This window comes from Micrococcus sp. Mcc89, assembly GCF_024519795.1.
Taxonomy (GTDB): Bacteria; Actinomycetota; Actinomycetes; order Actinomycetales; family Micrococcaceae; genus Micrococcus; species Micrococcus luteus.
On the sequence record NZ_JALJRI010000007.1, the window covers coordinates 1 to 56,484 of the forward strand.

At 74.0% G+C, this 56,484-nt stretch carries 52 protein-coding genes and 1 pseudogene (1 of these 53 only partly in view); 25 read left to right on the forward strand and 28 right to left on the reverse strand.

What is annotated here, in order from left to right:
* Positions 1-69: 69 nt before the first annotated feature.
* A pseudogene (locus NR072_RS00280) lies at positions 70-968 on the reverse strand (IS5 family transposase).
* 222 nt (positions 969-1,190) lie between these two features.
* Here NR072_RS00280 and NR072_RS00285 point away from each other — a divergent pair.
* From NR072_RS00285 to NR072_RS00300, 4 genes are all read left to right on the forward strand, one after another.
* Entirely contained in the window at positions 1,191-1,619 is a 429-nt protein-coding gene (locus NR072_RS00285) for an organic hydroperoxide resistance protein (RefSeq protein WP_044659746.1), read from the forward strand.
* Positions 1,620-1,677: 58 nt separating this feature from the next.
* On the forward strand, positions 1,678-3,069 hold the full coding sequence (locus tag NR072_RS00290; RefSeq protein ID WP_256835748.1) for an NAD-dependent succinate-semialdehyde dehydrogenase: 1,392 nt from the start codon (positions 1,678-1,680) through the stop codon (positions 3,067-3,069).
* A gap of 92 nt (positions 3,070-3,161) precedes the next feature.
* Positions 3,162-4,253 carry an NYN domain-containing protein gene (locus tag NR072_RS00295; protein WP_256835749.1) on the forward strand — a complete coding sequence of 364 codons (1,092 nt, stop codon included), beginning with the start codon at positions 3,162-3,164 and terminating at the stop codon, positions 4,251-4,253.
* Positions 4,254-4,352: 99 nt separating this feature from the next.
* The gene (locus NR072_RS00300; RefSeq protein ID WP_049147275.1) at positions 4,353-4,634 is read left to right on the forward strand and encodes a hypothetical protein; all 282 of its coding nucleotides are present in this window, start codon (positions 4,353-4,355) and stop codon (positions 4,632-4,634) included.
* Between the two features lie 27 nt (positions 4,635-4,661).
* Here NR072_RS00300 and NR072_RS00305 read toward each other — a convergent pair whose 3' ends face one another.
* Genes NR072_RS00305 through hemE form a run of 6 tightly spaced genes read right to left on the reverse strand, consistent with a single transcriptional unit; the run spans position 4,662 to position 11,485 of the window.
* Complete coding sequence (locus tag NR072_RS00305) at positions 4,662-5,501, reverse strand: uroporphyrinogen-III synthase (RefSeq protein ID WP_250161762.1); 840 nt, start codon at positions 5,499-5,501, stop codon at positions 4,662-4,664.
* Position 5,502: 1 nt separating this feature from the next.
* Complete coding sequence (gene hemC / locus NR072_RS00310; protein WP_230282682.1) at positions 5,503-6,636, reverse strand: hydroxymethylbilane synthase; 1,134 nt, start codon at positions 6,634-6,636, stop codon at positions 5,503-5,505.
* A 4-nt stretch (positions 6,637-6,640) separates the two neighbouring features.
* Complete coding sequence (locus tag NR072_RS00315) at positions 6,641-7,990, reverse strand: ferrochelatase (protein ID WP_206495952.1); 1,350 nt, start codon at positions 7,988-7,990, stop codon at positions 6,641-6,643.
* Positions 7,990-8,706: a hydrogen peroxide-dependent heme synthase gene (gene hemQ / locus NR072_RS00320; RefSeq protein WP_036314319.1), complete on the reverse strand. Its 717-nt coding sequence runs from the start codon at positions 8,704-8,706 to the stop codon at positions 7,990-7,992. Before hemQ ends, NR072_RS00315 begins: the two co-directional genes overlap by 1 nt.
* Before the next feature lie 50 nt (positions 8,707-8,756).
* Positions 8,757-10,265 carry an NAD(P)/FAD-dependent oxidoreductase gene (locus tag NR072_RS00325; protein WP_036381112.1) on the reverse strand — a complete coding sequence of 503 codons (1,509 nt, stop codon included), beginning with the start codon at positions 10,263-10,265 and terminating at the stop codon, positions 8,757-8,759.
* Positions 10,262-11,485 carry a uroporphyrinogen decarboxylase gene (hemE, locus tag NR072_RS00330; protein WP_036314314.1) on the reverse strand — a complete coding sequence of 408 codons (1,224 nt, stop codon included), beginning with the start codon at positions 11,483-11,485 and terminating at the stop codon, positions 10,262-10,264. Before hemE ends, NR072_RS00325 begins: the two co-directional genes overlap by 4 nt.
* A gap of 136 nt (positions 11,486-11,621) precedes the next feature.
* Here hemE and NR072_RS00335 point away from each other — a divergent pair, with 136 nt between their 5' ends.
* The 5 genes from NR072_RS00335 to NR072_RS00355 all read left to right on the forward strand — a co-directional run bounded on the left by NR072_RS00335 (position 11,622) and on the right by NR072_RS00355 (position 17,726).
* Positions 11,622-12,974, forward strand: coding sequence for a glutamyl-tRNA reductase (locus NR072_RS00335; protein WP_237068953.1), 1,353 nt, complete (start codon positions 11,622-11,624; stop codon positions 12,972-12,974).
* A gap of 25 nt (positions 12,975-12,999) precedes the next feature.
* On the forward strand, positions 13,000-13,656 hold the full coding sequence (locus NR072_RS00340; RefSeq protein ID WP_144879508.1) for a TetR/AcrR family transcriptional regulator: 657 nt from the start codon (positions 13,000-13,002) through the stop codon (positions 13,654-13,656).
* 120 nt (positions 13,657-13,776) lie between these two features.
* Positions 13,777-14,001, forward strand: coding sequence for a DUF3107 domain-containing protein (locus NR072_RS00345; protein WP_002854967.1), 225 nt, complete (start codon positions 13,777-13,779; stop codon positions 13,999-14,001).
* A gap of 67 nt (positions 14,002-14,068) precedes the next feature.
* Positions 14,069-15,634 (forward strand): RNB domain-containing ribonuclease, encoded by a 1,566-nt coding sequence (locus NR072_RS00350; RefSeq protein WP_144879506.1) that lies wholly within the window; start codon positions 14,069-14,071, stop codon positions 15,632-15,634.
* A gap of 250 nt (positions 15,635-15,884) precedes the next feature.
* Positions 15,885-17,726 carry a DEAD/DEAH box helicase gene (locus NR072_RS00355; protein ID WP_250161759.1) on the forward strand — a complete coding sequence of 614 codons (1,842 nt, stop codon included), beginning with the start codon at positions 15,885-15,887 and terminating at the stop codon, positions 17,724-17,726.
* 118 nt (positions 17,727-17,844) lie between these two features.
* Here the strand turns inward: NR072_RS00355 and NR072_RS00360 are convergent, their stop codons facing one another.
* Positions 17,845-18,705: a PHP domain-containing protein gene (locus tag NR072_RS00360; RefSeq protein ID WP_063189562.1), complete on the reverse strand. Its 861-nt coding sequence runs from the start codon at positions 18,703-18,705 to the stop codon at positions 17,845-17,847.
* Positions 18,706-18,769: 64 nt separating this feature from the next.
* On the opposite strand from NR072_RS00360, the gene NR072_RS00365 reads away from it, so the two are divergent.
* Positions 18,770-20,368, forward strand: a complete 1,599-nt coding sequence (locus tag NR072_RS00365) for an aminopeptidase P family protein (protein WP_063189564.1) — start codon at positions 18,770-18,772, stop codon at positions 20,366-20,368.
* A 33-nt stretch (positions 20,369-20,401) separates the two neighbouring features.
* Positions 20,402-22,207, forward strand: a complete 1,806-nt coding sequence (locus tag NR072_RS00370) for a pyruvate kinase (RefSeq protein WP_063189566.1) — start codon at positions 20,402-20,404, stop codon at positions 22,205-22,207.
* A gap of 6 nt (positions 22,208-22,213) precedes the next feature.
* Here NR072_RS00370 and NR072_RS00375 read toward each other — a convergent pair whose 3' ends face one another.
* Positions 22,214-22,990 carry a general stress protein gene (locus NR072_RS00375; RefSeq protein ID WP_036339215.1) on the reverse strand — a complete coding sequence of 259 codons (777 nt, stop codon included), beginning with the start codon at positions 22,988-22,990 and terminating at the stop codon, positions 22,214-22,216.
* A 92-nt stretch (positions 22,991-23,082) separates the two neighbouring features.
* Between NR072_RS00375 and NR072_RS00380 the strand changes: the two genes are divergently transcribed.
* Genes NR072_RS00380 through NR072_RS00390 form a run of 3 tightly spaced genes read left to right on the forward strand, consistent with a single transcriptional unit; the run spans position 23,083 to position 26,315 of the window.
* Entirely contained in the window at positions 23,083-24,351 is a 1,269-nt protein-coding gene (locus NR072_RS00380) for a magnesium transporter MgtE N-terminal domain-containing protein (RefSeq protein ID WP_036339212.1), read from the forward strand.
* A gap of 39 nt (positions 24,352-24,390) precedes the next feature.
* Complete coding sequence (locus NR072_RS00385; RefSeq protein ID WP_063189568.1) at positions 24,391-25,170, forward strand: DUF1003 domain-containing protein; 780 nt, start codon at positions 24,391-24,393, stop codon at positions 25,168-25,170.
* Positions 25,167-26,315 (forward strand): Mrp/NBP35 family ATP-binding protein, encoded by a 1,149-nt coding sequence (locus NR072_RS00390; protein ID WP_063189570.1) that lies wholly within the window; start codon positions 25,167-25,169, stop codon positions 26,313-26,315. The genes NR072_RS00385 and NR072_RS00390 overlap by 4 nt, the downstream gene beginning before the upstream one ends.
* A 48-nt stretch (positions 26,316-26,363) precedes the next feature.
* Here the strand turns inward: NR072_RS00390 and NR072_RS00395 are convergent, their stop codons facing one another.
* Both NR072_RS00395 and NR072_RS00400 read right to left on the reverse strand, forming a co-directional pair.
* Entirely contained in the window at positions 26,364-26,972 is a 609-nt protein-coding gene (locus tag NR072_RS00395; RefSeq protein ID WP_036316486.1) for a protein translocase TatA, read from the reverse strand.
* A 60-nt stretch (positions 26,973-27,032) separates the two neighbouring features.
* Positions 27,033-27,905, reverse strand: a complete 873-nt coding sequence (locus tag NR072_RS00400) for a zf-HC2 domain-containing protein (protein ID WP_036316484.1) — start codon at positions 27,903-27,905, stop codon at positions 27,033-27,035.
* A gap of 196 nt (positions 27,906-28,101) precedes the next feature.
* Here NR072_RS00400 and NR072_RS00405 point away from each other — a divergent pair, with 196 nt between their 5' ends.
* Positions 28,102-28,752: an O-methyltransferase gene (locus NR072_RS00405; protein WP_256835754.1), complete on the forward strand. Its 651-nt coding sequence runs from the start codon at positions 28,102-28,104 to the stop codon at positions 28,750-28,752.
* Between the two features lie 78 nt (positions 28,753-28,830).
* Here NR072_RS00405 and NR072_RS00410 read toward each other — a convergent pair whose 3' ends face one another.
* The 3 genes from NR072_RS00410 to NR072_RS00420 form a co-directional block, all read right to left on the reverse strand.
* A complete protein-coding gene (locus NR072_RS00410; protein WP_002855133.1) occupies positions 28,831-29,001 on the reverse strand; it encodes a DUF3117 domain-containing protein in 171 nt (56 codons plus the stop codon).
* 180 nt (positions 29,002-29,181) lie between these two features.
* Positions 29,182-29,526: a hypothetical protein gene (locus NR072_RS00415; RefSeq protein ID WP_012751007.1), complete on the reverse strand. Its 345-nt coding sequence runs from the start codon at positions 29,524-29,526 to the stop codon at positions 29,182-29,184.
* Positions 29,523-30,326, reverse strand: coding sequence for a TIGR00730 family Rossman fold protein (locus NR072_RS00420; protein WP_095347505.1), 804 nt, complete (start codon positions 30,324-30,326; stop codon positions 29,523-29,525). Before NR072_RS00420 ends, NR072_RS00415 begins: the two co-directional genes overlap by 4 nt.
* A 178-nt stretch (positions 30,327-30,504) precedes the next feature.
* Here NR072_RS00420 and NR072_RS00425 point away from each other — a divergent pair, with 178 nt between their 5' ends.
* The 4 genes from NR072_RS00425 to NR072_RS00440 all read left to right on the forward strand — a co-directional run bounded on the left by NR072_RS00425 (position 30,505) and on the right by NR072_RS00440 (position 33,849).
* A complete protein-coding gene (locus tag NR072_RS00425; RefSeq protein WP_129866787.1) occupies positions 30,505-31,239 on the forward strand; it encodes an amino acid ABC transporter ATP-binding protein in 735 nt (244 codons plus the stop codon).
* A gap of 46 nt (positions 31,240-31,285) precedes the next feature.
* Positions 31,286-32,179 (forward strand): glutamate ABC transporter substrate-binding protein, encoded by an 894-nt coding sequence (locus NR072_RS00430; protein WP_060973724.1) that lies wholly within the window; start codon positions 31,286-31,288, stop codon positions 32,177-32,179.
* Positions 32,180-32,284: 105 nt separating this feature from the next.
* Positions 32,285-32,965 (forward strand): amino acid ABC transporter permease, encoded by a 681-nt coding sequence (locus NR072_RS00435; protein WP_049146610.1) that lies wholly within the window; start codon positions 32,285-32,287, stop codon positions 32,963-32,965.
* Positions 32,962-33,849 (forward strand): amino acid ABC transporter permease, encoded by an 888-nt coding sequence (locus tag NR072_RS00440; RefSeq protein ID WP_060973725.1) that lies wholly within the window; start codon positions 32,962-32,964, stop codon positions 33,847-33,849. The genes NR072_RS00435 and NR072_RS00440 overlap by 4 nt, the downstream gene beginning before the upstream one ends.
* Before the next feature lie 61 nt (positions 33,850-33,910).
* On the opposite strand, the gene dapE is transcribed toward NR072_RS00440, so the two are convergent.
* On the reverse strand, positions 33,911-35,047 hold the full coding sequence (gene dapE, locus NR072_RS00445) for a succinyl-diaminopimelate desuccinylase (RefSeq protein WP_230282670.1): 1,137 nt from the start codon (positions 35,045-35,047) through the stop codon (positions 33,911-33,913).
* Positions 35,048-35,116: 69 nt separating this feature from the next.
* Here dapE and dapD point away from each other — a divergent pair, with 69 nt between their 5' ends.
* Positions 35,117-36,082 (forward strand): 2,3,4,5-tetrahydropyridine-2,6-dicarboxylate N-succinyltransferase, encoded by a 966-nt coding sequence (dapD, locus tag NR072_RS00450; protein ID WP_002855156.1) that lies wholly within the window; start codon positions 35,117-35,119, stop codon positions 36,080-36,082.
* 262 nt (positions 36,083-36,344) lie between these two features.
* Positions 36,345-37,340, forward strand: a complete 996-nt coding sequence (locus NR072_RS00455; protein ID WP_256835757.1) for an endonuclease domain-containing protein — start codon at positions 36,345-36,347, stop codon at positions 37,338-37,340.
* A 96-nt stretch (positions 37,341-37,436) separates the two neighbouring features.
* Here NR072_RS00455 and NR072_RS00460 read toward each other — a convergent pair whose 3' ends face one another.
* The 10 genes from NR072_RS00460 to NR072_RS00505 form a co-directional block, all read right to left on the reverse strand.
* The gene (locus NR072_RS00460) at positions 37,437-38,723 is read right to left on the reverse strand and encodes a citrate synthase (protein WP_073117070.1); all 1,287 of its coding nucleotides are present in this window, start codon (positions 38,721-38,723) and stop codon (positions 37,437-37,439) included.
* A gap of 148 nt (positions 38,724-38,871) precedes the next feature.
* Complete coding sequence (gene dapC / locus NR072_RS00465; RefSeq protein ID WP_144825243.1) at positions 38,872-40,023, reverse strand: succinyldiaminopimelate transaminase; 1,152 nt, start codon at positions 40,021-40,023, stop codon at positions 38,872-38,874.
* 5 nt (positions 40,024-40,028) lie between these two features.
* A complete protein-coding gene (gene fdxA, locus NR072_RS00470) occupies positions 40,029-40,355 on the reverse strand; it encodes a ferredoxin (protein WP_002855160.1) in 327 nt (108 codons plus the stop codon).
* The gene (locus tag NR072_RS00475; protein WP_135019381.1) at positions 40,352-40,918 is read right to left on the reverse strand and encodes a hypothetical protein; all 567 of its coding nucleotides are present in this window, start codon (positions 40,916-40,918) and stop codon (positions 40,352-40,354) included. The genes fdxA and NR072_RS00475 overlap by 4 nt, the downstream gene beginning before the upstream one ends.
* The gene (typA, locus tag NR072_RS00480) at positions 40,911-42,821 is read right to left on the reverse strand and encodes a translational GTPase TypA (protein WP_002855163.1); all 1,911 of its coding nucleotides are present in this window, start codon (positions 42,819-42,821) and stop codon (positions 40,911-40,913) included. The genes NR072_RS00475 and typA overlap by 8 nt, the downstream gene beginning before the upstream one ends.
* 148 nt (positions 42,822-42,969) lie before the next feature.
* Complete coding sequence (locus NR072_RS00485) at positions 42,970-44,850, reverse strand: ABC transporter ATP-binding protein (protein ID WP_052833441.1); 1,881 nt, start codon at positions 44,848-44,850, stop codon at positions 42,970-42,972.
* On the reverse strand, positions 44,847-46,037 hold the full coding sequence (locus NR072_RS00490; RefSeq protein WP_044659397.1) for an ABC transporter permease: 1,191 nt from the start codon (positions 46,035-46,037) through the stop codon (positions 44,847-44,849). Before NR072_RS00490 ends, NR072_RS00485 begins: the two co-directional genes overlap by 4 nt.
* A gap of 5 nt (positions 46,038-46,042) precedes the next feature.
* On the reverse strand, positions 46,043-47,563 hold the full coding sequence (locus NR072_RS00495; protein WP_044659393.1) for an ABC transporter permease: 1,521 nt from the start codon (positions 47,561-47,563) through the stop codon (positions 46,043-46,045).
* A 162-nt stretch (positions 47,564-47,725) separates the two neighbouring features.
* Entirely contained in the window at positions 47,726-49,582 is a 1,857-nt protein-coding gene (locus NR072_RS00500; RefSeq protein ID WP_044659392.1) for an ABC transporter family substrate-binding protein, read from the reverse strand.
* Positions 49,583-49,833: 251 nt separating this feature from the next.
* Positions 49,834-51,312: an NAD(P)/FAD-dependent oxidoreductase gene (locus NR072_RS00505; RefSeq protein WP_044659391.1), complete on the reverse strand. Its 1,479-nt coding sequence runs from the start codon at positions 51,310-51,312 to the stop codon at positions 49,834-49,836.
* Positions 51,313-51,377: 65 nt separating this feature from the next.
* Between NR072_RS00505 and zupT the strand changes: the two genes are divergently transcribed.
* A complete protein-coding gene (gene zupT, locus NR072_RS00510) occupies positions 51,378-52,166 on the forward strand; it encodes a zinc transporter ZupT (protein ID WP_044659390.1) in 789 nt (262 codons plus the stop codon).
* Positions 52,167-52,181: 15 nt separating this feature from the next.
* Here the strand turns inward: zupT and NR072_RS00515 are convergent, their stop codons facing one another.
* Positions 52,182-53,363 carry a S1C family serine protease gene (locus tag NR072_RS00515; RefSeq protein ID WP_044659389.1) on the reverse strand — a complete coding sequence of 394 codons (1,182 nt, stop codon included), beginning with the start codon at positions 53,361-53,363 and terminating at the stop codon, positions 52,182-52,184.
* 2 nt (positions 53,364-53,365) lie between these two features.
* On the reverse strand, positions 53,366-53,866 hold the full coding sequence (tpx, locus tag NR072_RS00520) for a thiol peroxidase (protein WP_044659388.1): 501 nt from the start codon (positions 53,864-53,866) through the stop codon (positions 53,366-53,368).
* Positions 53,867-53,947: 81 nt separating this feature from the next.
* On the opposite strand from tpx, the gene NR072_RS00525 reads away from it, so the two are divergent.
* Positions 53,948-54,850, forward strand: a complete 903-nt coding sequence (locus tag NR072_RS00525) for a patatin family protein (RefSeq protein ID WP_041105041.1) — start codon at positions 53,948-53,950, stop codon at positions 54,848-54,850.
* Positions 54,851-54,874: 24 nt separating this feature from the next.
* On the opposite strand, the gene NR072_RS00530 is transcribed toward NR072_RS00525, so the two are convergent.
* The gene (locus NR072_RS00530) at positions 54,875-55,414 is read right to left on the reverse strand and encodes a PACE efflux transporter (RefSeq protein ID WP_041105039.1); all 540 of its coding nucleotides are present in this window, start codon (positions 55,412-55,414) and stop codon (positions 54,875-54,877) included.
* Between the two features lie 129 nt (positions 55,415-55,543).
* On the opposite strand from NR072_RS00530, the gene NR072_RS00535 reads away from it, so the two are divergent.
* Positions 55,544-56,062: a ferritin gene (locus tag NR072_RS00535; protein ID WP_041105037.1), complete on the forward strand. Its 519-nt coding sequence runs from the start codon at positions 55,544-55,546 to the stop codon at positions 56,060-56,062.
* Between the two features lie 145 nt (positions 56,063-56,207).
* On the forward strand, positions 56,208-56,484 hold the 5' portion of the coding sequence (locus NR072_RS00540) for a DUF808 domain-containing protein (RefSeq protein ID WP_041105414.1). It continues 671 nt past the right edge of the window; 277 of the gene's 948 nt are visible here — the first part of the coding sequence; its start codon is at positions 56,208-56,210; the stop codon falls past the right edge of the window.

A 56,484-nucleotide genomic window follows, 5' to 3' on the forward strand; every position in this document is an offset into this window, starting at 1 on the left:
GCTCCTCCGGCCTCACTGGCACCGACCCGAGTCAACAACGTCATGCCCTCCTACATCTAGGGCGTGTTGCTAAAGGAGGGTAGTCAGCCAGTGCAGTGTCGCTGCGAGGCTGAGTCCGGCGTGATAGTTCCGGGCGTACTTGTCCGAACGCATCGCGATCCCTCGCCACTGTTTGAGCCGGTTGAAGCACCGCTCCACGACATTGCGGCCCCGATAGCGCTGGCGCTGGTCTTCACCGAAGTCGATCGGCCGGCCCGGGCGTCTGCGCCGGTGCGTGATCTGATCGGCCCGCTCGGGGATCGTGGCCGCGATGCCATGCCGGCGCAGCCAGGCCCGGTTCGCCTTCGAGGGGTAGCCCTTGTCTGCAATCAGGCGGTCAGGCCGTATCCGGGGCCGCCCACGGGCCCCGGCAACGCTGATCTGCTCCAGCGTGGTGGCCAGCATCGGGGTGTGAAGCCACCTGCCCGCCGGTCACCACGAACGCCAGCACCCTGCCCTTGCCATCACAGACCAGATGATTCTTCGTCGTCAGACCGCCGCGGGAGCGTCCGATGGCATGGTCAGCCGGCTCGTCCGCTGATTTCTTGTAGTTCATCCAGGCCCCCTGTGGGGCGGGGCAGGGTCGCCCCGTGCTGGTGGACGCGCACGATCGTGGAATCGATCGAGGCCACCCAATCCAGCTCGCCAGCCTGCTGTGCCATGGACTGGGTCTTCTCCAGCACCCGCTCCCACACGCCCTGGGCGGCCCACCGGTTGAAGTTCTTGTAGATCGTGTTCCAGTTCCCGAACCGCTCGGGCAGATCCCGCCACGGAGCCCCGGTGCGGAAGCGCCACGCGGTGGCCTCGACCACGATGCGCCGATCCACGGGCGGACGCCCGGTGGTCTTGGCTTCGGGGAACAGTGGGCCGATCACGGCCCAGAGCTCGTCTGAGATGACATCACGCGACATGACCCCAGACTCGCGCATCCACGTCCCCGAACCCTTTAGCAACACGCCCTAGGCGCGGTGCGGCGGGACGCGCCGGTCGGCGCGGGGCGGCGGGGGGTCGGGGCACGGCCGCCCGACTCCCCGCGGCAATTCGGTTGCGCACAACCTGACCGCGGACTACGCTCGCTCGTGAGCGCGGAGACGCGCCACCCGCGCCTCGGGCCCGCCACCCGGACCCGTCACCGGCAAGGAAGGCACCGCATGATCGAGATCGACCCCCTCTACACCGCCGAGGCCGTCGCCACCGGCGCCGGCCGCGACGGCCACGTCCAGACCGCGGACGGCCGCATCGCACTGGACCTCGCGGTCCCCGCGGAGATGGGCGGCAGCGGCGACGGCGCGAACCCCGAGCAGCTGTTCGCGGCCGGCTACGCCGCGTGCTTCCACTCCGCGCTGCAGAGCGTGGCCCGTCAGGCCAAGAAGAAGCTCGGCGACTCCTCCGTGGGCGCACGCGTCGCCATCGGCAGGGCCGGCGAGGGCTTCGGCCTGGCCGTCGTGCTCGAGGTCGTGATCCCCGACCTGCCCCATGACGAGGCCCAGCAGCTCGCCGACGCGGCTCACCGGGTCTGCCCCTACTCCAACGCCACGCGCGGCAACATCCGCGTGGACGTGCAGGTCGTCGACGACTGACCCCCCCACCCCGGCCCCGACCGGGGCCGGGCCACCCAGTATCGAAGGAGAACCACCCGTGGCCGGTTTCCGCACCGAAGATCCCACCACCGGAGAGATCGTCCGCACCTGGGACGCGATGAGCGAGGAGCAGGTGGAGGACGCCCTCGCCGCCGCCCAGGACGCCTTCACCACCTGGCGGAGCACTGACCCCGTCCGGCGCGCTGAGGTCCTGCGGCGCACGGCGGACCTGCTCGCGCAGCACGCCGACGAGCTCGCCGACATCGCCGCCGAGGAGATGGGCAAGCCGCTCGCCCAGGGCGTCGGGGAGGCGCAGCTGTGCTCCCAGATCTTCCGCTACTACGCGGACAACGCCCAGCAGCTGCTGGCGGACGACGCCCTCCCCGCCCACGGCGCCAACTCGACGCGCGTGGAGAAGGAGCCGCTCGGCGTCCTCCTCGGCGTGATGCCGTGGAACTACCCCTACTACCAGCTGGCCCGGTTCATCGCCCCCAACCTGCTGCTGGGCAACACCCTGCTGCTCAAGCCCGCCTCGATCTGCGCGGCCTCCGCCCTGCGGCTCGAGGAGCTGCTCACCGAGGCCGGCCTCCCGGAGGGCGTCTACCAGACGCTCCTCGTGGGCACGGACCGGATCGACGGCATCATCGCCGACCCGCGGGTCCAGGGCGTCTCCCTCACCGGCAGCGAGGGCGCGGGCGCCTCCGTGGCGGCCGCGGCCGGTCAGCACCTGAAGAAGGCCGTGCTGGAGCTGGGCGGCTCCGATCCGTTCATCGTCCTCGGCGGCGACCTCGACGCCGTGGCCGCGACGGCGGCGAAGGCGCGGCTGAGCAACGCCGGTCAGGCCTGCAACTCGCCCAAGCGGATGATCGTCCTCGACGAGCACTACGACGCGTTCGTGGAGAAGCTCACCGCCGCGTTCAAGGACGCGACCGTCGGCGACCCCCGCGAGGAGGGCACCCAGGTCGGCCCCATGTCCAGCACCTCCGCTCGGGAGGACCTGATGGAGCTGGTGGACGACGCCGTCTCCCACGGGGCGCAGGTGCGCACCGGCGGTCACGCCCGTACCGGCGCCGGCGCCTTCATGGAGCCGACCGTGCTCACCGGGGTGACCCGCGAGATGCGCGCCTGGTCCGAGGAGCTCTTCGGCCCGGTCGCCGTCGTGCACCGGGCCGCGGACGTCGACGAGGCCGTCGCCCTGGCCAACGAGTCCGACTTCGGCCTCAGCGGCTCGGTGTGGTCCGACGACCTCGAGCTCGCCGAGGCCACGGCCCGCCGCCTCGACGTGGGCATGGCCTTCGTGAACGAGCACGGCACCACCCAGGCCGGGCTGCCCTTCGGCGGTGTCGGCCGCTCGGGCTTCGGCCGCGAGCTGGGCCCCTACGGCGTGGACGAGTTCGTGAACAAGCGCCTGGTCCGCGTCGCGGACCCCGTCACCAGCGCCTCCGCCTGACACCCGCCCTCGTCGGAGGGCCTTCGCCCCGAGGAGGGGCCGCGCACCGCCGCGGCCCCTCCCCGGCGGCGTTCCCGACTACTGTGGGTCCCATGCCCGAACCCACCCCCGCATCCCTGCGCATCGCCGTCCTGATGGACAGCGACAACGTCTCCCCCAAGTTCGCCCCCCTGATCCTCGAGGAGCTCGCCACCTACGGCACCCCCACGATCAAGCGTGCGTACGGCGACTGGACCACGACCAACCTCAACGGCTGGAAGAAGGCGCTGAACCACCACGCGATCCAGCCGGTCCAGCAGTTCGCCTACACCGTGGGCAAGAACTCCTCGGACTCCGCGCTCATCATCGACGCGATGGACCTGCTCTGGATGGGCAACGTGGACGCGTTCGCCCTCGTCTCCTCCGACTCCGACTTCACGCGCCTGGCCACCCGCCTGCGCGAGGGCGGCAAGCGTGTGATCGGCCTGGGCGCCCGCAAGACCCCCGCCTCGCTGCGCAACGCCGTGGACCAGTTCATCTACCTCGAGCTGCTCGGCACGGCCACGGACCACGACGTCGACGACGACGAGACCGGCGAGGACGCCCCCGCCAAGGAGGAGAACGCCAAGGCGTCCGAGGGCTCCGGCCGCTCGGGGTCCCGCCGCGGCGGTCGAGGCCGCGGCCGCGGGTCCAAGACCACCGACGCCGCCGACACCCCCGAGGCCACGGACGCGGACGTCGCGGACGCCGAGGCCCCCATTGCCGACGAGGCGCCCGCCGCCGACGAGGCGCCCGCCGGGGACGCCGCCGCCGGCAAGGACGGGAAGGCCGCGGAGGCGAAGTCCGGGGCCGGTCGGCGGGGCCGCCGTGCGTCGTCGTCGGACGTCACCGAGGACCCGACCCCGCCCGAGGTGCCGGTCGAGGCCGAGCCCGAGCACGACGAGGCCGACGCCGCCCCGCGCATCGACCTGCAGGCCGCGCTCACCAAGGCCGTCAACGCCACGAGCACCGACGACGGCTGGGCCACGCTGTCCCTGATCGGCCAGCACCTGAGCCGCACCCACGTGGACTTCGACCCGCGCGACTTCGGGCACTCCAAGCTCTCCACCCTCGTGGAGGACCAGCCGTACCTGCGCACCCGCACCGAGGGCCGCACCATGGAGGTCTCGCTGGTCCGCCGCCGCAGCCGCCGCGCTGAGGGCTGAGCGGCACGGCCCGTCGTCCCCCGCGGCCGGCGGGCCGGTCCACCGGCCGTTCACCCGCCGGCCACCCGCCCACCACGCCCGCCCGGTAGGCTCCCCGCCATGGGGAACACTCTGGGCTTCCTGCGCGGCGTCGACCGCCTGCACGCCTTCTACACGGAGAACGTGCGCATGCTCGCGCACGCGTACGACCTGACGGACGAGGAGGCCTCGGAGCTGCTCGCCAACACGGGCTTCACCAACGTCTCGGTCGCCATCCTGCGCGGCCCGCGGGTGGACATCATGGCCGCCGCCACCGGCGTGCCGCAGGACGAGAAGCACGACGCCGGCCCGGCGCCGTCGGAGGACGACGCGCCCGACCCGGACGGCGACCGCCCCGACTGAGCCTCGCCCCGAGTGCGGACGGGCGGCTCAGGCCGCAGCGCGCAGCACGGCCAGCACTCCGGCCGCGTCCGGCGTGGGGGCCGTCCCGAGCAGGGGCAGACCCCGCCGCGCGCACGTGTCCCGGGTCGGCGCGCCGATCGCCACGAGCCGCACCCGCTCCCCCACCAGCGGCGTCAGACCCGCGGCCACGAACTCCTCCGCCGCGGACGAGCTGGTGAGCACCACGGCGGTCCCCGCCGCGACCTCGGCCAGCCGCGCGGGCGTCACGACGTCCCCCCGACCCTCGTCCGCCGCCCCGTCGAGCAGTCGCCTGCCGGCCTGCGCCGGATACGGCACCGCCCGGTAGGCGAGCCCGGTCCGCACGTCCCAGCCCGCCGCGCGCAGGCCGTCGGCGAGGCGGGGCCGGGCCCGATCGGACTGGGGCAGCCACGCGCGGGCGCCGCGGGGATGCAGGGCGGCGAGTCCGGCGATCAGGCCCTCGGCGGAGCGGTCCTCGGGCGGCAGCCACGGCGCCTCGTCGCAGCCCGCCTCGGTCAGCACCCGTGCCGTGCCCGGTCCGGTGACCGCGATCCGCGCGCCCGCCGGGACATGGCCGTCCCAGCCGACGGCCCTGAGCGCCCGTACGGTGTTGGGGCTCGTCACCACGAGCCAGCGGGGCCCGTCCGAGCGCACCGGCCCGACCGCATCGCCGTCGGCACCCGCCCAGTCCGCGAGCAGCGCGCGCAGCGGGCCGTCGTCGTCGGGCAGCGCGAAGTCGGTCAGCGGCAGGAAGCCGACCCGCAGCCGCCGCCCCGCCACCTCGGCGCCGGCGAGACCGGCCTCGAGGTCGCCAACCTGGGCCGGCTGGCGGGTGAGCAGGACGCGCATCTCAGGCCGGGTCGTCGGGCCGCGGGGCGCCGTCGCCCCGGTCCACCCCGCGCACCGTGCCGGGCAGCAGGTCGGCGCCCTCGGCCACGAACTGCTCGGCCACGTGCACGCCGAGTGCCTCCGCGGCCACGAACAGGGTGTCCTCGAGCCACTCGTCGGCGGCCGCCGGGTCGCCGACCACGTCGGCCGGCACCGGGTCGAGCTGCACGGACGAGGTCCGGCGCAGCACGCGCGAGCCATCGAGGGCGGCCACCATCGCGGTCATCTCGATGCGCGGCGCACCGGCCTCGCCGTCGCTCACGCGGGCCACGGCCCCGATCGGCGCGGCGCAGCCGGCCTCGAGGCGGCGCAGCAGGGCCCGCTCGGCGGTGACCGCCACGTGGGTGTCCCGATCGTCGACCAGCTCGAGGGCGGCGTGCAGCCTTCCGACCGGCGCCTCGGGGTCCAGGAGCGCCCGACCGAGGAAGGACTCGTCCTCGGCCCGGATCTCCACGGCCAGGGCGCCCTGCCCGGGGGCGGGCACCATGACCTCCGGGTCGATCCGCTCGGTGATCACGTGGTCCAGGCCGAGCCGGTCGAGCCCGGCACAGGCCAGGATCACGGCGTCGAGGTCACCGCGGGGCGAACCCACGGCGGCCGGGGCGTGGTCGTCGTGCTGCTCCAGCCCGGGCACGCGGGCCAGGCGGGTCTGCACGTTGCCGCGGATGTCCACCAGCTCCAGATCCGGGCGCAGCGCCTTGAGCTGGGCCACGCGGCGCGGCGAGCCCGTGCCCACCCGGGCGCCCTCGGGCAGGATCGCCAGGGTGAGGCCGTCGCGGGCGCACAGGGCGTCCCGCAGGTCGGCCCGGGCCGGCACCGCGGCGATCTCGAGGGTCTCCGGCTGGGCGGCCGGCAGGTCCTTGAGCGAGTGCACCGCCGCGTCCACGACGCCGTCGAGCACGGCGGCCCGCAGCGCCGAGGCGAACACGCCGGTGCCGCCCAGCGAGGCCAGCGAGCCGGTGGTGACGTCGCCCTCGGTGCGGATCACCACCAGCTCGTGGGCCAGGCCGGATCGCTCCGTGAGCGCCTCGGCCACGTGGCTGGTCTGCGTGGTCGCCAGGGCGGAGCCCCGGGTGCCGATGCGCAGGGGGGTCACGGTCTCAGGCCTCCTCGGCGGGGGCCGCGGCGCCCGCCTCGTGCTCGGCCAGCCCGCGCACGGCGGCGTCGACCGCGGACGTCGTCGGCCGCACCGAGCCGTCCCGCATCACCTTGGCGCAGCAGTCCGGCCGGCACACGTCGTACCAGGCCGGGAAGCAGCCGGCCGCGGCGCGGCCCTCGCGGCGGCCCAGCCGCTCCTCCACGATGTCCACGAGCCCGGCCACGAACCGCGGGTCGGTGCCCGGGGTGGGGCTGCGACGGAACCCCACGCCCAGCCCCTCGGCGGTCTCCTTGGCCTCGGTGTCGAGGTCCCAGACCACCTCCATGTGGTCCGAGACGAAGCCCAGCGGCACGACGACGAAGCCCGCCACGGCGCGCCCCTGCGCGTCCGTCTCGGCGCCCTCGCCCGCGAGGTGCTCCATCGCGTCGTTGATGTCCGGCTCGAGCCACGGCACCGAGGGCGGGCCGGAGCGCGACTGGTACACGAGCGACCACGGCACGTCCGCGGCCTCGGGCACGCCGGCGAGGATCTCGCGGGCCACATCGAGGTGCTGCGCCGAGTACACGTCCGCACCCTCATCGCCCGGCTCCGCCCCCGCCTGCGCGCGCAGGTCGGCGGCGAGGCCGCGCGGGCCGGCGGCGGCGGCGTCGGAGGTGGGGATCGAGTGGGTCGCGAAGAGCACGTGGATCCGCGCGTCGTCCCCCAGCTCCGCGCGCAGCGAGGCCAGGTCCGCGCGCAGGCCGTCCCGGAACGGCTCGATGAAGCCGGGGTGGTTGAAGTACTGGCGCGTCTTGTCCAGGTCCACCTTCCCGGTCAGGCCGGTCTGCTCCATGGCCATGCCCATGTCCTCGCGGTACTGGCGGCACGAGGAGTAGCAGGAGTACGCGGAGGTGGTGACCGTCAGGATGCGGCGGTGCCCGTCGGCGTGCATCCGCGCGAGGGTGTCCGGGAAGTAGGGCTCCCAGTTGCGGTTGCCCCAGTACACGGGCAGGTCCAGGCCGCGGGCGGCCAGCTCGGCCTCGATGGCCGCCTTCAGCGCGCGGTTCTGCGCGTTGATGGGGCTGACGCCGCCGTTGGCGCGGTAGTGGGTGGCGACCTCCTCGAGGCGCTCGTCCGGGATGCCGCGCCCGCGCGTGACGTTGCGCAGGAACGGGATCACGTCGTCCTGGCCCTCGGGCCCGCCGAAGGAGGCGAGCAGCAGGGCGTCGTAGTCCTTGGGGGCCATCACGCCGCACACGTCGTAGTCGACGCCGGCGGCGGCCTTCTCGGGCGTCCGGAGGGCCGGGGCGACGCCGGCGTCCGGGCCGGTGTGGACGGGCGCGTCGGCGCGGGGCTCGGGGGCGGTAGTCATCAGGCCAGCACCTCCGCGATCTCGGCGGTCTCCAGACGGCGTCCGGTGTAGAACGGCACCTCGCTGCGCACGTGCAGGCGGGTCTCGTTGTTGCGCAGGTGGCGCATCATGTCCACCAGGTCCGTCAGCTCGTCCGCCTCGAGGCCCAGCAGCCACTCCCAGTCGTTCAGGCCGAACGCGCTGGTGGTGTTCGCCCACACCTGCGGGAAGTCCTGGCCGAGCTGGCCGTGCTCGCGGAGCATGCGGGCCCGCTCCTTCGGGTCCAGCAGGTACCAGTCGTACGAGCGCACGAACGGGTAGAAGCACAGCCACTTCAGGGCCTTGCGGCCCATGGCGAAGGCGGGGACGTGGTCCTTGTTGAACTCGGCCATGCGATCTGCGCCCATGGCCGAGAGCACCATCGTGGTGCCCTCGAGCAGACGGGTGCGGCGCAGCTCGCGGATGGCGGCCTGCAGGTCCTCGGGCACCTGGCCGTACATCCACACCATGACGTCGCCGGCCTCGCGCATGCCGGAGACGTCGTAGACGCCGCGCACGGTCACGCCGGTCTGGGCCACCCGCGCGACGGCCTCGTCGAACTCCTTGGCGGCCTTCTTCGCGTCGCGGCCCTCCAGTCCCAGCCAGCCTGGCTCGCCCTGCGGGCGGGCGAACACGGTGTAGGTGGTGAACCAGTCCTTGCCGGCCTCGGCAGGGGTGGTGGTGCTGTCCTTGGTCATGGTCCTCTTCCTTGGGATCCGATTGCGTCAGGGGTGGTCTGGGGGCGAGGTCAGCCGGCGGGCGGTGCGTCGGCGCCGAGGGTGCGGTCCACGCCGGCGACGACGGCGGCCAGCCCGGTGCCGTGCACCCAGCTGCCCACGAGGTCGAGGCCGGGCACGTCCCGTGCCCAGTCGATCAGCGTGTCCGCCTTCGCGCGGTCGGGGCCGGCCTGCGGCGGGATGGAGCGGCGCCAGCGGGTGACGGTGCGGGCGACGACGTCCTCCTCCGCCAGCGGCACCCCGGTGAGAGTCGCCGTGTCCACGAGCGCCTGCGCGAGCAGCTCCTCGTCCGCGCTGCGATGGCCCAGGGCCTCGGGCCCGCCGCCCTGGCGGCCGTAGGACAGGCGCAGCACATGGCGGTGGGGGTGACGGGCGACGCCGTCCTCCTGCGGCCGCGCGACGACCTCGCGCAGCCACGCCCACTTGGCGGTGGCGTGGGTCAGGGCCTTGGCGGCCACGTCCGTCCCGGCGCCGACCAGCACTCCGGTGCCGCGTGGCGCGTCGTCCAGGCCCGCGGCCTCGACGACGAGCGTGGCCAGCGCGATGCCCTCGCCGAGGGCGGGACCGGCGTCGGGGTCCAGGGCCTCGGCCGAGAGCGGGGCCAGCAGGTCCCAGGCGGTGACGCCGTCCACGGCCAGCACGACGCGGTCCACGTCGAGCCCGCGGACGACCTCGTCGTCCCGGTCCGAGATCTGGGCCCACCAGCCGCCGGTGGCGGGCACGCGGGACAGGGCGGCCACCCGGACGCCGCGCAGGACGGTGGCCCCGTCCTCACGCAGCGCCTCGACGAGCCGACCGGTGAGGCGGACCATGCCGCCGTCCAGCCCGGCCACGAGCGAGCCGGGTGTCCCGGTGGACCGCAGCGCGGCGACGCCCGCGGCCAGCCCGCCGTGCTCCACGGCGGCGGCGAGCAGGCCGGGGGCCACGCGCTCCAGCTCGACGACCGCGGGGTCGGCCGAGTGGACTCCGGCGACGACGGGGGCCACGAGGCGGTCGAGCACCTCGTCGCCGAGGCGGTCGGCCACGACCTGCGCGACGGTCACCGGTTCACCGGCCGCGAGCGCGGCGGCCCAGCGATCCATGGGGGCCTCGGCGTCCTGCCGGGCGCGCTCCAGGCCGGCCGGCGTGAGGGCGGCGGCGAGGTCCTCGGCGTCGAGGTCGCCGGGGATGCCGACGATGCCGAGACGCGGGGCACGCACGGGGCCGGCGGGACCGTGCAGCCACGAGCCGAGGGGCTCGGGCGCGACGATCTTCTCGCCCAACCCGAGCTCCTCCACGAGCGCGCGCACGGCGGCGCCGCGGACGGCGAACGACTCGGCGCCGCCGTCGAGTTCGAGGGTCTGGGTCTCGGGGGCCCCGGTCTCGCCGTGCGAGGGGACGTCGAGGAAGCGCGGGGAGACCGCGCCCCCGAGCACGGAGGTGGCCTCGGCGAGGGTCACGTCCCAGCCCGCCGCGGACAGTCGGTGGGCCGCGACGAGGCCGGCGATGCCGCCGCCGACCACGAGCGCCGTGCCGCTCATGCGCGCTCCTCCCGCTCGGCGGTCTCGGCCCCCGGTGCCGGGTCCTGGCCCTCCCGCTCCGGCACGGGCAGGGAGTGGATCAGCTCGACCACGCGGGTCAGCACGGCCGCGTCCGTCTCCGGCGGCACGCCGTGGGCGAGGTTGACGACGTGACCGGGCGCGACGGCGCCGGAGGCGACGACGTCGCGCACGTGGGCCTCGAGGACCTCCCACGGGGCGGCGAGCAGGGCCGGGTCGATGTTGCCCTGCAGGGGCACGGCGCCGCGTCCGTCGGGGCCGGGGTTCGCGCTGAGCCGGCGGTGCGCCTCGGCGAGCGTGAGGCGGTGGTCCACGCCGACGGCGGTCGCGCCCGCGTCACGCATGTGGTGCAGGAACTCTCCGGTGCCCGTGCCGAAGTGCAGGAGCGGGGCGCCGTCGGGGACGCCGGGCCCGGCGAGGTCGGCGACATGGGCGAGGGCCGCCGTCGAGTGCGGCTGCACGTGCTCGAGGTAGTCGTCCGCCGAGAGCGAACCGGCCCACGAGTCGAACAGCTGCGCGGCGGAGGCGCCGGACTCGAGCTGGGCGCGCAGGAACTGGCCGGACACGGTGGCCGCCCAGCCGGCCAGGGCGGCCCAGGTCTCGGGGTCGGCGTGCATCATGCGCCGCGGGCCGAAGTGGTCGCGGGAGGGACGGCCCTCCACCATGTACGCCGCCAGCGTGAAGGGGGCACCGGCGAAGCCGATCAGGGGGCGCGGGCCCAGCTCGGCGACGGTGGCCGCGACGGCCTCGCGGATGACGTCCAGGGCGGCGTCCTCGAGGACGGGCAGCGCGGCGACGTCGTCGGCGGTGCGGACGGCCTGGCCGAGCACGGGGCCCACGCCGGGCTGGATCTCCACGTCCACGCCCGCCAGGCGCAGGGGGACCACGATGTCCGAGAAGAAGATCGCCGCGTCGACGTCGTGGCGGCGCACCGGCTGCATCGTGATCTCCCGGACCAGGTCCGGCATGAGGCAGGAGTCGAGCATCCCGATCCCCTCGCGCACCCGGCGGTACTCGGGCAGCGAACGGCCGGCCTGCCGCATGAACCACACGGGGTGGCGGTCGGGGCGCTGGCCGCGCAGCGCGCGAAGGAGCGGGCTGGCCACGGTCGAGCGTGACGGATCCTCGGTGCGCAGCGGGTGCTCGGCGGGCAGTGCCGGGACGGCCGCGGGGGTCTCGGGGGTCTGGGACAGGGCGGACATGCCCCCAGTGTCCCACCGGTCGTGTCGCGGTGGCACATCCGCGTCCTCCGTGAGCGTCGTCACACTGGCCGACGGCACCCGGGTCAGGTCCGCCTTCCCGGACGGGCGGGGCGGTCGGGGCTAGACTTGGCCCGCTGTGACTGTCTTCTCTCTCGTCGCCTCCCACCATGACCTGGACCTGGACACGGTCGCCCGCCTCAGCGCCGGCGCGACCGGGGTCGGGCCCGCCCTGCCCGGCAGCGGCGCGGCGGGCGCCGTCGTGCTGGCCACGTGCAACCGCGTGGAGATCTACGCCGAGGCCGACGGGGCCGGCGTCGAGGCCGCCCGCACGGGGCTGCTGTCCGCCGTCGCCGCCTCCACCTCCCTGCCGGACGAGGACGTGCACACCGCGTTCCGCACGCTCGACGCCGACGCCACGGCCCGTCACCTCTTCGAGGTCGGCGCCGGACTGGACTCCGCCGTGGTGGGCGAGCGCGAGATCGCCGGTCAGGTCCGACGCGCCCTGACGGCGGCCCAGGAGGCCGGCACCGCCTCGGGCCCGCTCGTCCGCCTCTTCGAGTCCGCCACGCGCACGGCCAAGGACGTCGGCTCCCGCACGGCGCTCGGCGCGGCCGGCCGCTCGGTCGTCTCCGTCGCCCTGGACCTCGCGGAGGAGCTGCGCGGTCTCACCGACGCCGCGGCCCAGCGCGACTTCTGGGCCGGGGCCACCATCCTGCTGATCGGCACGGGCGCCTACGCCGGCACCACGCTGGCGCAGCTGGCGGACCGGGGTGCGACCACCGTCGGCGTGCACTCGGCCTCAGGCCGCGCGGAGCAGTTCGTCGCGGACCGCGGCGGCTGGGCCCTCGCGCTCGGCGGCGAGGCCGTGGTCGGCGCCGTCGCCGAGGCGGACGTGATCATCGGCTCCTCCGGTGGCGAGCGCCAGATCAGCCCCGAGCGCCTGCAGGAGCTGCGCGAGGGCGGACGGCGCCCGCTCACGGTGGTCGACCTGGCCCTCTCGCGCGACTTCGACCCCGCCGTCGCGGACCTGCCGGACGTCGACCTCATCACCCTCGAGTCGGTGCGGCTGGCCGCCCCCGAGCAGGCCCAGGTCGCCGTCGCCGAGGCCCGCGCGCTCGTGGACGACGCCGTCGAGGAGTACCGCGCCGCGCAGCGCGGCCGCAGTGCCGACGCGGCGATCAAGGCCCTGCGCCGCCACACCCTCGGCGTGCTCGACCGGGAGCTCGAGCGCGTGCGTGCCCGCCACGGCTGCACGGCGGCCGCCGAGGAGGTGGAGTTCGCCCTGCGCCGCATGGTGAACCAGCTCCTGCACGAACCCAGCGTGCGCGCCAAGCGACTCGCCGCCGAGGGCCGGCTCGACCGCTATGAGGACGCCCTCGAGGCGGTCTTCGGGATCGAGGCCCCCGGCCGCCCCGCCCCCGCCGTGGGCGCGGTCGAGGCGGCCTGCCCCGCGCACGAGGACGAGGGCGGCGCCGCGCGCATCGCGTGAGCCGGCCCCGCGCCAGGAGGACCCCGTGACCGCCCACCCCGCCGCCACCGCGCCCGACGAGCCCGGGCGAGGCCGTCGTCTGCCCCGGCACGAGCGTCGCCGCCAGCTGTTGGACTGCGCCCGCGCGGTCTTCGCCGCGGAGCGGTACGCGGGGGCCTCCATGGAGCAGATCGCCGAGCGGGCCGAGGTCTCCAAGCCGGTCCTCTACCAGCACTTCCCCAGCAAGCACGAGCTCTTCCTCGAGCTGCTGGACGCCGAGGTCGCGAGCCTGCGCGCGCTCCTCGAGGCGGCGATGGACACCCGCCGGGACAATCGCGAACGGGTGCGGGCCACCGTCGCCGCCGTGTTCGAGTACATGGCCTCCCCCGAGCGGACCCACCGCCTGATCTTCGACTCCGGCATCGACGGGGACCCGGAGGTGCGCACGCGCAGCGAGGCCGTGCACCGGCTGCTCTCCTCCGAGGTCGCGCGCACCATCCGCGCGGACACCACCGTGGCCGAGGCCGAGGCCGAGGTGCTCTCCCGCGGACTCGTCGGCTATCTCCTGGGCGCCGCACGCCATTGGGCGGACCGGCTCGACGCCGACGCCCGCCCCGCCGCCGCCGAGATGGCCCGCACGGTGGACGCGCTCGTCTGGCGCGGCCTCGCCTCGCTGCCCTCCGCGGACGTCGCGCCGCGCTGACCCGGCCGTCCGGCCCGTTTCGCCCGCGGGTGAACCTCGTGGGCGCCCGTCCACCCCGCCGAGCGGTCCCGTAGGCTGACGGCGGACCGCACAGGACGCGACGAAGAGAAGAGGTTCCCCATGGAGATCCGCATCGGTGTGCAGCACGTCGGCCGCGAGGTCGTCATCGACAGCGAGCAGTCGGCGGACGAGGTCCGCTCCCTCGTGGACGCCGCCGTCGCCGACGGCACCCCGCTGGTCCTGGCGGACGCCAAGGGCCGCCAGGTGGTCGTCCCCGGCGACCGCATCGGCTTCGTGGAGATCGGCGCGAAGAAGTCGGGCCCGCTCGGGTTCGCCGCCTCCTGACCCGCCCGCACGCCCCGGTGATCCGCCGGGGCGTGCGTCGTCTCGGCCCCTGCCCAGGAGCATCACCATGTCGCCTCACGCCCTCGGCCTCCGCGGCCCCGCCGACCCGGCCCTGCTCGAGCGTCTCGCCGCTCTGCGGACGGAGCTCGAGTTGCCGCCGGCCTTCCCCGCCCCCGTCCTGGCCGAGGCGGAGGCGGCCGCGCGTGAGGTGCACGCGGGCCTGACCGGGAGCCCGGACCACGCGGACCGCACGGCCCTGCCGTTCGTCACCGTGGATCCCGCCGGCTCCACGGACCTGGACCAGGCCCTGCTCCTGACCCCCGCCGACGACGACGGCATCCTCGTCCGCTACGCGATCGCGGACGTGCCCGCCTTCGTGGCCCCGGGCGGCGCCGTGGACGCCGAGGCCCGCCGCCGCGGCCAGACCGTCTACCTGCCCGACGGCCGGGTCCCCCTGCACCCGGAGGTGCTGAGCGAGGACGCCGCCTCCCTGCTGCCGGACCGCGAGCGCCCGGCGTTCGTCTGGACGTTCCTGCTGGACGCCGCGGGCGCCGTCGTGGAGACCGGCCTCGAACGCGCCCGCATCCGCTCCCGGGCGCAGCTGACGTACGGGCAGGTGCAGGCCTTCCTCGACGCGCAGCCGGGGGCACAGGCGCCGACGACGCCGCGCCCCGGGGTCACCGACGCGGACCGGGCCGCCGCCGAGGGGTGGCCGGCCGAGGTGCGCGACTCGCTGGCGCTGCTGCCGGAGGTGGGCCGACGGCGGGCCGCACAGGAGGCCGCCCGCGGCGGTGCCTCCCTGAACCTGCCGGACCAGGAGGTCCGTGTCACCGAGGACGGGGCGCACGAGCTCGTGCACCGGGCGCCGTTGCCGGCGGAGGAGCACAACGCCCAGCTCTCCCTGCTGACCGGCATGGCCGCGGCCGAGCTGATGCTGGCCGCCGGAGTCGGGATCCTGCGCACGATGCCGGCGCCGGACGCCGACGCCATCGCCGCCTTCCGAGAGCGCACACACGCCCTGGGCGCCCCGTGGGACGAGGGCCAGGACTACGGCGCCTACCTGCGTTCCCTCGACCCCGCCGACGCGCGGCACCTGGCGGCGCTGCACGCGGCCACCGGGCTGTTCCGCGGCGCCGGGTACACGGCCTTCGACGCGCAGGCCGAGGACCCGGCCCTGCGCACCCCGCCGGACGAACCGGCCCAGGCCGCGCTCGCCGCCCCCTACGCCCACGCCACCGCTCCGCTGCGCCGGCTCGTGGACCGCTTCGTCCTGGCCCTGTGCCACGCCCATGCCACCGGCGCCCCCGCCCCCGCATGGGTCCGCAGCGCCCTGCCCGCGCTGCCCGCCCTCATGGCGGACTCGTCGCGCCGGGCCTCGGCCGCGAGCCGGACGGCGGCGGACCTCGTGGAGGCGGCGGCGCTCGAGTCCCGCGTCGGCGGGGAGATCGAGGGGATCGCGGTGCGCGAGGCGAAGGACGGCACGGAGGTGTGGCTGCTCGACCCGGCCGTGAGCCTGCGGGTGCCGGGCAGCGTCCCGGCGGGCACCCGGGTGCGCGTGCGGATCGAGGGCGTGGACCGCGCCTCGGGTGCGATCACGGCCGCGGGGGTAGACTGGCCGCACAGCTCACGCTGACCCAGGATGACCGGTCGCTCTCTGATCACCCTGACCCGCCGCCCGCGCCCCTGACGCCCGGGACGGCACCATGACCTGCCGGATCCGGCACGGCCCGCCGCGTACGGCGCGCCCGCCCGGTTCCACGGGGCGCCGCCCGTCGGCCGCTCCGCGTGCTTGCCTCGCGATCGGCTTCCGCTTGAACCGCGCGCACGGCGGAGCCGGGCCTTCCGCCCGCCGTGACGACGCCTGACCAGGAACGCGAGTCGCCATGACCCAGAACTCCGAGCACACCCCCGCCTCCGCCGACCTCGACCCGACGGTCGCCGCGATCGCGGAGGACATCGTCACCGAGGACGCCGCCCCCGTGGCCCCCGAGCAGACCTTCGCCGACTTCGGGGTGCACCCCGCGATCGTCGAGGCCCTGGAGGCCAAGGGCATCGTCCACCCCTTCCCCATCCAGGCCATGACCCTGCCGGTCGCCCTCGGCGGCCACGACATCATCGGCCAGGCCAAGACCGGCACCGGCAAGACCCTCGGCTTCGGCATCCCCGCGCTGCAGCGCGCCATCGGCCCGGGCGAGCCCGGCTGGGACGGCCTCGAGGCCAAGGGCACCGCGGGCGCCCCGCAGGCCCTGATCGTCGCCCCGACGCGCGAGCTCGCCGTCCAGGTGGCCGGCGACCTCACGGCCGCCGCGGCCCGGCGCCCCCTGCGCATCGCCACCATCTACGGCGGCCGCGCCTACGAGCCGCAGATCGAGGAGCTGCAGCGCGGCGTCGAGATCGTCGTCGGCACCCCCGGCCGCCTCATCGACCTGATGCGCCAGCGCCACCTGCGCCTGGACCTGGTGAACACCGTGGTGCTGGACGAGGCGGACGAGATGCTGGACCTCGGCTTCCTCCCGGACGTCGAGACCCTGCTCGCCGCCGTCCCGGCCGTGCGCCAGACCATGCTGTTCTCGGCCACCATGCCGGGTCCCGTGGTGGCGATGGCGCGCCGCTACATGACGCAGCCGACCCACATCCGCGCGGCGGACCCGGAGGACGAGGGCCTGACGAAGAAGGACATCCGTCAGCTCGTCTACCGCGCCCACCACATGGACAAGGACGAGCTCGTGGCCCGCGCCCTGCAGGCCGAGGGCCGCGGCCGGACCATCATCTTCACGCGCACCAAGCGCACGGCCGCCCGCGTGGCGGACGAGCTGACGGCGCGCGGCTTCGCGGCCGGCGCGCTGCACGGCGACCTCGGCCAGGGCGCCCGCGAGCAGGCGCTGCGCGCGTTCCGCAACGGCAAGGTGGACATCCTCGTGGCCACCGACGTCGCGGCGCGCGGCATCGACGTCGACGACGTCACGCACGTGTTCAACTTCCAGGCGCCGGAGGACGAGAAGACCTACGTGCACCGCGTGGGCCGCACGGGCCGCGCCGGCAACAAGGGCGTGGCGGTGACCCTCGTGGACTGGGAGGACATGATGCGCTGGTCCCTGATCGACAAGGCGCTCGGCCTCGGCCAGCCCGAGCCGGTGGAGACCTACTCCTCCTCCCCGCACCTGTTCTCCGACCTCGGCATCCCGAAGGGCACGAAGGGCCGTCTGCCGCAGGCCAAGCGCGTGCTCGAGGGCCTCGAGGGCGAGACGCTCGAGGACCTCGGCGGCCCCGAGGCGAAGCAGCGCGACGGCGGCCGCGGACGGGGTCGCGACGGCGGCCGTTCCCGTGACGGCGAGCGCGGCGGCCGAGGCCGGGGCGGGCGCTCCGGCGAGGGCCGTGACCGGGCGCGCGGCGGAGGCCGTGGCGAACGGAACCGGGGCGGCCGCTCCGGCGAGGGCCGTGACGATGCACGCGGCGGAGGCCGCGGCGAGCGCTCGGGCCGCGGGCGTGGTGAGGCACCCGCCGAGCAGCGCGCCGAGGGCCGGGGCCGTGGTCGCGGCGAGGGCCGCGAGCGCACCGCCTCGCGCTCCGAGACCCCCGCGGCCCGGACGTCGGAGCCGGTGGCCGGCGTCGAGCTCACGGAGGCCCGCCGGGCCGAGCGCGCCGAGGCCCGGGCCGAGGCCCGTCGTCGCCGGGGCGGCCGCTCCCGCACGCGGCGCCGCAACGGCGAGGTCGTGGACGGCTGACCCTCCCTTGCGGGCCCCCGGGAGTCTTCTGCGCGAATGACCCTTCTGACCGCCGTGCAGGCGGCCGGAAGGGTCATTCGCGCAACGGATCCTCCGCCGTCGCCCGGGCCGTCCGGGTTCAGCCGCGGATGATCGCCGTGCCGGTGCCCTGCCGCTCGATCTCGGCGAGCACCTCCGCGCCCGTGGTGTGCTCGCCGATCGGATTGGGCTTGCCGGTGCCGTGGTAGTCGGACGAGCCGGTGACGAACAGTCCGTGCCGGTCCGCGAACGCGCGCAGCCAGGTGCGCTCCTCCGCCGGGTTGTCCCGGTGCTCGACCTCGACCCCCGCCAGTCCGGCCTCGGCCATCTGCTCGAACACCTCGTCGCCCACCACGCGGCCCCGCATGCGCGCCCGGGGATGCGCGAACACCGGCACCCCGCCGGCGGCCCGGATGAGCGCGACCGCCTCGGCCGGGTCCGGGGCGAAGTGCGGCACGTAGTACTTGGACCGGCCGGCGAGGATCTCCCGGAACGCCGCGGACCGGTCCGGGACGGCCCCGATCGTCACGAGGGCGTCGGCCAGGTGGGGCCGGCCGATCGTCGCGTTCTCCGCCGCGTGCTCCTGGACCAGCTCCCACGTGATCGGGAAGTCCGCGCCCAGGCGCCGCACCATCTCCTGCGCCCGGATCAGCCGCGCGTCGCGGGCCAGGCCGACCTCCCGCAGCAGGGCGGGGTCCTCGGGGTCGTGCAGGTAGCTGAGCACGTGCACGCTCACGCCGTCGGCGGAGGTGCAGGACATCTCCATGCCGGGCACGAGCGTCAGCCCGGTCTCCCGCGCGGCCTGGGCGGCCTCGGCCCAGCCGGCGGTCGTGTCGTGGTCGGTGAGCGCGAGGCCGTCCAGCCCGGCCCGCGCCGCCGCACGCACCACGTCGGCCGGCGGCTCGGTGCCGTCGGACTCGGTCGAGTGCGTGTGCAGGTCGTAGCGGGCCATGGCGGCCATGGTACCGAGACCCGCGCGCGGCGGCCCCGACCTGCCCGCGCCCACCGGTGCCATGATGGAGGGCATGACCGATGCCGCACAGCACCCCGCCCAGACCGCCCCCGACCAGCCCGCCGCCACCCCCGAGGCGGGCGCCGACGGCGCCGGCGCGGTGAACCCCCAGCCGCTGGCCGAGCGCGTCGACAACCGCTCGCAGCGCCCCGCCTCGAACGCCTTCCGCGACTTCATGGCCTCCGGCTGGGCGCCCTCGTCGCAGGCCCTGCCCGATCCCGACGCCTCTGCCCCGTACGCCGCCCGGCGGCGGGCCGCCGTCTCCGCGCGCTTCCCGGGCGAGCGGATCGTGGTGCCGGCCGGCCGCCTCAAGGTCCGCTCGAACGACACCGACTACCGCTTCCGCGCGCACTCCGCGTTCGCCCACCTGACGGGCCTCGGCGTGGACCACGAGCCGGACGCCGTGCTCGTGCTCGAGCCCGCGGACCCGGGCGCCGGCGACGACGGCACGGACCACACCGCCACCCTGTACTTCCGTCCCCTGGCCGGCCGGGACACCGAGCAGTTCTACGCGGACTCGCGCTCGGGCGAGTTCTGGATCGGCCCCCGTCCGACCCTGGCCGGCCTGGCCGCCCGCACGGGTCTGCGCACGGTGGGGCTCGAGGAGCTCGAGTCCGCCGTCACCAAGAACGTGGCCGCGGACGGCACCGCGGTGCGGCTGCTGGCCGAGACCGACCAGGACGTGGACGCGCTGCTGGCCGCCGTCCGGACCGAGGCCGGCGTGGACCTGGCCGCCGCGGCCGAGGCCGACGCCCAGACCGCCGAGTTCCTCTCCGAGCTGCGCCTGGTCAAGGACGCGTGGGAGGTCGAGCGGATGCGCGCCTCGGTGGCCGCGACCATCGCGGGCTTCGAGGACGTCGTGCGGGCCCTGCCGCGCGCCGTGGGACACGACCGCGGCGAACGCGTGGTCGAGGGCGCCTTCTTCGCCCGCGCCCGCCTCGAGGGCAACGACCTGGGCTACGACACGATCGCGGCCTCCGGCAACAACGCCACGATCCTGCACTGGATCCGCAACACGGGCGCCGTGCGCCCGGGTGAGCTGCTGCTGCTCGACGCCGGCGTCGAGGACGACTCCCTCTACACCGCGGACATCACCCGCACCCTGCCCGTGTCCGGCACGTTCACGGACGTGCAGCGCCGCATCTACCAGGCGGTCCTCGACGCCGCGGACGCCGCCTTCGCGATCGTGCGCCCCGGCATCCGGTTCCGCGAGCTCCACGCCGAGGCCATGCGGGTGCTCGTCGACCGCCTCGACGGCTGGGGCCTGCTGCCGGTCTCGGCCGAGGTCGCGCTCTCGGACGAGGGCCAGCACCACCGGCGCTGGATGCCCCACGGCACCTCGCACCACCTCGGCCTCGACGTGCACGACTGCGCGCAGGCCAAGCGGGAGCTCTACCTGGACGGCGTGCTCGAGCCGGGCATGGTCTTCACGATCGAGCCGGGTCTGTACTTCAAGGAGGAGGACCTGGCCGTCCCCGAGGAGTACCGCGGCATCGGCGTGCGCATCGAGGACGACATCCTCGTGACCGAGGACGGGGCCGAGAACCTCTCCGCGGTCCTCCCCCGCACCCCGGACGAGATCGAGGCCTGGATGGCGCGGCTCCAGGCGTGATCCGGCGCGGAGGGCGCCCCTAGGGTTCGGACCATGGGTATCGACCTGACCACCGAGCTTACCGCCCTCCGCGACCGCCTCCTCTCCGCCGAGGCGGAGCACGCCGACCTCATCTCCCGCGTCCGGGAGCGCCACCGGGCCTCGGCCCGGAACCTCGTGCACTACGTCGCCCTGCGCGGCACCGACCTGCGGCCCCTGCAGGAGGCACTGAGCGACGCCGGACTGTCCTCTCTGGGCCGCATGGAGGCCGGCGTGCTGGGCCACGTGGACGCGGTGCTGGCCGCCGCCCGCGCGCTCGACGGCGACCCCGCCCCCGCGCCCGAGGACGACGCCCTGACCTCCGCCGAGGGCCGCGCCATCCTCGCCCGCAACGCGGCGAGCCTGCTCGGTCCGGCCCGCGGCGACCGGGACGCGCGCATCATGGTGACCATGCCCTCCGAGGCCGCCACGGACCCGGAGCTCGTGGTCCGGATCGCCGAGGCCGGCATGGACCTGGCGCGCGTGAACTGCGCCCACGACGACGAGCAGGCGTGGGCCGCCATGATCGCGGCGGTCCGCCGGTGCGCCGGTGCGGGCCGGCCCGCGCCCCTGGTCGCGATGGACCTGGCCGGGCCGAAGGTGCGCACGGGCCCCATCGAGCCGGGACCGCGCGTCGTGAAGGTGAAGCCCACCCGGGACGCCTCCGGGACCGTCACCGAGCCCTCCCGCGTGTGGCTCACCGCCGGGCCCCACGACGCCGTGGCCGCGGCTCACGGGCCGGAGGGCGCCGTCGTCGTGCCGCTGGCGGCCCCGGAGGGGACGACCCTGGCGGGCCTGCAGCGCGGCGACGAGATCGAGCTGACCGACGCGCGGGGTGCACACCGCAGGCTGGAGGTCGAGCAGGTGGACGGCGAGGGCGTGCTCGTGCGGGCGGAGAAGACGGTCTACTGGGCGACGGGCACGGCGCTGACGACGCCGCACGGTCCGCTCGAGGTGGGCCAGCTGCCCCCGCTCGAGCAGTCGATGCGCGTGCATGAGGGCGAGCAGATCGTGCTGACCCGCTCGCTCGAGCCGGTCCCCGCGGTCGACGCGCCGCCCTACCGGATCGGCCTCACCCTGGCGCAGGCGTTCGCGGACGCGGCGGTCGGCGACCGGGTCTCCCTCGACGACGGGCGGATCGGCGCGCGGATCACGGGGGTGTCCGACGACGAGATCACCCTCGAGGTGACCCAGGCCGGCCCGCGCGGGGCGAAGCTCAAGGCGGAGAAGGGCGTGAACTTCCCGGACACGCACCTGGACATCCCGGCCCTCACGGACGAGGACCTCGCCCACATCCCGTTCGCGGCCCGCCAGGCGGACATGGTGAACATGTCCTTCGTCCGCTCGGCCGAGGACGTGGCCCAGCTGATCGACGCGCTCGAGGCCGAGGACGCGCCGGACGTGGACATCACGCTGAAGATCGAGACGGTGGAGGCCTTCCGGCAGCTGCCGCGGATGCTGCTCGAGGCGATGCGCTGGCGGGACGTCGGGGTGATGATCGCCCGGGGCGACCTGGCGGTGGAGGCCGGCTTCGCACGGATGGCCGAGCTGCAGGAGGAGATCCTGTGGCTGTGCGAGGCGGCGCACGTGCCCGCGATCTGGGCCACCCAGGTCCTCGAGTCCCTCGCCAAGACCGGCCTGCCCTCACGGGCGGAGATCACGGACGCCGCGATGGCGCAGCGGGCCGAGGCCGCGATGCTGAACAAGGGCCCGTACATCGACCGCGCCGTCACCGTCCTCGGCGACATCCTGGGCCGGATGCACGGTCATGCGAGCAAGAAGCGCGACATGCTCCGGCGGCTCGAGTCCTGGTCCCTCTGACGGGGCTCAGCCGCGCGGCTCGTCCTGGGGCCGGGGCGGGTGGCCGCCGCGCGCCTCGATGAGCTTGGCGACCTCCTCCGGGGGCAGGGTCACGCCGTAGGAGCGGTCCAGGCCGGTGGGCGCGGGGTCCGCCTCCGGGACGGGCCGGGCCGGCGCCTCGGGTCCGCCGGGAGCGGGCGCCGCGTGGGACCCGCCCGACGACGGCGCGGCGGCCGGGGTGGCCTGCACGGGCCCGTCCTCGGCCTCCTCCGCGGCGGGCGCGGGCGCCGGCTGCGGGGCCGCGGGCGGCGTCGGGGCCGCGGCACCGCCCAGGCCCAGCTCCTGGCGGGCGCGGGCGGCGTGGTCGAACGCGACCACGAGGTCGAAGGCCGTGGGCACGACGGCCTGCGAGGACGCGAAGCCGTGCTGGCCCCGACGCATCGCGAAGCCGATCACGCCGAAGATCAGCCACACCGCCAGGCCCAGCAGCATGGAGGTGAGGATCTGCCCCGGGCCGGCCTCGGGGGCCAGCAGGTAGAGGAACACGCCGATCAGTCCACCGAAGAACACGCCGCGCACTCCCGCGGACAACGCCACCTGGGCGTAGTTCAGCCGGCCGCGCACCCGCTCCACGACCCGCAGGTCCTTGCCCACGATCGACACGGCGCTCACGGGGAAGTCCGTGGCGGCGAGGCGGTCCACCTGCTCGCGCGCCTGCGCGTAGGTGGCGTAGGTGGCCAGCAGCTCTCCGCGGGGCAGGCCCTGCTCGGCGCCGGGCTGAGGGTTGGACATCATGAACGACATGGACCCATTGTGCCCGGCCCGGCGCCCGGGCGGGCGGCGGTCCGCCGTACGCGGACACGGAGCCGCGGTCCGGCACGCCGTAGGCTGGGTCGGTGAGCTCCCCCAAGATCTTCGTGGCCCGCCTGCTGGGCCTGGACGTCTTCGACCCCCTCGGCGACCGCCTGGGACGGCTGCGCGACGTCGTCGTGCTGGACCGCGGCCCCGCCGCAGCCCCGTTCGCCACCGGCCTCGTGATCGAGGTCCCCGGCAAGAAGCGCGTCTTCGTCCCGATGACGCGGGTGACGTCCATGGACTCGGGCCGGATCATCACGACCGGGCTGATCAACCTGCGCCGGTTCTCCCGCCGTGGCGCCGAGCAGATGGTGGCCGCCGACCTCTTCGACCGGAAGGTGCGCCTCTCCGACGGGTCGGGCGAGGCCTTCCTGGAGGACATCGGGCTGGAGCAGCAGCGCAACGGCGACTGGCTGGTCTCGGACCTGTACGTGCGCCGCATCGTCGGCCGCGGCCCCTTCGGCCGCGCCCAGCGGGGCGAGCACCTCCTGCTGAACTGGGACGAGGCCCGCTGGACGGCGCAGGCCGACCCGCAGGGGGCCACGAGCTTCCTCGCCGCGCACGAGGACCTCAAGCCCGCCGACCTGGCGGACATGCTCCACGACATGTCGGAGAAGCGCCGCGTCGAGGTCGCCAGCGAGCTGCAGGACGAACGCCTCGCGGACGTGCTCCAGGAGCTGCCCGACGACGACCAGGTGCAGATCCTCTCCCAGCTGGACATCGACCGCGCCGCCGACGTCCTGGAGGAGATGGACCCGGATGACGCGGCGGACCTGCTCCACGAGCTGCCCGACTCCCAGCAGGAGCTGCTGCTCGAACGCATGGAGCCGGAGGACGCCGAGGACGTCCGGCGCCTGCTCGAGTACGAGGAGGGCACGGCGGGCTCGCTCATGACCCCCGTGCCGGTCATCCTCCCCCCGGAGGCCACCGTGGCCGAGGCCATGGCGACCATCCGACAGCAGGAGATCTCCCCCGCGCTGGCCTCGCTCGTGATCGTGGCCCGGCCGCCGCTGGAGACGCCGACGGGCCGGTTCCTCGGCGTCGTCCACTTCCAGCGCCTGCTGCGCTACCCGCCGCCGGAGGCGATCGGCAACATCATGGACAAGGACCTCGAGCCCGTCTCGGACCTCGCCCCCATCGCCCACGTGACCCGCGAGCTCGCGACCTACAACCTCACGTGCATCCCCGTGGTGAACGAGCAGGACCGCGTCGTCGGGGCCGTGAGCGTGGACGATCTGCTCGACCACATCCTGCCCGACGACTGGCGGGCCATGGACCTCGACGACGCCGAGACCCGCCCCGCAACCTGACCCCGCGGCCCGCCGCCGCACGACACCGGAGGTGTGAGCATGACCCAGACCGCGCGAGACCTGCGCCCGGGCCGCGGCACCGGCCTGGACACCCCGCTGAGCGCCAGCGGGCGCCGCGTGCCCCGGCTGGCCCCGAACCCGGACGCCTTCGGCGAGGCCACCGAGGGCATCGCCCGCTTCATGGGCACCCCGCAGTTCCTCGTCTGGATGACGCTGTTCTGCGCCGCCTGGCTGGGCTGGAACACGTTCGGCCCGATGGAGTGGCGGTTCGACTCCGCCGAGCTCGGCTTCACCGCGCTCACGCTCATGCTCTCCCTCCAGGCGTCCTACGCCGCACCCCTGCTCCTGCTGGCGCAGAACCGCCAGGACGACCGGGACAGGGTCGCGCTGCGCGAGGACCGTGACCGCGCCGAGCGCAACCTCGCCGACACCGAGTTCCTCACCCGCGAGATCGCCGGTCTGCGGCTGGCCGTCCAGGAGGTCGCCACGCGCGACTTCGTGCGCGGCGAGCTGCGCGGCGTCCAGGACGACCTCAGGGACGACCTCCGCGAGGCGCTGCGCGCCGAGCTGCGGGAGGAGATCCGGGAGGAGATCCGGGAGGAGCTGCGCGCCGGCCTCCCGGGCGCCGAGGCCCAGCCCCGCAAGAACAAGAAGACCAAGGGCCGCGGCCGGGATGCGCGGCGCGGCGACGCCGGCGCCGAGCCCACGACCACCACGCTCGCCACCCTCGCGGCCCAGGAGGCCCGCGAGGCCGGGGGGTCCGGTCCGGCGGCCGGTCCCGCCGACGGTGCGGGCCCGGTGGACGGGGGCGGCCGATGAGCGCCCTGGGCCTGCCCGTGCCCGAGGTCCGCACCGACCTCGAGCGCCGGGTGCTGGAACGGCTCGCCACGGTCCAGGACCCCGAGATCCGCCGCCCGATCACCGACCTCGGCATGGTGGAGTCGGTCCTGGAGACCGCCCCGGGCGTCGTCGAGGTCGCGGTCCTGCTCACGATCGCCGCGTGCCCCCTGCGCGGGACGATCCAGACGGACGTGGCCGCCGCCGTCGCCGACGTGCCCGGCTGCGGGTCCGTGGACGTGCGCGTCGGGGTCATGGAGCCCGAGCGCCGCCTGGCGCTGCAGGACGCCCTGCGCGCGGCCCGGCCGACGAACCCGTTCGGGAAGGACACGCTCACGCGCGTCCTCGCGGTGGCCTCGGGCAAGGGCGGCGTGGGCAAGTCCTCGGTCACGGCCAACCTCGCGGTCGCGCTCGCCGCGCGCGGGCTCGCCGTCGGCCTGATCGACGCGGACGTGCACGGCTACTCCATCCCCGGGCTCCTGGGCGTGACCGCCACCCCGACCAAGCTGGACCGGATGATCCTGCCCCCCGTGGTGCGGGACGTGAAGGTCATCTCGATCGGCATGTTCCTCGACGCGGACCGGCCGGTGGCCTGGCGCGGGCCGATGCTGCACCGCGCGCTCGAGCAGTTCGTCACGGACGTGCACTGGGGCGACCTGGACGTGCTGCTCGTGGACCTGCCCCCGGGCACCGGGGACATCGCGATCTCGACGGCGCAGCTGCTGCCCGCCTCGGAGCTGCTCGTGGTGACCACGCCGCAGCACGCCGCCGCGCAGGTGGCCGCGCGCGCCGGTCAGCTGGCGGAGCAGACGGGGCAGACCGTGGCCGGCGTCGTGGAGAACATGGGGCCGATGACCCTGCCGGACGGCACCGTGCTGGATGTGTTCGGGACCGGCGGCGGTGCCGAGGTGGCGGAGCGGCTGTCCGGGGTGCTGGACACTCAGGTGCCGCTGCTGGGCACCGTCCCCCTGGACCCGGCGCTGCGCGCGGGCGGCGACGCCGGCGAACCCGTGGTGGTGTCCGCGCCGGAGAGCCCCGCGGGCCGGGCGCTGACGCAGATCGCGCAGCGGGTGGCCGTGCGACCGCGCGGGCTGGCCGGGCGACCCCTGCCGTTCACCCCTCGCTGACCTCGGGTGCCGGCGCCCCGGCCGGGGCACCCGACGCGCGCGACGGCGTCAGGTCGCGTCGACGTCGAAGGGGGCGGGCGCCAGCCCGAGCAGCTCGAGGGGGTCCGGTTCGGTCTCGACGGCGGCAGGACGCTCCTCTGCGAGGGCCTCGGCGCGGCCGGAGGCCATCAGGGCTGCGGCGGCACCGCCCACGGCGGCCGCCCCCGCGGCGGGCGCGGTGGACCGAGTCTGTGCGGCGGCGACGGACTCCGCGGCGGCGGTGCTGCCGCCCCCGGCGGGGCGGCGGAAGAGCGTCCGCGGATCCATGTCCGCCAGGTCCTGGTGGGTGAGGCCGCCGTGCACGTCCTCGGCGCTGATGCCCGTCGCCTGCGCCGCCCGGGACGCGGGCGTGGACGAGCCGTCGGCGGGCTCGCGGAGCGCGTCGCGGATGATGCGGCGCGGGTCGTACTGGCGGGGGTCGTACTTGCGCCAGTCCACCTCGTCGAAGTCCGTGCCGGTCTCCTCCTTGAACTGCGCCTTGGCACCCTCGGCCTTGTCGCGCATGACGCGCAGCCAGTCGGTGAAGGCGCGCGTGTACTCGGGGAGCTTCTCCGGCCCGAGGATGACGATCGCGAGCACCGCCAAGATGATGAACTCGCTGCCGTTGATACCTAACACCCTCCGAACTCTACTAGAGCGGCACCGCCCCACAGCCCGGAGCCGCGGGGGCGGGGCGGCTCAGCCGCGGGGGCGCGGCACGGCGTCCGCGATGCGTTCGAGGCCTCGCTCCAGGCGCTCCTCGACGGCGTCTCCGCCGCCCAGCTCGAGCACCCGTGCCCGCTCGGAGACCAGCAGGTGGGTGAGGACCGCGTCCGCGCGCTCGTCCGGCAGGGTGGCCTCCACGCGGTAGGCGGCCTGCGGCGTGGTCAGCTCGGCCGTCCAGCCGTCCTCGCCCCCCGCCGGGACGATCCGGTAGACGCCGCCGCCGGCCAGTCGACGCTCCTGCGCCCCCGTGCTCAGGGGCGCGGTCGAGGCACAGCCCTCCGGGGCGGCTCCCACGATCCGGGGTCGGCACTCGCGGACGGTCACGGTCGGCTCGTCCCGACCCCAGCCGACGACGACCTCCACGTCCTCGGCCGTCTGGGCGGTGTCCACGGTGAGCGGCTCCAGGCCGGCCCCCACGAGGGAGGGCACCGTCCAGCCCTGACCCCGCAGCTCCGCGACGGTTCCGCGCCGGTCCGTCGACGCGGTCCCGGCTGCCGGCAGGGCGACGGTGTCCGTCGGGGTCGGGGCCGTGCGCACGGCCGTGGCGCGGGGCGCGCCGGCCACCCAGACCGCGGTGAACAGCCCGCCGAGCAGGACGACGAAGGTGAGCAGCCCCACCACGAGGCGGCCGGAGACGCCGCGGGCGCGCAGCACCGGGGCGACGACGGCGCCCGCCGGACGCTGGTGCACCGTGCGGGCGGCGTCGAGCACGCGGGCCCGGGCCTGGACCGTGGCGCGGCACTCGGGGCAGCGGTCCAGGTGGCGGGCGATGCGCGCCCGGGACGCGGCGGGGAGGGCGCCCTCGAGGTAGGCGTCCATGTGGCGCTGGGTGTGTCGACGTCCCATGCGGCCACCTCCTCGGTCCTCGCGTCCTCGGCCCGGCGAACGGCCTCCCACATGGCGGGAGCCGGTTCGTGCCGTGTCCTATCATCGGCCCGCCTCCTGGGAGAACTCTGGGTCGCGGCCGCGTGCCGACCCGTACACTGGCCCGCGTCGCCCGTGCCGCGGGCGAGGTCCCGCCGTCGTCGTCCCGGAGTCACCCATGAGCGCCCTGCAGCCCCAGCCCACCGACAAGCACGCGTCCTGGGCCTGGTCGGAGAGCCGGGCCACCGAAGACGACGTCGTCCTGCGCGCCCGCGAGCGCGCCGCCGAGCTGGAGGTGCCGCCGGTGAGTGAGGGGACGGCGGCCCTGTTGACGGTGCTGGCGGCCACGCGTGCCCCCGCGGCGGTCGTGGAGGTGGGCACGGGCGCCGGCGTCTCGGGTCTCGCCCTGATGCGCGGTCTGCCCGAGCGCACGGTCCTCACCACCGTGGACCCGGACGCGGAGGCACAGCGCGCGGCCCGCGAGGCGTTCTCGGAGGCCCGCCTGCCCACGAGCTGCACCCGCATGATCACGGGGCGCTCCCGGCTCGTCCTCCCCCGGCTCACGAGCGGCGCCTATGAGATGGTCCTGGTGGACGGGGACCCGGCCGCACGTCAGTTCGACGTCGAGCAGGCCGCGCGCATGCTCGCCCCCGGCGGCGTGCTCGTCGTGGTGGACGCCCTCGACGGCGACCGCGTTCCCCGGCCCGCCGTGCGCGACGAGTCCACCGTGTCCGCCCGGGCGGTGGACCGCCTCATCCGGGAGGACGAGCACTGGCTGTCCGCCGTCGTCCCCTCCGGCACGGGCGTGCTGATCGCGGTGCGCCGCTGATCCGCGGCGTCGCCGGGAACGCGGACGCCCCGCGCACCGTGACGGTGCGCGGGGCGTCCGCGTCGAAGGGGTCCGGGCTCAGGCCTGGATGACGCCCTCGAGGCACTCCTTGAGCTCGCGGGCCTCGTCCGCGTTGATCTCCAGCACGAGACGGCCGCCGCCGTCGATCGGCACGCGCATGATCAGGCTGCGCCCCTCCTTGGTCACTTCCATGGGACCGTCCCCGGTGCGGGGCTTCATGGCGGCCATTGCGACTTCCCTTCTGGATGATGTTCCCGTCACGGCGTCCGGCGACCGCGGGAGCGGGCGCTGTCCGGACGCCTCCGGCGCCCCCGCACGCGAGCGTGCGCGAGGCCGGTCACATCACCATTATCGCGGATTCCGCGTGCTCGCGCCAAACGATGGCCTGCACCGAGCCCGGCCCGCGACTCAGGCACGCCCCGCCGGATCGCTCCGGGACGGGTCGGCGGCCTCGAGCTCGGCCACCCGGGCCCGCAGGGCGGTCACCTCGTCCTCGCACTGCGCCAGGGCGTCCCGCAGCCGCAGCAGGACGGCGTCCACCTGGTCCCGCTGGTAGCCGGGCACCGCGACGGCCAACCGCAGCAGGTCGACATCCGCCGCGCGCGGCCGCTCCGGCAGCAGCACGGGGTGCCCCGGCGTCCGCCCGGCCGGGTCGTCGGCCCGGAGCGTGAGCCGGCCCGCGAGGGCGGCGGCCAGGGCCGCCAGCACGACGACGAGCACGGCCACCAGGACGATCCACTGCGGCCCGCTCACGCGTCGGCCCTCCCCGCCGAGCGGAGCACGCACGCGACGGCCTCCTCGGCCGTGTCCACGAGGTGGAACAGGTCCGGGTCCTCGGGCGAGATCATGCCGCGCTCCACGAGCGTGCCGCGGATCCAGTCCACGAGCGGGCTCCAGAAGCCGCGGTCCACGAGGACCACGGGAAAGCGGGTGACGGTGCCGGTCTGCACGAGGGTGAGGGCCTCGAAGAGCTCGTCCAGGGTGCCGAGGCCGCCGGGCAGCACGATGAACCCCTGCGCGTACTTGAGGAACATGACCTTGCGGACGAAGAAGTAGCGGAAGTCCACGCCCACGTGCACCCAGGGGTTCAGGCCGGTCTCGAACGGCAGATCGATGCCCAGGCCCACGGACTCTCCACCGGCCTCGTGGGCACCCCGGTTGGCGGCCTCCATGGTGCCGGGCCCCCCGCCGGTGATGACCGTGTACCCGGCCTGGGCCAAGCGGCTTCCGACCTCGTGGGCCAGGGCGTACTCGGCGCTGCCCTCGGGCGTGCGCGCCGAGCCGAACACGGAGACCGCGGGACCCAGCCCCGCGAGGGTGCCGAAGCCCTCGACGAACTCCGCCTGGATGCGCAGGACACGCCAGGCCTCGGACGTCGTCGAGGTGACGTCGGCGGCGGGGCGTGCGGCGTCGCCGGGCCGCCGGCCGTCGAGGAGGAGCTGGTCGAACGTGGGGGTGTGCGCCGCCTCCCCGCGCAGGACCTGCCCGCCGCGGCGGACGCGCTGGGGCGCGGCGGCGACGTCGCCGCCCGAGGGGTGCTCATGTGGGGCCATGGCGTCAGCCTAACGAGCCGGCGGGCCGCCAGGGCCGGCGTCGCACGGCGCACCCCGCCGGGTGTGGCGTGCGCTATATTCCATTGGCATGACGCAGATCACGCCTGAGCAGCCCCACGGCGCCCACCTCCTCGACGAGGCCGGCACGCGGCGCCGTCGCGGTGCCGCAGGCGACGACCTGATCGTCCTCGAGGGCGTGAACAAGCACTTCGGCGACTTCCACGCCCTCCGACAGATCGACCTGCGGATCCCGCGCGGCCAGGTGGCGATCGTCCTCGGCCCGTCGGGCTCCGGCAAGTCGACCCTGTGCCGCACGATCAACCGGCTCGAGACCATCGACGACGACGGCGGCCGCATCCTGATCGACGGGCGGCCGCTCCCCAGCGAGGGCCGGCAGCTCGCCCAACTGCGCGCCGAGATCGGCATGGTCTTCCAGTCGTTCAACCTCTTCGCACACAAGTCGATCCTGGAGAACGTCACCCTCGGGCCCATCAAGGTGAAGGGCAAGCGCCGGGCGGACGCCGAGCGGCACGCGATGGAGCTGCTCGAGCGCGTGGGCGTGGCCGCCCAGGCCAGGAAGATGCCGGCCCAGCTCTCCGGCGGGCAGCAGCAGCGCGTGGCCATCGCCCGTGCCCTGGCGATGGAGCCGAAGGCCCTGCTCTTCGACGAGCCGACCTCCGCCCTCGATCCCGAGATGGTGCAGGAGGTCCTCGACGTCATGGTCCAGCTCGCCGAGGGGGGCATGACCATGGTCGTGGTCACCCATGAGATGGGCTTCGCCCGCAAGGCCGGGGACCGCGTGGTCTTCATGGCCGACGGCGCCATCCTCGAGGACACCGACCCCGACACCTTCTTCACGAACCCCCGGCACGAGCGCGCCCAGGACTTCCTGGGCAAGATCCTCGCGCACTGACCCCGTCCCCCGTCGCCCCCACCGCACCGAACCAGAGGAGAGCACCATGCTCCGCACGAAGCTCCTGACCCTGTCCGCCGTCACCGCCGCGGCCGCCCTGTCCCTCACCGCCTGCGCCCCCTCCTCGTCGCAGGGCGGCGGTGGCGACGCCGCCGGCTCGTCCTCGGCCGGCGAGTCGACGTCGTCCGGCTCCGGCGAGCGCCTGCGCATCGGCATCAAGTTCGACCAGCCGGGCCTGGGCTACCGCGAGGGCTCGGCCCAGCCCACCGGCTTCGACACGGACGTGGCCCGCTACGTGGCGGACAAGCTCGGCGTGGCCGAGAAGGACATCGAGTGGGTCCAGACCCCGTCCGCGAACCGGGAGAACGCCCTGGAGAACGGCGAGGTCGACATGATCTTCGCGACGTACTCCATCACGGACGCCCGCAAGGAGCGCGTCGACTTCGCGGGCCCGTACTTCGTGGCCGGCCAGGACCTGCTGGTCCGCGCGGACGACACCGCGATCACCGGCCCCGAGTCCCTCGAGGGGAAGAACCTCTGCTCCGTCACCGGCTCCACCTCGGCCCAGAAGATCAAGGACCAGTTCGCCTCCGGCGTGAACCTGGTGGAGCAGGGCGGCTACGCCGAATGCGTGACCTACCTCGAGTCCGGCCAGGTGGACGCCGTGACCACGGACGACATCATCCTCGCGGGCTTGGCCGCCGCCGACGCCAACAAGGGCAAGTTCAAGGTCGTCGGCAACACCTTCACCACGGAGCGCTACGGCGTCGGTCTGCCGAAGGACTCGGAGCGGTGCGAGGACATCAACGAAGCCATCAAGGAGATGAAGGACTCCGGCGAGTGGGAGAAGGCCCTCGAGTCCAACACCGAGGGCACGGGCTACACCTACGACGAGACGCTGAACTCCGGCGAGGACGCCGAGTTCGAGCCCTGCGCCTGACGACCTGCGCCGCCGGGTGGGCCTGGGACGTGAGCTGAACCGGCACCCTCGGCCCGCCCGGCGGCTCCCCTGCCCGTCAGCCTTGTCCCGACCCTCGGAGAACTCATGGAATCGATCTCCTCGCTCCTCGCGGACTACGGCGCGGACATCCCGCTCGCGTTCTGGACGAACATCAGGCTCGCGTTCCTCGCGACCCTCGGCTCGTTCGTCCTCGGCGTGGTGCTCGCCCTGTTCCGCATCTCGCCCGTCCCCTCGCTGCGCGCCCTCGGCGCCGGCTACGTCAACGTGGTCCGCAACACCCCGCTCACGATCATCATGCTGCTCGGCGTGCTCGCCGTCTGGGGACAGCTGAAGATCAGCTTCTCGTCCGACTTCACGCTGAACTTCTTCATCTACGCCGTGATCGCCCTCTCGCTTTACCACGCGGCGTTCATGTGCGAGGCGATCCGCTCCGGCGTCAACACCGTCCCGCTCGGGCAGGCCGAGGCCGCCCGCTCCATCGGCCTGGGCTTCCTGCCCGCGGCCCGCCACGTGATCCTGCCCCAGGCGCTGCGCGGGGCCATCACCCCGCTCGGCAACACCGTGATCGCGCTGACCAAGAACACCACCGTCGCCGCCGCGGCGTCGGTGGCGGAGGCCTCGGGCCTGATGAAGCGCATGATCGAGTTCAGCCCGGACGTGATGGTGGCGATCTTCCTGACCTTCGCGATCGGCTTCTGCCTGATCGTCATCCCCATCGGCCTGCTGACCACGTGGGCCTCGGAGAAATGGGCGGTGGCCCGATGAGCGCCCAGGCCTCCGTCCTCTTCGACGCCCCGGGCCCGATCGCCCGCCGGCGGATCCTCCTCGCCAACCTCGTCGCCCTCGCCGCGGTCCTGACCGTGGCGGTGCTCGTCCTGATCCAGATGAACGCCACCGGCCAGCTCTCCGGCCGCCGCTGGCTGGCCGCCGTCGACGGCAACGCGTGGCGGAACTATTACCTGCCGGGCCTGCAGTTCACCCTGCAGTCCGCGGGCATCGCCGTGGTCTCCTCCGTGGTGTTCGGCCTGGTGTTCGGCTTCCTGCGGCTGGCCCCGGTCGGCCCGGTGCGCTGGCTGGCCGCCGTCGTCGTGGAGTTCTTCCGGGCCGTGCCGGTGCTCGTGATGATGGTGTTCTTCTACCAGCTGTTCGCACAGGTCGCGCGCTCCGGAGCGATCCAGCCCCAGGACGGCCCGTACTACGCGGTGATCGCGGCGCTGACCCTGTACAACGGGTCTGTGATCGCGGAGCTGGTGCGCTCCGGGGTGCGCTCGCTGCCGCGCGGCCAGCGCGAGGCGGCCGCGGCGGTGGGCATGACGAGCACCCAGTCCCTGCGGCTCGTGGAGGTGCCCCAGGCCCTCATCGCCATGCTGCCGTCGCTGCTGAGCCAGTTCGTGGTGATCCTCAAGGACTCGGCGCTGGGCTACCTCATCGGCTTCTTCGAACTCCTGCAGTACGCCCGCCAGCTCGGCTCCGGCAACGGCAACATCCTGCAGTCCCTCGTGGTGGCCGCGATGATCTTCATCGTGATCAACTTCCTCCTCACCTGGGCGGCCACCCGGCTCTCGCGGCGGCTGTCGTCGCGGACGGCCGGCGACGCCAGCGCCCCCACGACCCCGCGCGTCGGGGCGCCCACGGACACGGCGGGCTGACCGGGCGGCGGGCGAGGCGGGCCCGCAGGTCGGGCGGCTGGCACCGGCCGACGTCGTCGGGTCAGCCGGCCAGCCAGGCCGTGAGCGCCGCGAGGCACGCGTGGACCGCCTCGCGGGGCACGTGCTCGTCGTCCGTGTGGGCCAGGAGGGCGTCGCCGGGGCCGAAGTTGACCGCGGGCACGCCCAGCTGGGAGAACCGGGCCACGTCCGTCCACCCGTACTTGGGCTGGGGCTCTCCCCCGACGGCGGCGACGAACGCGGCGGCGGCCGGCCGGTCCAGACCGGGGCGGGCGGCGGGCGAGGCGTCGTCGATCCGCACCTGGGCGTCCCAGTCCACGCCGGCCCCCTCCAGCACCGTGCGGACGTGCGCGTGGGCCTGCTCGAGGGTCTTGTCCGGCGCGAACCGGTAGTTCAGGTCCACGGACGCCTCGTCCGGGATGACGTTGCCCGCGACGCCGCCGGCCACGCGGATCGCGTGCAGCCCCTCGCGGTACTCCAGGCCCTCCACCGTGACCGTGGCCGGCTCGTACGCCGCCAGGGCGGTGAGCACGGGGGCCAGCTTGTGGATCGCGTTGTCGCCGCGCCAGGCGCGGCCCGAGTGCGCCGCGACACCGGAGAAGGTGACGCGGTACCGGCACGTGCCGTTGCAGCCGCCCTCCACGACGCCGTCGGTCGGCTCGAGCAGCACCGCGAAGTCGCCCTCCAGCAGCTCGGGGGCCTGGCGGGCCACGCGGGCGAGGCCCGACAGGTCCGAGGAGACCTCCTCGTGGTCGTAGAACACCCACGTGACGTCGTGCACGGGGGTCGGGCCGTCCGCGCGGCCGAAGCGGCCGGCCAGGGCCAGCTGCACGGCGACGCCGGACTTCATGTCCACGGCTCCGCGGCCGTACAGCACGTCCCCGTCCCACGCCGAGGGCACGGTCCCGCGCGAGCCCGGCACGGTGGGCAGGGGCACCGTGTCCAGGTGCCCGGCCAGGATCACGCGGGTCGGCCGCCCCAGAGCGGTGCGGGCGACGACGGCGTCCCCGAACCGCCGCACCTCGAGGCCGCCGAGGGCGCGCAGGGCCTGCTCGACGGCGTCGGCCAGCGGCCCCTCCTCCCCCGAGACGGAGCGCACGTCCAGCAGGATGGCGGTGAGCGCCGCGACGTCGAGGTCCGGATCGGCGAGGTCGGGCAGGGACACGGGGGTGAGACTCATGTGTCCAGTCTACGGACGGGCCTCTCGCCGCCCTGCAGCGTGCCCCGGCCGCTCAGTAGGCTGAGGCGCATGACCCAGACCGCCGCACAGCAGCCCTCCCCCCGTCTCGTCTCCGGCCACGGCCTGGCCACCACGGCCGCCGACGGCGCCGTCCTGGACGTGTGGTTCCCCGCGCCCGTGGCCGGTCCGCTCTCCGCCGCGGACGCCTCGCTGCGCGACACCCTGCGCGCCCTCGCCGCGGACGACGCGGACCGCGGGACCACGCAGGCCGTCGTCGAGCTGGAGGTCGACCTGGACGCCGCCCCGGCCTCCACTGCGGACGCGTGGCTGCGCCTGCACGCCCTCTCGCACCGCCTGGCGCGGCCGAACGAGCTCAACCTCGACGGCGTCTTCGGGCTGCTCACCAACGTGGTGTGGACGAACCACGGACCCTGCGCGGTCGCCGACTTCGAGCTGACGCGGGCGAGGCTGCGTGCCCGCGGCGCCGTGCAGGTGTACGGCGTGGACAAGTTCCCGCGCATGACGGACTACGTCGTGCCCTCCGGGGTGCGCATCGGCGACGCGGACCGGGTGCGCCTGGGCGCCCACCTGGCCGAGGGGACGACCGTGATGCACGAGGGCTTCGTGAACTTCAACGCGGGCACCCTGGGGCATTCGATGGTGGAGGGCCGGATCTCGGCCGGCGTCGTGGTGGGCGACGGGTCCGACGTCGGAGGCGGCGCGTCCATCATGGGCACGCTCTCCGGCGGCGGCACCCAGCGGATCGTGATCGGCGAGCACGTGCTGCTCGGCGCGAACTCCGGCGTGGGCATCTCCGTCGGCGACGACTGCGTGGTCGAGGCCGGTCTGTACGTCACCGCGGGCACGCGCGTGAGCGTGCTGCAGGACGGCGAGGCGGCGCGAACCGTGAAGGCCGTGGACCTCTCCGGCGTGCCGAACCTGCTGTTCCGCCGCAACTCCACCACGGGCGGGGTCGAGGCCCTCCCCCGCGCCGGCCGGACCGTCGAACTGAACGCGGCGCTGCACGCGAACTGACCCGGCGCACCCGGCTGCCAGCCCGCGACCCTTCCCTCCGCGCCGCGTTTGGGGGCGATTTCCGGTGGTATCCCGTCGGGATAACGCCCACTATCGCCCCCGGAGCTCCACGGCGGTCCGGGGGCGGGGCGACGACGGCGGCACGCGGCGCGGGCCGTCGGCTCCTGCACAGCAGCGCCCGCCCCGCGCGTCATCCCCGTGCCGCGGCCAGCGCGCCCCGGGCGCCCCGCCGGCGTCGTCCGATGGGTGCATGCCGCGCGTCGTGACTCCTCTGCCGCCCGACCAGCCCGCCGTCCTGTTGGCCACGGACCTGGCCCGACTGGGGCTGCCGCCCGACCGCGCCCGCCGGTCGGACCTGGAGCGGGTCGGACAGGGCTTCCACCGGCAGCGGGCGCACCCTGGCACGGGATGGGCCGACCTGGGCCTGCCCGAGCCCGGGCACGGCTTCTCCCCCGATCACCTTGCCGCGCTTCTGCGCCGACGCCCGGATGCCGTCCTCTCCCACGAGACCGCGGCCCACCTGCACGGCCTGCCGATGCCCGCGCGAGCCTGGCGGCGGCGCGACCCGGCGACCGGCGAGCTCGACGCCGACCCGCCGGTGCACCTCACCGTGGCTCGGGGGACACGACGCGTCCGGCGGGCCGGGCTGATGGACCACCGCAGGCCGCTGGCGCCCGAGTTCGTCACGCACGTGCACGGCCTGCGCGTCACCACCGTCGATCGCACCTGGCTGGACCTGTGCTCCCTGACGCCCCCGTGGACGTTCGAGGACCTCGTGGCCGCCGGCGACCACGCCGTCAGGCACCCGTGGACGCCCGCGGGCCGGACGGATCCGGCCACCACGATCGCCGCGCTGCGGTCCGCGCTGCGCGCGTCCGGACGCTTCCATGGCCGCCCGGCCGCCCGGGAGGCGCTGGATTCCGTTCGCGTCGGGGCGGACTCGCCGCCCGAGACCCGCCTGCGCCTCGCCCTCGTGGCCGGCGGGCTGCCGGAGCCGGAGCTGCAGGCCGCGATTGAGCCCGGGGACCCCTTCTCCCCCGTGGCCGACGTGGCCTACCGTCACGTGCGCCTGGCCCTGCAGTACGACGGTGCGGGGCACCGCACGCGGGAGCAGCAGGCGCGCGACGCCCGCCGGGACCGCTACGGGCAGGCGCGCGGCTGGACGACGCTCCGCGTCACCTGGGCCGATGGGCGCGAGGACTTCCGTGGCGTCGTCGCGGTGGTCCGACGCCGCCTCGGCCACTCCGCCTCGACATGAAGACGCTCCGGCGAACGCATTGGGGGCGGTTTCGGGTGGTATTCCGTCCGAATACCACCCGAAACCGCCCCCCAACGCAGGGTCAGCGCCCCCGGGTCAGCGCTGCGGGTACTGGCGCAGCTGCTCGCCCACGTAGATCTGGCGCGGGCGGCCGATCTTGGTGGCCGGGTCCTCCATGAGCTCGCGCCACTGGGCGATCCAGCCGGGCAGGCGGCCCAGGGCGAAGAGGACGGTGAACATCTTCTCCGGGAAGCCCATGGCCTTGTAGATCACGCCGGTGTAGAAGTCGACGTTCGGGTAGAGCTTGCGCTCCACGAAGTAGTCGTCGGCGAGGGCCTTCTCCTCGAGGCGCTGGGCGATCTCCAGCAGCTCGTCGTTGCCGCCCATCTTGCCCAGGATGTCCTCGGCGGTCTTCTTGATGATCTTGGCCCGCGGGTCGTAGTTCTTGTACACGCGGTGGCCGAAGCCCATCAGGCGGACGCCGTCCTCCTTGTTCTTCACCTTCTCCATGAAGTCCTCGGGCGTGATGCCCTCCGACTTGATCTTCCGGAGCATGTTCAGCACGGCCTCGTTGGCGCCACCGTGCAGCGGGCCGTAGAGGGCGTTGATGCCGGCGGACACCGAGGCGAACAGGTTGGCCTGGGTGGAGCCGACCAGGCGCACCGTCGAGGTGGAGGCGTTCTGCTCGTGGTCCGCGTGCAGCATGAGCAGCAGGTCGAGGGCCTTGACCACGTCCGGGTCGATGTCGTATTCCTCGGCCGGCACGCCGAAGCACAGGCGGAGGAAGTTCTCCACGTAGTTCAGCGAGTTGTGCGGGTACATGAACGGCTGGCCCAGTGACTTCTTGAACGCGTAGGAGGCCAGCACCGGCAGCTTGCCCAGCAGACGCACGGTGGAGATGTGGACCTGCTCCGGATCGTGCGGGTCCAGGGAGTCCGGGTAGAACGTGGACAGCCCGGACACGGAGGAGGACAGCACCGGCATGGGGTGCGCGTCCCGCGGGAAGCCGTTGAAGAACAGCTTGAGGTCCTCGTGCACCATGTTGTGGCGCAGGATGTTGGTCTCCCAGGCCTCCAGGGTCTCCTTGGACTCGGGCAGCTCACCGTAGATCAGCAGGTAGGCCACCTCCATGAACGAGGAGTGCTCGGCGAGGTCCTCGATGGCGTAGCCGCGGTAGCGCAGGATGCCCTGGTCGCCGTCGATGAACGTGACGGCCGACTTGGCGTTCGCCGTGTTCATGAAGCCCGGGTCGTAGGTGACGTCGCCGGTCTCCTTCAGGAGCGGGGCGATGTTGATGCCGTTGTTGCCCTCTGTGGCGTGCTCGACGCCCAGGTCCAGGCTCTGCTCGCCGACGGTCAGCCGGACGGACTCGTGATGGGTCACGGGTGTGCTCCCTCGTCTTGTCTTCTCGATGGCCCGGGTTCGCACGCCCATGTGGGCGCGCCCACACGGGGACGACTCTGCTCCAAACTATCAAGGACCGGCCCGGGGCGCGCGATCGCTTCCCCCGACGACGGCCCTCGGCCCCGGCTCAGCCGGTCCGCGGCCCGCGGGCGGTGAGTCTCGCCGCGGCCCGGGCGACCGCCTCGTCCGTGGCGGTGATCGCCACGCGGACGTAGCCGTCGCCGCCGGCTCCGTAGAACACGCCGGGCCCGGCGATGATGCCCAGGTCCGCCAGTTCGCCCAGCAGGTCCCACGAGTCCTGCGCCGTGGCGTCGGCCGGGTCCAGGTCCGCCCGCCGGGTCCACAGGTACAGCCCCGCCTCGGAGTGGTCCACCGTGTGGCCGGAGACCTCCAGCGCGGTGCGCAGCGCGTCCCGACGGCGGCGGTAGCGGTCCTTCTGCTCCGCGACGTGCGCGTCGTCGGCCAGGGCCACGGCCATCGCGTGCTGCACCGGGGCGGGCACGATCATGCCCGCGTGCTTGCGGGTGTTGACCAGGGTCGCCACGAGCTCCGGATCCCCCGCGGCGAACGCGGCGCGGTAGCCGGCGAGATTGGACTGCTTGGACAGCGAGTAGACGCTCAGCAGGCCCGTCAGGTCGCCGCCGGAGACCTCGTCGGACAGGATGCAGGGCACGACGGCCCCGTCCCACGCGTCCCAGCCGAGCTCGGCGTAGCACTCGTCCCCGCACACCACGGCGCCCACGGCACGGGCGGCGTCGACCGTGCGGCGCAGCGCCGCCGCGTCCAGCACGGCGCCGGTGGGGTTGGCCGGCGAGTTGGTCCACACGAGGCGCACCCGCTCACGCACCTCGGGCGCCAGCGCGTCGAGGTCGTCCGCGGCCACGGCCTCCGCCCCGGCCAGCAGCGCGCCCACCGCATAGGTGGGGTAGGCGGCCTCGGGGTGGACGACGACGTCGCCTGCGCCGAGCCCGAGCAGCGTGGGCAGCCACGCGATGAACTCCTTCGACCCGACCGTGGGCACCACGGCCGCCGGGTCCAGCCCGGGCACCCCGCGGCGCCGGGCGTACCAGTCGACGACGGCGCGACGCAGGGCGTCCGTGCCGTGCGTCGTCGGGTAGCCGTGCGCGTCGGCGGCCTCGGTCAGGGCCCGGCGGATCAGCGCCGGCGTCGGATCCACCGGCGTTCCGATGGACAGGTCCGCGACGCCGTCCGGGTGGGCGGCGGCACGCTCACGGTAGGGGGTGAGCGTGTCCCACGGGTAGTCCGGCAGCGTCAGCATGGGGCTCAGGCGTCGGCGTTCTGCAGGGGCAGGGCGGAGATGATCGGGTGGTCCTTGGCGATCATGCCCAGCTTGGCGGCCCCGCCCGGGGAGCCCAGGTCGTCGAAGAACTCGACGTTGGCCTTGTAGTACTCGGCCCACTCGTCGGGGGTGTCGTCCTCGTAGTAGATGGCCTCGACGGGGCACACCGGCTCGCACGCACCGCAGTCGACGCATTCGTCCGGGTGGATGTAGAGCATGCGCTCACCCTCGTAGATGCAGTCCACGGGGCATTCGTCGATGCACGCCTTGTCCTTGACGTCCACACACGGCAACGCGATCACGTAGGTCATGGCTGACCGTCCACCTCTCTCTGGGCACGGGGTTGCGGGGCTGCGGTCCAGGGTACTCGCTCCCCCGGACGCGTTTCGCGGGCGGTCACAGTGGCCCGGCAGGGGCGCGTGGCGGCCTCGGCGGCCTCCGCGGGTCGGCGGTCCAGCCGCCGGCCCGCGGCCAGCAGGACCAGGCCGAGCGCCGGCTGGCCGACGTTCCAGGCCACGGAGGCGACGACGGCGCCCGGCGCCGCCGCCCACAGGCCGGCCGTCCAGGACAACCCCAGGGCGTCGTCCACCGGCAGGCGCTGCAGGGCCAGGACGGCGGTGAACGCGCCGGCGACGACCGCGGCCCCCGCCGGCAGGGCGCGCCCGCCGCGGCCCGCGCGTCGGACCATCCACCAGCGCTGTGTCGAGCCCACGAGCACAAGCGCCAGCACCGCACCCCAGGGCAGGGTCCAGCCGCCCGGCAGGGAGGCCAGGTTCAGATGGACGGCGGTGCCGAGCGCGCCGGCGACGACGCCGAGCAACGCCCCGCCCACCACGTCGGCGGGCCGGGCGCGGCGGCGGGGACGCTCAGGCACGGGCGCGGGCGCGCGCGGCCTTCAGGCGCTCATTGGCGTCCAGGACGACCTTGCGGATGCGGATGTCCTCGGGGGTGATCTCCACGCACTCGTCCTCGCGGGCGAACTCGAGGGACTCCTCAAGGGTGAGCCGGCGCGGGGGCGTCAGGCCCTCGAACGACTCGGAGGAGGCCGCACGCATGTTGGTGAGCTTCTTCTCCTTGGTGATGTTCACGTCCATGTCGTCGGCGCGCGAGTTCTCGCCCACGATCATGCCCTCGTACACCTCGGCGCCGGGCTGCACGAAGAAGGTGCCGCGCTCCTGCAGGTTGATCATGGCGAACGGCGTGGCGGAGCCCGCCCGGTCGGCCACGAGGGAGCCGTTGGTGCGGTACTCGATCTCACCGGTCCACGGCTCGTAGCCGGCCGCGTAGGAGGAGGCGATGCCCGCGCCGCGGGTCTCGGTGAGGAAGCGGGTGCGGAAGCCGATCAGGCCGCGGGCCGGGACCAGGAACTCCATGCGGATCCAGCCCGTGCCGTGGTTGGACATCTCCTGCATGCGGCCCTTGCGGGCGGCCATGAGCTGCGTGACCGCGCCCATGAACTCCTCGGGGATGTCGATGGTCATGCGCTCCATCGGCTCGTGGACCTTGCCGTCCACGGTCCGGGTGACCACCTGCGGCTTGCCCACGGTGAGCTCGAAGCCCTCGCGGCGCATCTGCTCCACGAGGATAGCCAGGGCGAGCTCGCCGCGGCCCTGCACCTCCCACGCGTCCGGGCGTTCGGTGGGGAGCACCTTGAGCGAGACGTTGCCGATCAGCTCCTTGTCCAGGCGGTCCTTCACCTGGCGCGCTGTGACCTTGGCGCCCTTGACGCGGCCGGCCAGCGGGGAGGTGTTGATGCCCACGGTCATGGAGATGGCCGGGTCGTCCACCGTGATCAGCGGCAGCGGCTTCGGGTTCTCCGCGTCGGTGAGGGTCTCGCCGATCATGATGTCCTCGATGCCGGCGACGGCGACGATCTCGCCCGGGCCGGCCTCCTCCGCGGGCACGCGCTCGAGGCCCTTGGTGGCCAGCAGCTCGGTGATCTTCACGGTCTTCAGGGCGCCGTCCTGGCGGGCCCACGCGACCTGCTGGCCCTTGCGGAGGGTGCCGTTGAAGATGCGCAGCAGCGCGAGGCGGCCGAGGAACGGGGAGGCGTCCAGGTTGGTGACGTGCGCCTGGAGGACCTCGCCCTCGGTGTAGGACGGGGCCGGGATGTGCTCCATGATCACGTTGAAGAGGGCCTCGAGGTCCTCGGCCTCCGGCAGGGCGCCGTCGGCGGGCTGGGTCAGGGAGGCGCGGCCGGCCTTGCCCGAGGCGTAGACGACGGGGACGTCCAGCACCGAGTCGAGGTCCAGGTCCGGATCCTCCTCGGCCAGGTCCGAGGCCAGGCCGAGCAGCAGGTCCATGGAGTCGGAGACGACCCCGTCGATGCGCGCGTCCGGGCGGTCCGTCTTGTTGACCACGAGGATCACGGGCAGCTTGGCGGCGAGGGCCTTGCGGAGCACGAAGCGGGTCTGGGGCAGCGGGCCCTCGGAGGAGTCCACGAGCAGCACGACGCCGTCCACCATGGACAGGCCGCGCTCCACCTCGCCGCCGAAGTCGGCGTGGCCGGGGGTGTCGATCACGTTGATGGTGACGGTCTCGCCCTCGGGGGCGGACGGGCCGGAGTAGAACACCGTGGTGTTCTTGGCGAGGATCGTGATCCCCTTCTCCTTCTCCAGGTCCCCGGAGTCCATGACCCGCTCGGCGACGTCGCCGTGCGTGTTGAAGGCACCGGTCTGGCGCAGCATGGCGTCCACCATCGTGGTCTTGCCATGGTCCACGTGGGCCACGATGGCCACGTTGCGCAGATCGGAGCGGCGGGTTTCGGTCGAGGTCATGGGCGTCCTGTCCGGTTCGACATCAAAGGGGTGGAGGCGCACGACGACGGCGGCCCCCGTGCGATTGTACGCGCAGGGGCCGCCGTGGACAGGCGGGCCGGTGGGCCCGGGGTCGGCGGCGGGACGCGCCCGCCGCCGACCCGCGCGGTCAGTAGACGCCCTCGCCGAGGGAGGCGAGGAACTCGCGGCGCTCCTGGCGACGCTCCGCCTGCTGGTCCGGGTCCGGCACGGGCGCCGCCGCCAGGAGGCGACGGGTGTACTCCTCCTTCGGACGGTGGAGCACCTCCTCCGTGGGGCCCTGCTCCACCTGGCGGCCGTCCTTGAGGACGAGCACCTTGTGGGCCAGCATATCCACCACCGCGAGGTCGTGGGACACGAACAGGCACGCGAACTCGTAGCGCTGCTGCAGCTCCGCGAACATGTCCAGCACGGCGGCCTGGACGGACACGTCGAGGGCCGAGGTCGGCTCGTCCGCGATGAGCACCTGGGGGTCCAGGGTCAGGGCGCGGGCGATCGAGATGCGCTGGCGCTGACCGCCGGAGAGCTCGTGCGGGTACCGGTTCACCACGGAGCGCGGCAGACGCACCGCGTCCAGCAGCTCCTCGGCGCGGGCCAGGCGCGAGCGCCGGTCCCCCACCTTGTGCACGACCATCGGCTCGGTGATGATGTCGCCGATCGGGAACCGCGGGTCCAGCGAGGCCGCCGGGTCCTGGAAGACCACGCCGATGTTCTTGCGCAGGGCGCGCTGCTCGGCCTTGGGCATCGTCGCCAGGTCGTGGCCCTGGATGCGCAGCGAGCCCTCCGCGATGGTGAGCAGGCCGAGGACCGACTTGGCGATGGTGGACTTGCCCGAGCCGGACTCGCCCACCAGGCCCAGGATCTCGCCCGGGGCCACCTGGAAGCTGACGTCGTGGACCACGCGGTTCTTCTTGCCGCGGTGGTCGTACTCGAGGTGGAGGTTCTCCGCCTCGATCGCGTACCGGGCCTGCGTCTGCGTGGCCGTGACCGGCTCCGGCTCTGCCACCTCGAGGGGCTCGCCGAGGCGCGGCACCGCCGAGAGCAGCTTCTGGGTGTACGGGTGCCGGGCGTGCTGGAGCACCTGGTGCACCGAGCCCTGCTCCACGAGCTCGCCGTGGAGCATCACGCACACCCGGTCCGCCATGTCCGCCACCACGCCCATGTTGTGCGTGATGAGCAGGATGCCGGTGTTCATCTTGTTCTTCAGGGAGCGCAGCAGCTCCAGGATCTCGGCCTGGACCGTCACGTCGAGCGCCGTGGTGGGCTCGTCCGCGATGATCACCTTCGGCGAGCAGCTGATCGCCATCGCGATGACGATGCGCTGGCGCTGGCCGCCCGAGAACTGGTGGGGGTACTGCTTGAGCCGGGTGGCGGCGTCGGGGATGCCCACCATGGTGAGCAGCTCGACGGCGCGCTTGTCCGCCTCGGTGCCGTAGGCGATGCCGTGCAGTTCGAGGGCCTCCGTGAGCTGGTCGCCCACGGTGAGGACGGGGTTCAGGGCCGTCATGGGCTCCTGGAACACCATCGCCACCTCGTCGCCGCGGATGTCGCGCAGCTGCCCCGGGGTCATGGTGAGCACGTCGCGGCCGGCCAGCTGCACGGAGCCGGTGATGTCCGCATTGCCCGGGAGCAGGCCCATGGCGGTGGCGCTCGTGACGGACTTGCCGGAGCCGGACTCGCCCACGAGGGCGACGACCTCGCCGGGCTTGACGTCGAACGTCACGCCCTTGACCGCGTGCACCTCGCCGAACTCGGTCGCGAACTTCACGTCCACGTCGCGGAAGGCGAGCACCGGCTCGCCGCCCAGGTCGTCGTGGCGGGCCACGACGCCCATCGCGCTCGTCGCGGGGCCCGGAGGCACGCCGCCGTCGCCGGAGGAGCCGGGCACGGCGGCGCCGCGCGCCTCGAGGTCGGCCGACGACGCCGCGTGCGAGCCCTGCCCGCCGGCGGTCACGTCGTTCTCGTTCTTCTTGCCGAACATGGATCGGCCTTTCTTGTCGTTCGCGCTCATCGCTGACCGTCCTCGTCCGCGTCGGAGATCCGTGCGGATCCGCCGGCCTCCTCCGCGGGGGCCTCGATCCGGCCGGCCGTCGGGGCCGCGGCCAGACCGCCCGCCGTCGTCGCACCGGCCTCGGTGGCGGCCGCGCGGCGGCCGAAGAAGCGGGGCCTGCGGTGGGCGCCCGCGCCCTGGCGCGGGTCGAAGGCGTCGCGCAGGCCGTCGCCGAGGAAGTTCACGGACAGGGCGATCGCGAGGATGATCATGCCGGGCCACCAGAACAGCCACGGACGGGTGGTGAACGCGTTCTGATAGTCGGAGATGAGCAGGCCCAGGGACGAGTCCGGCGCCTTCACGCCGAAGCCGAGGAAGGACAGCGAGGTCTCCAGCAGCACCGCGCCCGCGATGGCGAACGTCGCGTTCACGACGATCACGCCGATCGTGTTGGGCAGCAGGTGCTTGAAGATCAGGCGGCCCGGCTTGGCGCCCATGGCGACGGCGGCCGCCACGAACTCCTTCTCGCGCAGGGACAGGACCTCGCCGCGCACGAGGCGGGCCAGGGACGTCCAGGACACGAGGCCGAGCACCACCGCGAGCGGGAGGATGCCCATCTTCATGCCGCTGGCCATCTGGCCGAGCACCGCGGCGAGCACGAGCAGCGGGATGACGATGATCAGGTCGGTCAGGCGCATCAGCACGGAGTCGACCCAGCCGCCGAAGTAGCCGGACACGGCGCCGACGACCGCGCCGATCACGGTGGAGAGCAGGCCCACGATGGCCGCGATGATCATGGACTGCTGGGTCCCGCGCATCACGAGGGCGAAGTAGTCCTTGCCCGTGGTGTCCTGGCCGAAGGGATGCTCGCCCCAGCGGATGCCCTCGCCCCCGAAGGCCTGCGGCACGACCGAGAGCGTCGGGCGACCGCCGTTCACCACGGACGCCGCGGCCGTGTAGGACTTGTCCCACCAGCCGGGGATGCCGGCGAAGCCGATGGAGGAGAACGCCATCAGCGTGATGAAGACCAGCACGATCAGGGAGATCATCGCCGCCTTGTGGCGGAAGAACCGCTTGCGGACCAGGGCACCCTGGGAGTAGGACTTCCCGGCCTTGGCGCGGAGCTTGGCGTCCTCCGCCTCCGCGAGGTCGAAGATCTGCTTCTCGTCGAGCTGCGCGCCCGTCGTCGAGGAGTTGTTGGTGGTCATCTGGCTCACACTCGAATCCGGGGGTCGAGGACGGCGTAGAGCACGTCCGCCACGAGGTTCATCAGCACGGCGGCGGTGCCCGTCACGAGGAAGAACGCCATCACGGGCATGGGGTCCACGTCGCGCAGGCCGGTGGCGAACAGCTCGCCCATCCCCTTCCAGCCGAACACCTGCTCCGTGATCACGGCGCCGCCGATCAGGCCGGCGAAGTCGAAGGCCATGATCGTGGTGATGGGGATCAGGGAGTTGCGGAACGCATGCTTCAGGATCACCTGGCGCTCCGGCAGGCCCTTGGCGCGCGCGGTGCGGATGTAGTCCTGGCGCGAGACCTCGAGCATGGAGGAGCGCGTATACCGCGAGTACGTGGCCACCGAGATGATGGTCAGCAGGATGGTGGGCAGCAGCAGCTGCGCACCGCGGTCCAGGAACACCACCCAGAAGTGGGCGTCCAGGTTCGGGGTGCCCGAGCCGATCGTGGAGATCGGGCGCGGCTTGACCTTCAGGAAGGTCGGCCAGTAGTTCATCAGGTGCTCCGCCACGATCGCCACGCCCATGATCAGGGCGGTCACCAGCGAGGCGGACACGGCCGAGCCCTTGGAGAAGCCGCCGAGCAGGCGGCCCACCAGGATGGCCACCAGCACGAGGATGACGCCGAGGCCGGCCAGCAGCAGCGCGGACGGCGTCCGCCACAGCAGGCTGTAGGTGGCGTAGTAGGAGACGAGGCCGATCGCGGCCGTGACCAGGGCGGCCTTGAGGACCGATCGGTTGCGCAGACCGGAGATCACCGCGGTGGCGCCGACGGCGGCGGCCAGGCCGATGACCAGCTGCACGACCGGGCCCATCTGCGGATGCCGCCAGAAGTCGACGGCGAACAGCACCCAGCCGGCGAGCAGGATGAACGCGGCGGTGGCGCCGAACGTGAAGGCGCGCCGCTTGAGGTCGCCCGCCATGACGGCCTGCAGGACCAGGCCCGCGAGGACGGCGACCCCGATGAGGAGGGGCCAGTTCAGCTCGGGGCTGCGGATCCAGTCGTTGAACCGGATCCCCATGTACTCCTTCAGGAGCACGGCCGCCCAGAACACGGGCAGCGAGAAGAAGAGGAAGATCAGGAACGTGACCACGTAGTCGAGGCCGGAGTACTGGCGGATCGCGGTGACGATGCCGATCGCGATGCCGATGATGATCGCCAGGACGGTCGCGAGCACCACGAGGCGCAGCGTGGAGGCCGCGGCGTTGCTCAGCAGGTCACCGACGGACTGACCGTTCCGGCTGAGGCCGAGGTCGCACTGACCGGTGACGCAGCCGCCGATGCCCTGGAGCCAGTCCCAGTACCGGGCGTACCAGGGCTGGTCCAGCCCCATGAATTCGGTGCGGGCGGCGATGAGGGTCTCGCGGTTGGGGTTCTGTGACTCTCGCAGGTCCTGGAGGGGGTCACCCGAGTGGGCCACGAGGAAGAAGAGCAGGATCGACGCGCCGAACAGCACCAGGAGGGAGCTGCCGAGGCGCTTGAGGATGAATTTCAGCACAACAGGGGGTGACCTTCCGTGCGAGTGCAAGGGAAAGGGAGGGGTGCGGGTTCGCCGCGGTTCACGGCCAGAGCCCGGCCGGTGCCCGGCCGGGCTCTGTCCTCGATCCCGACGCCGGCGGTCCGCGGGAGGCGGACCGCCGGGTCAGAGGTCAGCGGGGCGTCACTCCTGGACGCGGACCCACTGCTCCACGTTCCACAGCGCACCCGACTGGGCGGCGGTGTCGCGCACGTTGGCGACGTCGGCCTTGTGGCCGACCAGACCCGGGTGAGCGTACAGCGGGATGGCCTGGAAGTCCTCCCAGAGCAGCTTCTCGATGGTCTTGACCTGCTCGAGCTGCTCGTTCTCGTCCAGCGAGGTGGCGAGCTTGTCCCAGGCCGCGTCCACCTCGGGGTTGTTGTAGCTCTGCTGGTTCTGAGCGCCGTCCGACTGGTAGATGTTCGCGCCGGAGGCCTTCTGGCCCGAGCCGGCCCAGGCGTAGAGGGCGGCGTCGTAGTCACCGGCCGGCATGACCTCCTTGAAGAACACCGGCGAGTTGGCGTCCTGCACGTCGAAGCCGGCCTGGTCGCAGGAGCTCTTGATGAGCGCGACGGTCTCGGTGCGACGCTGGTTGCCCGCCTGGTAGCCGAGGCGGACCGTGGGCGTGGAGACGCCCGACTTCTCGACGAGCTCCTTCGCCTTCTCGATGTTCGGCTCGTCCATCTCCTTCGGGTAGGCCTCGTCCACGACCTCCTGGTACTTGTCCTGGAAGGGGAAGACCTCGCGCAGGTTCATGACCTGGGCGTCCGCATAGATCGGCTTGATCAGGTTGTCCACGATCTGCTGGCGGGGCAGGCAGAGGGCGAAGGCCTCGCGCAGCTCCGGGGAGTCCGCGAAGACGGAGCCCTCGCCGCGGTTGTAGTCCACGTGCTCCCAGGTCAGCTGGTCACCGGTCTGGACGTTGACGTCCTCGCCGAGGCCCTCGAGCTGCTGGAGGGTGTCCACGGTGGCCTGCGGCTCGATGACGTCGAGGTCGCCGTTCTGCAGGGCCTGCACGTGGGTCTTCGGGTCGGCGAAGCGGAGGACGAGCTCCTTGGTGGCCGGCGGGGTGCCCCAGTACTCAGGGTTGGCCTCGAGAGTGATGGACTGGCCGGCCTGCCAGCCGCCGTCCTTGAACTTGTAGGGGCCCATGGAGGGCACCAGCGAGGCGTCCGGCAGCTCGCCGGGGCTGAAGTCCCAGCCGTCGTTCCAGAACTCGGCCGCCGGGGTGAGCGCCTCGACGTCCTTCTCCTTCGCAGCGGTGACGAGCTCCTCGAAGCTCATGCCCGCCTCCTTGGCGACGATGTGCGCCGGCAGCGCGGTGCTGATGAGGATCTCCCAGTCCGCGTAGGGCTCCGGGTAGGTGACGGTGAACTCCTTGCCGTCGGCCTCGCCCTCGGGCGCCTCCGGGATGTACTTGCCCTGCTCGAAGGAGATCGAGTCGAACAGCGGGGTCTCGGAACCCTCGGCCTTGACCGTGTCGTTGTTCGCGGCCCAGTGCACGATGAAGTCGCCGGCGGTGACGGGGGTGCCGTCGGACCACTTGGCGTCGTCGCTGATGGTGTACTTCACGGTCAGCGGGTCGTCCGAGGTCTTCTCGTACGTGCCGAAGTCCTCGTTCGGGATGATCGAGCCGTCGGTGCCGAAGTACCAGAAGGACGAGAACATGCGGTCCGCGACGGCCGAGTTGTACGTGGTGTACGTGTTCGACTGCAGGCCGTTGTAGGACAGGAAGTCGTCGGCGCCCACCGAGTAGGCGATGGAGCCGTCCTGGGTCTTGACGTCGCCCAGGTCGGCCATCTCCGGCCCGGAGGCCTCGGCGGTGAGCTTCTGGCCCTTGTCCCCTTCGATGACGTTGCCGGCGCCCGAGTCGCCGCCCTGGCTGGCGCCGGAGCCGTTGCTGGATTCGCCTGCGTTGCCGCCGCCCGGGGCGCACGCGGAGAGGATGAGGGCCGAGCCGGCGGCCAGGGCCGCGGCAGCGGAGAGCTTCGTGTACTTCATGGAAGGTGCTTCCGTTCATGAGAGGTGCAAGGACGTCGCGCGCCCGCATCCCTGTGGGGATCCGATGGTGCGAGACGACCCCCGGGCCGTTCCGCCGAGACGGGACGTTCCGTGAGATGAACCACACTGTAGCGGGCACATTCCGATTCGCGAAAGTCCGGATCCGGATCAGTCTCAGCCGTGGCGCACAGCGGTCGCCGACACCCCGGCAGACCCCGGCACGGCGCCGCTCCGCCCGGGCGGCGGCGCGGTCAGCGACGACGGTCCGCCAACAGAGTCCGCACGGCCCACGCCCCGCCCATGCCATGGACGCCGGCGCCCGGCGGGGTGGAGGCGGAGGCCAGATACAGCCCGGCCCGGCCCGCCCGGTGCGGCCGGGGCGACGCAGTGGGGCGCAGGAGCGCGCGCGCTCCCGCGAGCGATCCCCCCGCGATGTCGCCGCCCACGAGGTTCGGGTTCCACACCTCCAGGTCGGCCGGGCGCATCGCGACCGCGGCCTGGATCCGGTCCCGGAAGCCGGGTGCGTGCCGCTCCACCTCCGCCTCGATCAGCGGACGGACGTCGCCGGGGTGGCCGTGGGGCACATGGGCGTAGGACCAGACGACCGTGTGCCCCCGGGCGGGCCCGGTGGCCCGTGTGGGGTCCGCCGCCTGCTGCTGACAGAGCATGACGAAGGGCCGCGCCGGCATCCGGCCGGCCGCGACGTCGTCCTCGGCCCGCCGGATCTCGGCGGCGGTCCCGCCCAGATGCACCGTCCCCGCGCCCGCGAGCCGGGCGTCGCGCCACGGGATCGGCCCGTCGAGCAGGAAGTCGACCTTGGACACGGACGGCCCGGGGCGCCACCGGCGCAGGGCCGCGGCGTAGCGCGGCGGCAGGCCCGTGCCGGCGACGCGCAGCACCTGGCGCGGGGTCAGGTCCAGCACGACGGCGTCCGCGGCGGGCAGCGCGCGCAGGTCCGTGACCTCGTGGCCCAGGTGCAGCCGCCCGCCGTGCGCCCGCAGCACCGCCACGAGCGACTCGACGATCGCCCCCGACCCGCCGCGCGCCACCGGCCAGCCCGAGCTCATCCCGAGCGCGCCGAAGAGCGCACCGAACGCCGCCGTCAGGGGCCGGCTCGAGGGCAGGATCGCGTGGGCCGCCGAGCCCGTGAACAGGGCGCAAGCGGCCGCCGTGCGGAACATCGCCCGGCCCAGCAGATCGGCCGGCCACGGGGCGCGCAGGCCGAAGCGGGCCATCGCCACCGGATGGGGCGGGGGTCGCAACACCGGGCCGAGCGCGCCCGCCAGGATCTCGTCGACGTGGTCGACCAGGGCCCCGTGCACGGCCCGCCAGGCCCGCGCGTCGACGCCGAGACCCACGGCGGTGGCCTCGAGGTCCCGGTGCAGGAGGGCGGCCGGCCCGTCCGGCAGCGGATGTCCCATCGGCACGGCCGGGTGCAGCCAGGCGAGCCCGTGGTCCGTCAGCCCCAGCTCCCGGAACACGGGGCTGGCGACGCCGAACGGATGGCCCGCCGCCCCGAGGTCCACCACGGTCCCCTCCCCCAGCACCGGCGCGGACGCGCACGCGCCGCCGGGCACCGGGGCCCGCTCGAACACGTCCACCTCCCAGCCCTCGCGGGCCAGCAGGGCGGCGGCGGTCAGGCCGTTGGGTCCGGCGCCCACGACGACGGCGCGGCCCGGCTCGACGCCCCGGGGCAGGGCGAATCCGGGGCCGGTGGCGGTTTCGGTCATGGTCTCCTCCTGTAGTCCCTAGGATGGTCGCACCCCGCCCGCCGCCCGTCAGGAGGCCCTCCCCCGTGGACCCGTTCTGGACCGCGCTCGCTCTCACGACGTTCGCCGGGCTGGCCACGGTGCTGGGCGGCGTCCTGGCGATCGTCGGACGCGCGCCCTCGGGCCGCGGGCTGGGGGCCGCCCTCGGCCTCGCCGCGGGCGTCATGCTCGCGGTCTCCTTCCTGGAGATGCTGCCGGCCGCCGTCGAGGGGCTGGGCGGGGCGGTCGGCCCCGCGGCGACCGCCGTCGCGGTGGCCGCCCTGATCCTCGGCGCAGGCTCCTACGTGCTGCTCGAGCGCGCCGTCCCCGACCCCGTCTCGGAGATGCCGGGCGACGTCGACGACCCGGCCGGCCTGGACCGGCGGCGGATGCTGCGCCTGGGCACGGTGACGGCCCTGGCGATCGGCCTGCACAATCTGCCGGAGGGCTTCGTCACCTTCGCCGGCACCCTGCAGGATCCGTCGGTGGGCCTCGCGCTGGCCGTCGCGATGGCCGTGCACAACGTTCCCGAGGGCGTGGCCGTAGCCGTGCCCGTGCGGCAGGCCACCGGATCGCGGCGCAAGGCCTTCGCGTGGGCCGCGTTCACGGGGATCGCGGAGCCGCTGGGCGCGCTGATCGGCTGGCTGCTGCTGGCCCCGTTCCTCACACCCGCGCTCCTGGCCGCCGTCTTCGCGGCCGTGGCGGGCGTGATGGTGACCGTGAGCCTCGACGCGCTGCTGCCCGCCGCCCGGGCGGCCGGGGGCCGCGCCGCGGCGCTGGGCGGCGTGCTGCTGGGCGTGGCCGCGATGGCCCTCTCACTGGACCTGCTCTCCTGAGCGCCGGGGGGCCGGTCAGTTCACGAGGGCCGGCTGCAGGACCGCCTCGGCCTCGCGCACCTCGCCGTCGGCGGTGCGCCACTGGACGGTGATCCGGTCCCCCACGTTGTGGTCGTTGACCAGGCGGGACATCCGGGAGGCGTCGTCGCCGACGGTCCGCCCCTCGATCTCGAGGATGACATCGCCCTCGACCAGGCCGATCTGCTCGGCGGCGGAGCCCGCGTCCACCTGCATGACCACGACGCCGACGTCGGGATCCGCGCCGACCATGATGCCCAGGGCGCCGTCCGCACCGATGCTCACGGTGTCCGTCTCCTCGCCCGAGAGGACCTGGTCCGCCACGTCGAAGGCCACCTCCAGCGGGATCGCGAAGCCGTCCACCTCGTCTGCGGTGGTCCCGTCGCTGGCTGCCACGGTCACGCCGACCACCTGGCCGGCGTCGTCCACCACCGGGCCGCCGGAGTAGCCGGGCACGACGTCCGCGTCCGTCTGGATCAGGCCGGACAGGCGCGCGTACTGATCGGTGCCCTCGGCCGCGGCCATGATCGAGCGGTCCGTGCCGAGCACGGTGCCGCGCACGGCCGTCAGATAACCCTGGCCTCCGCCGTTGCCGACGGCGGCCACCTGGTCCCCGCGCCGCACCGGGTCCAGCGAGACGCTGGCCACCGGCAGGTCTGAGACGCCCTCGACGTCGAGCACCGCGATGTCGTGCTCGGCATCGCGCCCGAGCACCGTGGCCGTGTGCCGCGCGCCGGTGTCCGCGACCACCACGTGCACCTCCGAGGAGTCCTCGACCACGTGGTAGTTGGTCACCGCCAGCCCGTCCGGGGAGAGCACCATGCCGGTCCCCGTGCCGGTGCGGGCGCCGAGGGCGGTCTCCACGAGGAGGATGCCCGGGGCGTCCGCGACCGGCTGGCCCGGGTCCAGGGACGAGCCGTCGTGGGCCGATGCGGACCAGTCCACCGTCACGCCGTCGTGGACGTGGGTCAGGCCCGCCGCGAGCTCGCCCGCCTCCCGTGCCGGGGCCTCGGCGGCGGGCACGGTCGGGGCGGAGTCCGCGGCGACGTCGACCATCCGGCCGGCGAGGAGCGCGGTGAGGCCCCCCGCCAGGACCAGCGCCCCGAGCACGCCGAACAGCGCGATGACGAACGCCAGGGGCGAGCGTCGTGCGCGCGGCGGCCAGCCCGGCGGCGTCACGCTCAGCCCCGGGCGGCCGCCAGGGCGGCCTCGTAGTCCGGCTCCTCGGAGATCTCGGGGACGAGCTGGGCATGACGGACCACGCCGTCGGCATCGACCACGACGACGGCGCGGGCCAGCAGGCCCTCGAGCGGACCGTCGGTCATGCGCACGCCGTAGTCGCCGCCGAACGACGAGCGGAACACAGAGCCGCTGCGGACGTGGTCGATGCCCTCGACCGAGCAGAAGCGCGCGGCGGCGAACGGCAGGTCCGCGGACACGGCCACGACGGTGGTGTCCCCGAGGTCCGCGACGCGGGAGTCGAACTCGCGGACGGAGGCGGCGCACACGCCGGTGTCCAGGGACGGGAAGATGTTCAGGATCACGCGGCGGCCGCGCAGCTCCCGCAGGGTCACCGGGGACAGGTCCGCCCCGGTGAGGGTGAAGTCGGGGGCGGGGGAACCCACCTGGGGCAGCTCACCGACGGTGTGGACGGGGGTGCTCTTCATGTGGGTCGTCGCCATGGGGACAGCCTAGGATGGGCGCGGCCGGACGGGAGCACTCCCCGCCCGGCTCGGCGGACGGCGAACACGGAGGGACCGACCATGACCGAGCCCATGACGTCCAACGTCACCGACACGGCCCTGCTGTTCGAGGGCGGGGGCATGCGCGCCGCGCTCACCTCGGCCGTGGTGGCGGAACTGCTGCGCGAGCGGATCCACGTGGACTTCGTGGCCGGCATCTCGGCGGGCTCGTCCAACGCCGTGAACTACCTGTCCCGCGACCCGGCCCGTGCGCGGCGCTCGTTCGTGGACTTCGCCGACGATCCTCGGTTCGGCAACTGGCTGAGCTTCGTGCGCGGCAAGGGCCTGTTCAACGCCGAGTACATCTACGAGCACGCCGGCCTGCCCGAGGCGGACCTGCCCTACGACTTCGCCACGTTCCGCGCGAACCCCGCCCGGCTCGTGCTGGGCGGGTTCGACGCCGCGAGCGGCGAGACCCGCTGGTGGGACCGCTCCGACATGACCACCCTGACCGACCTGATGGTCCGCGTCCGCGCGTCGTCCACGATGCCGGTCCTCATGCCCCCCGTGCACGCCGAGGGCACCGTGTTCGTGGACGGCGCCCTCGGCGTGGACGGCGGGATCCCGCTGACCGCGGCGGAGGACGCGGGGTTCGAGAAGGTCCTCGTGGTCCTGACCCGGGAGCGCGGGTACGTGAAGCGGCCCGAGCGGTTCCCCTCGTTCTATCAGCGCACCTTCCGGCGCTACCCCGCCGTCGCGGACGCGCTGCTCACGCGCTGGCGCCGGTACAACGCCACCCGCGAGCGCCTGTTCGAGATGGAGCGGCAGGGACGGGCCTATCTGTTCGTGCCCGAGACCATGCCCATCGCCAACGGCGAGCGGTCCGTGGCCAAGCTGGCCGCCGCCCACGAGCTCGGCCTGGACCAGGTGCGCCGCGAGATGCCCGCGATCCGCGCGTTCCTGGGGCTGCCGGCGTCCCGCTGAGCCGCGCCTGCTCCGAGCGGCGGGTCAGGCCTCGGCGCGGGCGGCCGAGTCCGGCAGGCCGAACACCGAGTCGAACGCATAGGCGTACACCGCGGCGTAGACGAGGAAGAACACGAGCAGGCCGGCCTCGATGAGGAACGCCTCCCCCAGCCCGATGCCGAGGATCAGCGCCACCGCGGGCACGAGGAACACGATCAGCCCGCCCTCGAAGCCGACGGCGTGGGCCACGCGCACCCACCAGGGCCGGCCCGTGATCCCGAGGCGGCGTTCGAGGGTCTCGAACACCGAGTTGAACACGATGTTCCACAGCAGGGCCACGGTCGAGGACACGACCGCCACGGCGAGCGAGGGCCCGCCGCCGTTGCCGAGCGCCGCCAGGATCACGGTGGTGAAGAGGATGGCGAGCAGCTCGAAGACCACCGCGTAGACCACGCGGCGCAGCAGGGGCGTCCGGAACACGCGGCGGCGCACGAGCGCGTCCCGGCCCCCCGGGCCCCGCGGCACGTCGGAGGGCGGCGTCGACACGGGGTCGACGCCCGGGCGGGCGCGGCGGGTCTCGGACACGGCGCCCAGCCTAGGGCTGGCACCGCGGGGCGCCGAATCCGGCGGAACCGGCCGCCCGCCGTCGTCGCTCCTCGATGAGGGGCGGGCGCGCCTTCACCGCGCCCCGGCCGCCTGCCTAGAGTTCGAGGCATGAAGCTCACCGATGACCTGCTGCAGAAGTTCAACGAACAGATCACCCTCGAGTTCGAGGCGTCCATGGTCTACCGCCAGCTCGCGATCGCCGCCGACGACCTGGACCTGTCCGGGATGGCCGCGTGGCTGCGGCACCAGGCGGACGAGGAGATCGTCCACGCGAACAAGTTCATCGACCACGTCGCCGACCGGGACAGCTTCCCGACGATCGGCGCCATCCCGGCCCCGCCCGTGCAGGCCGGCCTGTCGGCCCTGGAGATCTTCCGGGCCGCGCTCGCGCACGAGCAGAAGGTCTCCGAGGCGATCCGCGAGCTGTACCGGGCCACCGAGTCCGCGGGCGACCTCAACTCGCGCCCGCTGCTGAACTGGTTCCTGGACGAGCAGATCGAGGAGGAGGCCACCGTCTCCGAGATCGTGGGCCAGCTCGAGCTCGTCGGCGATGACGGCTCGGGCCTGCTCCGCATCGACGGCCGCCTGGGCTCCCGTCCCGTGGAGACCACCGAGAACGACGCCTGAGCCCACCGGCGGCCTCGTCGGCCGCGCACGCACCGGCCCGGTCCCCCACGGGACCGGGCCGGTGCGTGTCCGTCCCCGCCGCTATGCTCGACCTGCGCCCTGCCCGCGCACCGGCGCGCCCGTCGGCCCCACCCCAGGAGGAACCATGGTCGGACTCGTAGCCCTGCTCGACGACGTCGCCGCCCTCGCCCGCCTCGCCGCCGCGAGCGTGGACGACGTGGCCGCAGGGGCGGGACGCGCCGCGGCCAAGGCGGCGGGTGTGGTGGTCGACGACGCCGCGGTGACCCCGCAGTACATGGCCGGCGCAGCCGCGGCCCGCGAGCTGCCGATGATCTGGCGGATCACCAAGGGCTCCCTGCGCAACAAGCTCGTGTTCATCCTGCCCGCCCTGCTGCTGCTCGACTGGCTCGCCCCCTGGATCC

Bases quoted from the DNA above. Each gene is read 5' to 3' on its own strand.
- NR072_RS00285 (WP_044659746.1), top strand. From the start codon at position 1,191: ATGATCGAGATCGACCCCCTCTACACCGCCGAGGCCGTCGCCACCGGC.
- NR072_RS00295 (WP_256835749.1), top strand. From the start codon at position 3,162: ATGCCCGAACCCACCCCCGCATCCCTGCGCATCGCCGTCCTGATGGAC.
- NR072_RS00300 (WP_049147275.1), top strand. From the start codon at position 4,353: ATGGGGAACACTCTGGGCTTCCTGCGCGGCGTCGACCGCCTGCACGCC.
- NR072_RS00305 (WP_250161762.1), bottom strand. From the start codon at position 5,501: ATGCGCGTCCTGCTCACCCGCCAGCCGGCCCAGGTTGGCGACCTCGAG.
- NR072_RS00315 (WP_206495952.1), bottom strand. From the start codon at position 7,990: ATGACTACCGCCCCCGAGCCCCGCGCCGACGCGCCCGTCCACACCGGC.
- hemQ (WP_036314319.1), bottom strand. From the start codon at position 8,706: ATGACCAAGGACAGCACCACCACCCCTGCCGAGGCCGGCAAGGACTGG.
- NR072_RS00325 (WP_036381112.1), bottom strand. From the start codon at position 10,265: ATGAGCGGCACGGCGCTCGTGGTCGGCGGCGGCATCGCCGGCCTCGTC.
- hemE (WP_036314314.1), bottom strand. From the start codon at position 11,485: ATGTCCGCCCTGTCCCAGACCCCCGAGACCCCCGCGGCCGTCCCGGCA.
- NR072_RS00345 (WP_002854967.1), top strand. From the start codon at position 13,777: ATGGAGATCCGCATCGGTGTGCAGCACGTCGGCCGCGAGGTCGTCATC.
- NR072_RS00350 (WP_144879506.1), top strand. From the start codon at position 14,069: ATGTCGCCTCACGCCCTCGGCCTCCGCGGCCCCGCCGACCCGGCCCTG.
- NR072_RS00355 (WP_250161759.1), top strand. From the start codon at position 15,885: ATGACCCAGAACTCCGAGCACACCCCCGCCTCCGCCGACCTCGACCCG.
- NR072_RS00360 (WP_063189562.1), bottom strand. From the start codon at position 18,705: ATGGCCGCCATGGCCCGCTACGACCTGCACACGCACTCGACCGAGTCC.
- NR072_RS00365 (WP_063189564.1), top strand. From the start codon at position 18,770: ATGACCGATGCCGCACAGCACCCCGCCCAGACCGCCCCCGACCAGCCC.
- NR072_RS00370 (WP_063189566.1), top strand. From the start codon at position 20,402: ATGGGTATCGACCTGACCACCGAGCTTACCGCCCTCCGCGACCGCCTC.
- NR072_RS00375 (WP_036339215.1), bottom strand. From the start codon at position 22,990: ATGTCGTTCATGATGTCCAACCCTCAGCCCGGCGCCGAGCAGGGCCTG.
- NR072_RS00385 (WP_063189568.1), top strand. From the start codon at position 24,391: ATGACCCAGACCGCGCGAGACCTGCGCCCGGGCCGCGGCACCGGCCTG.
- NR072_RS00390 (WP_063189570.1), top strand. From the start codon at position 25,167: ATGAGCGCCCTGGGCCTGCCCGTGCCCGAGGTCCGCACCGACCTCGAG.
- NR072_RS00400 (WP_036316484.1), bottom strand. From the start codon at position 27,905: ATGGGACGTCGACACACCCAGCGCCACATGGACGCCTACCTCGAGGGC.
- NR072_RS00405 (WP_256835754.1), top strand. From the start codon at position 28,102: ATGAGCGCCCTGCAGCCCCAGCCCACCGACAAGCACGCGTCCTGGGCC.
- NR072_RS00410 (WP_002855133.1), bottom strand. From the start codon at position 29,001: ATGGCCGCCATGAAGCCCCGCACCGGGGACGGTCCCATGGAAGTGACC.
- NR072_RS00420 (WP_095347505.1), bottom strand. From the start codon at position 30,326: ATGGCCCCACATGAGCACCCCTCGGGCGGCGACGTCGCCGCCGCGCCC.
- NR072_RS00430 (WP_060973724.1), top strand. From the start codon at position 31,286: ATGCTCCGCACGAAGCTCCTGACCCTGTCCGCCGTCACCGCCGCGGCC.
- NR072_RS00435 (WP_049146610.1), top strand. From the start codon at position 32,285: ATGGAATCGATCTCCTCGCTCCTCGCGGACTACGGCGCGGACATCCCG.
- NR072_RS00440 (WP_060973725.1), top strand. From the start codon at position 32,962: ATGAGCGCCCAGGCCTCCGTCCTCTTCGACGCCCCGGGCCCGATCGCC.
- dapE (WP_230282670.1), bottom strand. From the start codon at position 35,047: ATGAGTCTCACCCCCGTGTCCCTGCCCGACCTCGCCGATCCGGACCTC.
- dapD (WP_002855156.1), top strand. From the start codon at position 35,117: ATGACCCAGACCGCCGCACAGCAGCCCTCCCCCCGTCTCGTCTCCGGC.
- dapC (WP_144825243.1), bottom strand. From the start codon at position 40,023: ATGCTGACGCTGCCGGACTACCCGTGGGACACGCTCACCCCCTACCGT.
- fdxA (WP_002855160.1), bottom strand. From the start codon at position 40,355: ATGACCTACGTGATCGCGTTGCCGTGTGTGGACGTCAAGGACAAGGCG.
- typA (WP_002855163.1), bottom strand. From the start codon at position 42,821: ATGACCTCGACCGAAACCCGCCGCTCCGATCTGCGCAACGTGGCCATC.
- NR072_RS00485 (WP_052833441.1), bottom strand. From the start codon at position 44,850: ATGAGCGCGAACGACAAGAAAGGCCGATCCATGTTCGGCAAGAAGAAC.
- NR072_RS00490 (WP_044659397.1), bottom strand. From the start codon at position 46,037: ATGACCACCAACAACTCCTCGACGACGGGCGCGCAGCTCGACGAGAAG.
- NR072_RS00500 (WP_044659392.1), bottom strand. From the start codon at position 49,582: ATGAAGTACACGAAGCTCTCCGCTGCCGCGGCCCTGGCCGCCGGCTCG.
- NR072_RS00505 (WP_044659391.1), bottom strand. From the start codon at position 51,312: ATGACCGAAACCGCCACCGGCCCCGGATTCGCCCTGCCCCGGGGCGTC.
- tpx (WP_044659388.1), bottom strand. From the start codon at position 53,866: ATGGCGACGACCCACATGAAGAGCACCCCCGTCCACACCGTCGGTGAG.
- NR072_RS00525 (WP_041105041.1), top strand. From the start codon at position 53,948: ATGACCGAGCCCATGACGTCCAACGTCACCGACACGGCCCTGCTGTTC.
- NR072_RS00535 (WP_041105037.1), top strand. From the start codon at position 55,544: ATGAAGCTCACCGATGACCTGCTGCAGAAGTTCAACGAACAGATCACC.